Consider the following 57671-nt stretch of genomic DNA (forward strand, 5'->3'; position numbering starts at 1 on the left):
GTAATACTCGCACTGGATAGGAATAATAACTTCCTCCGCACACGTCATGGCATTGATCGTCAGCAAGCCCAAAGATGGCGGGCAATCAATAAAGACGTATTCAAAGCCGTGTTCTTCTAGGAACCCTTTATGGAGGGCATCGTAAAGCCGAAACTCGCGGCGGACGAGGGAGACCATCTCAATTTCTGCGCCGGCAAGATCGATGGTCGCGGGGATGCAATAAAGGTTGGAATTGTGCGGGGAAGCCTGCATGGCCTTTTCCGCAGTGCAATCGCCCAAGAGCAATTCATAGCTGGAATCGGTTCCTGAGCTATGTTCCGCGCCCATGGCGGTCGATGCGTTTCCCTGGGGGTCAAGGTCAATGACCAATACCTTCTTGCCTTCAGTAGCAAGGGCTGCGGCCAAGTTAGCGGCGGAGGTGGTTTTACCTACGCCGCCCTTCTGGTTAGCAATGGTGATAAGGCGCGGATTAGTCATGCCGTCTACTTTAGTTCACGCGCGGGACACGGATAATCGTGGTTCCGTGAACGGTCGTGACCTCGGCTTTTCCGCCGCCGGCCTTCTTAATATCCGCGGCATCGCGCTCCAATTCTTCGTGTACAGAAGAGCCCTTCAGCGCGATCATCTCCCCGCCCTTGCGCACTAGGGGAAGAGACCACTTTGCCAGCTTTCCCAGGGGAGCTACCGCGCGGGAGGTCACCACGTCCGCGCCGGCCACTGCCTTTTTAATGGGGCCTTCTTCGGCGCGCCCGCGCAGCACGGTGACGTTATCTAATCCCAGGTTTTCGGTGACCTCGTTGAGGTAGTTATAGCGCTTTAACAGCGGCTCAATGAGCGTGATGTGCAGATCGGGGCGAGCAATCGCCAGCGGAATGCCGGGCAGCCCGGCACCAGAGCCGACATCGATAACCGTGGCGCCTTCCGGAATGACTTGTTCAATAACTGCGCAGTTTAAGATGTGGCGCTCCCACAGCCGCGGTACCTCGCGCGGGCCGATAAAACCACGAGTGGACCCGTCTGTAGCGAGCGAATCGTGGTATTCCTGCGCGAGCGGCAGGCGAGAGCCAAATACTGCAGACGGGTCCATCTCGGACACTATGAGAATCTCCTCAGTAGCTGTTTAGTTGTCGTTCTTCCGCTGTTTCTTCGTGCGGTTATCTTTCTTGCGAGCGCCAGGCTTTGGAGCGGTAGTGCGCTTGGCCTCAATCTTAGCGGCCTCTTCCTCTTCTTCTTCGCGGTCCATCTTGCCGTAGATGATGCGGGTCTGGAAGAAGGTCCACACGGTGTTGGACAGCATGTAGAACAGCAAACCGATGGGCCAGATGAAGCCGGAGAAGATCAGCATTGCGGGCATGACCCACAGCATCATCTTGGACATCATGGCCATCTGCTGCTGCATCATTTCCGCATTCTGACCCTGCGGGGCAGAAGTCTTGCCCTGGGCGCGGCGCTTTTCCTGGCGGTTCAGGCTCATACGCGCGTTGAAGTGCATCAACACGACAATCACGGCAATCATCGGCACGATGATGAACGCCGCCTGGGTGGTGGTGGTAACACCTTCCACCAAGGGCGAGTTCAGGCGCAGGTTCGTCACCAGCGGAACGCCGAAGATCTTGGCGTCCAAGAACTGCTGGACGAGCTCCGGCTTAAAGATGTAGTTCGCGGTATTGGCATTGTCCTCAATGGACATCGGCTCGCCGCTGGGGTGTCCAAAGCCGCCGGCTACAGACACCGTGCGGTCGAACGAGCGCAGCACGTGGAAAAGACCAATGAACATTGGAATCTGCACCAAGACCGGAAGGCAGCCGGCCATCGGGCGGACGCCAGCTTCCTTATAGACCTTCTGCATCTCCTGCGCGGCGCGAGCCTGATCCTTGCCGTACTTCGCGCGGATTTCCTGCACCTTGGGCTGGATTTCCTGCATCTTGCGCGAAGATCGAATCTGGCTCACGGTGGGCTTGACCATGAGCGCCTTCAGCGTCCAGGTCAGCAGCACGATGGCCAAAATCCACGTAATGCCCCAGGCGGGATCCATTACGAGGGATAGCAGCCAGTGCCAGAACCATAAAACGGCCGAAATTGGCCAGTAAATGAAATTAAGCACGAGTGTTTAATCCTCAGTTGTTGTTGGTGACCGGTACCGGGACTGGATCGAATCCGCCCGGATGCCAGGGCCCACATTTGCACACCCTAGCCATTGCCATCGCCGTACCTTTAAGCGCGCCATGTCTGGACAACGCCTCTAAGGCGTAAGCACTGCATGTCGGTTCGAACCGACAGGTTGATACCATCTTAAGGCCCGAGACATGTTTTTGGTAGAAACGAACCGCTTTAACCAGCGGCGCGGCCAGTCCGGAGGCTGCAGGAATTTCTTCCCCACGGGTATTTAAATATCCCATTGCTTGCGCAGCGCCTTAGTAATATCTTTTTCTAATTGCTCACTGGTGGCGGTCGCGCTGGCAGGTAGCGCACGGATGACAACATCCACGCCCGCTGGGAGCTTGGGGATGAGCGTCATGCACACATGGCGAAGCCGCCGGGAGGTGCGGTGGCGTACCACTGCATTCCCGACGGCTTTAGAAACAATGAGGCCGAATCGCGGCCCAGTGGCCGCGATCTCGGCCGGATTGCCCATGGTGCCATTGGAATTCGCACTCATGGTGTCGCGCGCATGCACGACGACGGTGCGAGTGCCCTGCCGGCGACTACCCTTCATCGTCCGCCGAAATTGCGGCGGTGATGTGAGCTTGTGGTGGGCTGGCAGCATGACTTATGCGGACAGCTTTGCGCGGCCCTTCTTGCGGCGAGCGGCCACAATTGCACGACCGGAGCGGGTGCTCATGCGAGTGCGGAAACCGTGCTTACGTGCACGGCGACGGTTGTTCGGCTGGAACGTGCGCTTACCCTTTGCCACGTCAATTCTCCTTGAAGTTGTACGTGGACATACTGCCGCCTGAAAACGGCAGCACATCCACTGATGAATGGATTCCATGAACCTGACGCGTCACTGTTATCCAAATGCTCGGCGAGCTCTGGTAGCCCAGCCAATGCGAAGTGACGCCGTCCTGTTCATACGCAACTCTCTGTTGCAATAGACCATGCCAGATTACGTGATTTAAACCGCTGGGAACAAATCGACACCCGGTTACACCCGAAATTACATAAGTGTTTTTTCCTGCAGCTAGAGGGCCAGTTTTCGCGCTCATGCTGCGGCTAATCCTTCGCGCCGCAACCCTCCATAGCATTTTGCATTTTAAGTATAAATCCTCCGTTAGACACACCCGCCTTCGCGGCGGTAGAACTAAGGAATCGAATTCCACAGCAAGCTAACAGTTGTGGATAACTCTAAATAACCACTTGAGAGTTTTACTGTTTCCGCAGTACAACGCCATAAAGTGGGCTATCACAAGTTATCCACAGCCATGCACTAAGCTGTGAATAACTATTTCTTCCACACCTGTGGATAACTCTGTGGAGATCGAGGTGACTCGATAAAAACCACTGTGAAAACCGCGGTGGAATCCACCGTGGAATTTGTTATTTACTGTCCACCCGTCCCCGAGAGAATTATTGAAGGTAGCCCGTTGTGACTGAACCACAAGCGAACCTAGAAGCTGTGTGGCGCGCGATCGTCGATGATCTGCTCGCGCAATCCGAGCAGCCCAACTCTGAGGTCCCGAGCTTTTCGCATACGCAACGCCTCTACCTGCAGTTGGTTCGCCCGATCATGATGGTGGAAGGCTACACGCTTGTCGCAGCGGAAAATGTCAACGCCAAAGAAGTTGTAGAAAATGAACTCGGCGGATACATCTCCAAGGCCCTTACCCGCCACCTTGGTCGCCCGTGTTCTTTCGCCGTCACCTTGGCTACCCCACAGGAGCCACAACCGCCGGCTAACCCGTCGAATTCGGGGCCGGCACCGGGAGGGGCATCGGCAAGCACGCAGGCCCCTTCCTCCCAACCCAACCCGCAGGCGCAGCACATGCCACCGGCGCAGACCGATTCTTCCTCTGCGCACAATTACGTCTCTCGCCCCCAGCAAACGGATGCAGCGGCAGCCCGCGGAAACAACAACTCCACCGCAGGTCAGACCCCGCCTAATTGGCGGTCCAGCCATGCCCCGGCAAGCCTGGATGAATTGGCGGAGCACTACACCAGCCAGCAGGACTATAACCGCCAGCAACCAGAATTTGGCGGATCTGCGAATGCCGCGCGCATTCCCCGGGAGGCCCCAGCGCACGATCCCAACCGGGAAACCTCGCTAAACCCGAAGCACACTTTTGAAAGCTTCGTCATCGGTTCTTCGAATCGTTTTGCCAATGGCGCGGCAGTAGCGGTGGCGGAAAATCCCGCCCGCGCCTATAACCCGTTATTTATCTGGGGTGGCTCCGGACTGGGTAAAACGCACCTTTTGCATGCCGCCGGCAACTACGCACAGGTGCTACACCCAGGGTTGCGCGTGAAATACGTGTCCTCGGAAGAATTTACGAATGACTATATTAATTCCTTGCGCGATGACCGCCAGGAATCCTTCAAGCGGCGCTACCGCAACCTCGATATTTTGATGGTGGATGACATCCAGTTCTTAGAGGGCAAGGAATCCACGCAGGAGGAGTTTTTCCACACCTTCAATGCGCTGCACCAGGCCAATAAACAGATCATTTTGTCCTCGGACCGGCCGCCAAAACAGCTCACCACGCTGGAGGATCGCCTGCGCACGCGCTTTGAGGGCGGGCTGATTACAGATATTCAACCGCCTGACCTGGAAACCCGCATCGCCATTTTGATGAAGAAGGCCGCCGCCGATGGCACTGAGGTGGATCGCTCCGTCCTGGAGCTCATCGCCTCGCGCTTCGAGTCTTCCATCCGCGAGCTCGAGGGCGCGCTCATTCGCGTATCCGCGTACTCCTCCCTGGTCAATGAGCCGATCAACGTGGAAATGGCAGAAATTGCGTTGCGCGATCTCGCGCCGGATTCTGCTGACAGGCAAATTACCGCGGCCTCCATCATGGAGGTCACCGCGGAATACTTCGATATTGATGTAGAAACTCTGCGCGGTGCTGGCAAGAAGCGCGCGGTGGCCCACGCCCGCCAGCTGGCGATGTACCTCTGCCGCGAATTGACCGAGCTATCGCTGCCCAAGATTGGCGAGCAATTCGGCGGCAAGGACCACACCACGGTGATCTACGCCGATCGCAAGATCCGCAAAGAGATGACTGAAAAGCGCAATACCTACGACGAGATCCAGTCCCTGACCCAGCGCATCAAGAATCGCGGTCGCGCCTAGATCAAACGAACCACCCGGTGGCGTCTTCCTTAAATAACAGGAAGGCGCCATTTTTGTAAGCAGGCGCCGCGCTTGCCGATGCCCCCACCTTCCACCACCGCTCACCAGCGCCTACCAGGGGCTATGTGCCGGTAAGAGTCGTATAAACAGCTATCCACAAAGTTATCCACACCTGTGTAATTTCATGGATGTAATTTGTAGATTTTACTCACAGTTTTAAATTCCACAGGCCCTATCCAGCACAGACGCCCCTGTGATCAGCACTGTGTGCAGATCCGTGGAAAACTAGTGCAGGCTGTGGATAAAACGATGACCCGCCAATTTATCCACACTACGGGCCAGTTGATCACAGCAAGATCACAAGAATTGGCACACCCCGGATCGCTGCGCTGAACTTGTCATTTACCCCGTTGATCACAGATCCCACAGCGCTTATTACTACTACTAAATTATTTCTCTGATCTTGTAAGTAGAAAGGGGATGTGTGAAATTGTGCCCGGTCCCGAGCGCCCGGCGCTGGCTCGGACGGGCGGAGGCAAAATTACAAGGTTCACCGGATGCGGTAAGTTGGAAGCCAGCTTTTGAAAGTTACACATTCCTACCCCGCCAAAGAGGAGCTCTTCGCACCATGGATGAAGCCGTGTCATTTCGCGTTGCCAAAGATGACCTTGCCAACGCCGTAGCGTGGGTTGCCCGCAGCCTGCCTTCCAAGGTCACCCAGCCAGTGCTGCGCGCGATGCTCATCACCGCTGATGACAACGGCTTAGAGTTCACCGGCTTTGATTACGAGGTTTCTACCAAGGTGCGCATCGCCGGCATGGTGGATGAGCCCGGCCAGATCGCCGTTGCCGGTAAATTGCTTTCCGATATCGTGGCTACCTTGCCCAATAAGGAAGTTGAGATCTCCCAGGTAGATTCCAAGGCTTTGGTTACTTGTGGGTCCTCCCGCTTCGAGCTACCGCTCATCCCGCTCGATGATTACCCGCAATTGCCAGTCCTGCCTGAGGTCACCGGCACGATCCAACCGCAGCTCTTCGCAGAGGCCATCCAGCAGGTGGCATCCGCAGCCGGCAAGGATGACACCTTGCCCATGCTCACTGGCGTGCACATGGATATCCACGGCAAGGATATTGAGATGACGGCAACGGACCGCTTCCGTTTGGCCATGCGCACCCTGGAGTGGGAGCCGGCCGCTGAGGATGTAGAAGCAAAGCTCCTGGTCCCGGCAAAGACCTTGCAAGATACCGGCCGCAGCCTGGATCCGCATTTGAATATTCCCATCGAGATCGCGGTGGGTTCCGGGGATAATATCGGCGCCGATGGCCTATTTGGCCTGCACGCGGATAACCGAGAAACCACTACGCGCATGCTGGATGCGGATTTCCCAAACGTCCAGCCCCTGCTTCCGAAGTCGCACACGAATATTGCCTCCGTTGAGGTAGCGCCGCTGCAAGAGGCCATTCGCCGCGTTTCCCTGCTGACGGACCGCAATGCGCAGATCCGCATGGAATTTGCCGATGGCCAGGTCACCCTGTCCGCCGGCGCCGATGCCGGTAATGCCACCGAGACGCTGCCGTGCGCGTTCCATGGCCGCGATGAATTCCTCATCGCCTTCAACCCGGGCTATTTGAAGGACGGCCTGGCGGTCATCAACACCGATCGCGTGGTCTTCGGGTTTACGGAGCCTTCCCGCCCCGCCATCATGATCCCGGAGCCAGAGGAACTGCCGGAAGCGGATGAGGATGGCAATTTCCCCACGCCGCAGACCAACTTCACCTACCTCTTAATGCCGGTTCGCCTGCCAGGTTAATGTTTATACGGGATCTCGATGTTCGGGATTTTCGCTCATGGCCCGAACTAAAGCTTGAGCTGGGCCCAGGGATTACTCTGTTTGTGGGCCGCAATGGCTTTGGCAAGACCAATATCGTGGAAGCCGTGGGCTATACCGCCCACCTGTCTTCCCACCGCGTCTCCCATGATTCGCCGCTGGTGCGCCAGGGCGCGCAGAGCGCGCGGGTGTCCCTTACTGCCGTCAACCAGGGGCGCGAATTAACCACTCACCTGCTTATACAACCCCATGCCGCCAACCAGGCGCAGATTAACCGCACCAGGCTGCGCAGCCCGCGCGAGCTACTCGGCGTGGTGAAAACGGTACTGTTTTCTCCTGAGGATTTGGCCTTGGTGCGCGGTGAGCCCGCGGGGCGCCGCGCGTATCTCGATAGCATCATTGCCTCGCGCACCCCGCGCCTAGCTGGGGTTAAGGCGGATTATGACAAGGTATTAAAGCAGCGCAATGCGTTGTTGAAGTCGGCATCGGCAAGCTTGCGGCGCGGCTACGGCGATAGCGACGGCGCATCGGCGCTGTCCACGCTGGATACATGGGATGCCCAGCTCGCGCGCTTAGGTGCACAGGTCATTGCGGCGCGCCTTGCGCTTGTCGATGCCCTCTTGGAACACATTCCCGCCGCCTATGCCGGCCTCGCGCCGGAGTCGCGGCCTGCGCACGTGGAGTATAAATCCACCATCGATACCTCTGACCGCGAGGTGCTGGAGGCGGTCATGCTGACCGAGCTGGCAACTGCCCGGCAGCGCGAGATCGAGCGCGGGATCTCTTTGGTGGGCCCGCACCGCGATGATCTCGTGCTCCACCTGGGGGATCAGCCGGCCAAGGGTTTTGCCAGCCACGGCGAAACCTGGTCTTATGCCATCGCCCTGCGCCTGGCGGAGTTTGAGCTCCTGCGCGAGGAGGGGGGATCCGATCCGGTCCTCATCTTGGATGATGTCTTTGCCGAGCTCGATGCCAAGCGCCGCACCCAGCTGGTTCACCTGGCCGCCACGGCGGAACAGGTGCTAATTACCGCCGCGGTGGATGAGGACTTACCGGATAACCTGGAACCCATCGTGCGTTACCGGGTAGGAGTGGAAGATACGGACCAGGGGCGCATTTCCACCCTGCACACGGAAGCAACAGCAGGAGAGGCTAGCGAGGAAGAAGCATGAGTGAGGAAGAAGGGGACACCGGCACGCAGCGCACGGATCCCGTTACCCAATACTTCCGGTTGGTGCGCTCTACCTCGAAGAATCCGCCAAAGCTTACGCGCCCAGTGCCGAAGATGCCGGTGCCCTCCTTGGAGGATGCCCAACAGCAGAACTATCGCGGCTACCAGGTAGGCAGGCCTACCGGCGCCGATGGCAGGAGGCCGCGGCGAAAGATCGACGTGCCGAGCCTGGGCGCACAGATTAAAAAGGAGATTTCCCACCGCGGCTGGGAGCATGAATTAGCGCACGGCTGGGTGATGGGTAATTGGGAAAACCTGGTGGGCGAGCGCATCGCCGCCCATACGCAGCCGCAAAAAATCAAGGACAAGATCGTCTACATTTCCTGCGATAACTCCACCTGGGCCACGGAACTGCGCTACCTGCAGCGGGAAATCCTGCGCAAAATTGCGGACCGGCTTGGTCCCGATGTCATCGCTGAGCTGCGGATCCATGGCCCGCGGCAGCAGCGCAATTACGAGGGTCGGCAGTGGGTGAAACCGCAGGGATCGCAAGATACCTACGGCTGATAAGTGGCTGATAGGCGCAGGTTAGCTCTGCCGTTTAAAAGATAAATAACCACAGAGCGCGCCACATAGCTACCTCTGGCCGGTGTGGGGTGTCATTCAGTAGGGGGTATGCGTGTAGAATAGTGAAAGTCTTAGAATTAGCTATAGCCAAAAGGAGAGCACGAATCCGTGGCTGAAGAACACGCATATGATGCTGGATCAATTACGATCCTGGAAGGTCTAGAGGCCGTCCGCAAGCGCCCCGGTATGTACATCGGTTCTACCGGATCGCGCGGTTTGCACCACCTTATCTGGGAGATCGTCGATAACTCCGTTGATGAGGCCATGGCAGGCTTCGCAGATAAGGTTACCGTCAAGCTCTTGGAAGATGGCGGCGTCGAGGTCATCGATAATGGCCGCGGTATCCCGGTGGAGATGCACGCCTCCGGTGCCCCGACCGTCCAGGTGGTCATGACGCAGCTGCACGCCGGCGGTAAATTCGACTCCGATTCCTATGCCGTTTCCGGCGGCTTGCACGGCGTCGGCATTTCCGTGGTCAACGCCCTATCCACCCGCGTGGAGGCGGAGATCAAGCGTGAGGGCAAGCACTGGTACCAAAACTTCCAGAACGCCATTCCGGATGACCTTGTAGAAGGCGGTAACGCCCGCGGCACCGGTACCAAGATTCGCTTCTGGGCGGACCCGGAGATCTTTGAAACCACCGAGTTCGATTACGACACCATTGCGCGCCGCCTGCAGGAGATGGCCTTCCTGAACAAGGGCTTGACCATCGAGCTTATCGATGAACGCGTGACCGAAGAGCAGATCGAGCTCGAGGAAATCGCCGATGCGGAATCCGGTGAGGCGAGCGCGGACGAGACATCCTTTGATGATGTGCCCGATGCCGGCGATACCTTTAACGAGGAAGACGACTCCAAGAACGTCACCAAGGCCGATAAGAAGCGCCGCAAGAAGATCACCTTCCACTACCCGGAGGGCCTGACGGACTACGTAAAATTCCTCAATAAGTCCAAGAGCGCAATTCACCCCACCATCGTGTCCTTCGAGGCAAAGGCCGAGGACCACGAGGTCGAGGTGGCCTTGCAGTGGAACCAGGGCTATAAGCAGTCCGTGCACACCTTTGCCAATACCATCAATACCCACGAGGGCGGCACGCACGAAGAGGGCTTCCGCGCAGCTTTGACCTCCTTGATGAACCGTTACGCCAAGGAGCACAAGCTCATCAAGGACAAGGACGGCAACCTTTCTGGCGATGACTGCCGCGAAGGCTTGGCCGCCGTCATTTCGGTCAAGGTGGGCGACCCGCAGTTCGAGGGCCAGACCAAGACCAAGCTGGGCAACTCCGAGATCAAGGGCTTTGTGCAGCGCTCGGTCAACGAGTACGTCAACGACTGGTTTGATGCCAACCCGGCAGAGGCAAAGGCCATTATCAATAAGGCCGTCTCCTCGGCGCATGCCCGCATGGCAGCGCGCAAGGCGCGCGAGATGGTGCGCCGCAAGTCCGCCACCGACTTGGGCGGACTGCCCGGCAAGCTCGCGGATTGCCGCTCTAAGGATCCGCGGAGTTCGGAGCTTTATATCGTGGAGGGTGACTCCGCGGGCGGTTCCGCGAAGGCCGGCCGTGACTCCATGTTCCAGGCCATCTTGCCCTTGCGCGGCAAGATCCTGAACGTGGAAAAGGCCCGCATGGATAAGGTCCTAAAGAACGCCGAGGTCCAGGCCATCATCACCGCGCTGGGCACCGGCATCCACGAGGAATTCGATATTAAGAAGCTGCGGTACGACAAGATCGTGCTGATGGCCGATGCCGATGTGGACGGCCAGCACATCGCCACGCTGCTGTTGACCCTGCTCTTCCGCTTTATGCCGCAGTTGGTTGAGGATGGCCACGTGTACTTGGCTAACCCGCCGCTCTACAAGCTGAAGTGGTCCAAGGGCACGCCTGGCTACGCCTTCTCTGATGACGAGCGCGATAAGCTGTTGGCAGAAGGCCTGGAGCAAAACCGCAAGATCAACAAGGATGACGGCATCCAGCGCTACAAGGGCTTGGGCGAGATGAACGCCTCCGAGCTCTGGGAGACCACCCTGGATCCCTCCACGCGCCTGTTGCGCCGCGTGGACCTGGAAGACGCACAGCGCGCTGATGAGTTGTTCTCCATCCTCATGGGTGATGACGTGGCCGCCCGCCGCTCCTTCATTACCCGCCGCGCGAAGGATGTCCGCTTCCTGGATATCTAAATCGCTGGCCTAGCCCTGTGCGTGCAGTGCCTAGAGCAATAGAGCCCACCGTGAATAATTCCACGGTGGGCTCTAACAATGAGGTGAGGAGCTTTAGCTGCTGGAAGAGCGCTGATCAGCAAACCCAAAGCTCAAGGACACCAGACAGACGGCGATGATGACGCCAAAGCCGGTCATGATGGATACGGGCCAATCTCCGGAGGTGCTTTGGAGCATGGCAAAGACGATGGCGGTAATGACGGCCAAGCCAATGGCGGTGCCGATGCGCTGGCCGGTTTGCAGGACCGCGCCGGAGGAACCGGCGTAGTTATCTGGGACCTGCGCCAAGGTCAGGGTTTGGTTAGGCGAGACCACGGCACCCTGGCCAAGCCCGATAAATGCCAAGGAGAGGATGAGCCACCATTCGCTCATTCCCCAGTGCGTGGTGCCCCAGACGAATGCCACCGTGGCGATGAGGCCAAAGATCGTGGTCAGCATGCCGATGATGACCACTATGCGCCCGTACCGCGAAATCTTGCGGCCCGCGATGGTAGCGGTAATGGAGTTGAGGAGCGCGGACGGAATACCCACCGAGCCGGCTGCCAGGGCGGAGTAGCCCAGGCCATTTTGGAAGTACAACGCAACGAGCACCCAGATGCTGGTAATGCCCATAAACCACAACGTGGCGATGATGGTGCCATTGCGGAAGCTCGAGGTGGCAAAGATATTGAGATCCACCATCGGCGGGTGGCCAGTGGCCTTGTGGTGGCGCTCCCACAGCACCCACACGCCAATGAGCACGGCACCTGCCAGAAGCAGCCACCACACGGCAGGGGACCCAGTGGAGTCCATAAAGGGGAAGAGGATGCACCATACTGCGGCACCAAGGATGAGCGCGCCGATGGGATCCAGGGTGGCCAGCGCCTTGAAGATGCCCAGCTTATTGCCTGCGGCATCGCGGACGCGGGAAAACAGCGGGCGTGGGAACCACATGAGGCCCAAGATGATGGCCAGCAGGCCGATCGGGGCATTGACCAGCATGGTCAGCCGCCACCCGTGGTCAGGGCCGCCGATCTTGATGAGGAAGCCGCCCAAGACCGGGCCGATGGCCACGGCGATTCCCACGGTGGCACCAAAGTATCCAAAGGCGCGGCCGCGCTCTTCCGCGCGGAAGTATTGCTGAATCATTCCCACGCCTTGGGGGTTCAGCAACCCTGCGCCAACGCCCTGCACAAAACGTGCGATATTCAGAGAATGCGCATTCGGCGCGAAACCCGCCACGGCGGCGCTAATGGTGTAGACGGCGATGCCGAGCAGGAAGATGCCCCCACGCCCCACGAGATCGCCGGCGCGCCCTGCGGCGACGAGGACCACGCCGAAGGTAAGCGCATAACCAGACAGCACCCATTGCACATCCGAATCCGTGGCACCAAGCCCAGACTGAATCGACGGCAGCGCCACGTTCACGATGGACACGCTAATTAGTGACATGAACACCGTGACCAGCACAATAATAAGAACCCGCCAGCGGGCGGGGTCTTGGCCGGCGGGGTAATCGGTACGGTTTGCTTCTGATGCCGACGATTTATGATGCGGGGAATAAGTCACTTCCACACTTATACTCCGCAGTCCAGAAAACCTTCAACCGCAGGAAAACCGGTGGAAACTATTTATTTACATGTGCTTTTGCACGACGCGGCCGAATGCAGGAACTTCCGGGCTTAAGATCTTGGTGGCCTTGCCGCGCAGGGAATTATAGGGTTTGCGCAGTGCGGCGGAGTTCACCTTTTCTACGTGCTTATCTGCGATATTCATAATTTCATCGCTGACCTCTTCTTGCCGCGGTTCAAGGAAGGCGCCGAAATCATCCTTCCCGCTTTCCGCAAAGTCCTGCCACCGCGGATCCAGGGCATCGAGGACATCCGGCAAGATCCGTTCCAGCGCCTTGGGGACGACGTTGGCATCGGCTTTTTTGGCGGCGGCCAATCCGCCTTTAATGGCCATGCCAGAAATGCCGGATTGGGCGGAGGCGACTTTTTCAACGAGAGCCCCGCACTCGGCGATGAACTCGGTGCGGGTGGATCCATGCATCAAGGTAGAAAGGTGAGACATGGTGCCATACTTTACGCGAATTTAGTGGCCATATAGACGCGGGCGCAGTACTGCGCGAAGGTCTGGTTTCCAGCATTTAACGCTGGCACCTTTTCTAAAACCTCCGCCATGGCTTGGGCTGCCTGTTGCTCATCGCCGTGAATGGCTATGCCCTCCAGGCGCGCGGTGCTGGCAGCCGCGGCGGCCACCAAGGCGGAATAGTTGATGATGCGGAGATTAAAGCGGGCGCAAAACTCTTGAGCCACTAGGTATAGCTGTTCGGGGCTCATGCGTGGGTCTTCCGTGCCCTGCGGATTTCGGCCTCTAGATCCGCGCGGCCGGGGAGGAGTTCGCGGGCGGTGGCTTGCACGTGGGCATCGGCAAGCGTACGCGAGGCCGCCGCCACGATGGCACGCACCACCGCCTCGTGCTTGGAGGTGCCTTGCGCGGAGGCCAAGAGGGTAAGGGCGTGATCTTGTTCTGCGGTAAGCCGTAATGTCATTGCCATGCCCCAGTGATACCACAGTGATACCACCGGTGCGGCAAATAAGGCCGATAAAGCCCGGAGAAGGTAGAATTTGGCCTTATGAGTGACAATAACGACGATCTTTTTGATCGGATTTTTCCCATTGACATTAATGAGGAGATGGAGTCGAGCTATATCGACTACGCCATGTCCGTCATTGTGGGCCGCGCGCTGCCTGAGGTGCGCGATGGCCTAAAGCCGGTACACCGCCGCATTCTTTACGCCATGTTCGATTCGGGCTACCGCCCCGAGCGCGGCTACGTGAAATCCGCGCGCCCGGTCTCTGACACCATGGGTCAGTTCCACCCACACGGTGACTCGGCCATCTATGACACCTTGGTGCGCTTGGCGCAGTCCTGGAATATGCGCTACCCGCTTGTCGATGGCCAGGGTAACTTCGGTTCCCGCGGTAACGACGGCCCCGCCGCAATGCGTTATACCGAGTGCAAGCTCACCCCGTTGGCCATGGAAATGGTCCGCGATATCCGCGAAAATACCGTGGACTTCTCGCCCAACTACGATGGCAAGACTAGCGAGCCGGACGTCCTGCCGTCCCGCGTGCCTAACCTTTTGATGAATGGTTCCGGCGGAATTGCCGTGGGCATGGCCACCAATATCCCGCCGCATAACCTCAATGAGTTGGCTTCGGCCATCTATTGGTTGCTGGAGAACCCAGACGCGGACGAGGATGCCGCGCTCGCGGCCTGCATGGAACGCGTGAAGGGCCCGGATTTCCCCACCGCCGGCCTCATCGTGGGCGATCAGGGCATCAAGGATGCATATACCACCGGCCGCGGCTCCATCCGCATGCGCGGTGTCACCTCCATCGAGGAATCCGGTTCCCGGCAGACCATCGTGATCACGGAGCTGCCGTTCCAGGTCAACCCCGATAACCTCATCTCCAATATCGCGGAGTCCGTAGCCAACGGCAAGATCGCCGGCATTTCCAAGATCGAAGATGAGTCCTCTGACCGAGTGGGCATGCGCATTGTTGTGACCCTGAAGCGCGATGCTGTCGCCCGCGTGGTGCTCAATAACCTGTACAAGCACTCCCAGCTGCAGACCTCTTTCGGCGCTAATATGCTTTCCATCGTCGATGGCGTGCCGCGTACCCTGCGCCTGGATCAGATGCTGAGCAATTATGTTGCGCACCAGATTGAGGTCATCGTTCGCCGCACCCAGTACCGCCTGGATGAGGCCGAAAAGCGCGCGCACATCTTGCGCGGCTTGGTCAAGGCGCTGGATATGTTGGATGAGGTCATCGCCCTGATCCGCCGTTCGCCCACCGTTGATGAGGCGCGCGAGGGCTTGAAGGATCTTCTCGATGTCGACGATATCCAGGCCGATGCCATCCTGGCGATGCAGCTGCGCCGCCTGGCCGCCCTGGAGCGCCAAAAGATCGTCGATGAATTGGCAGAAATCGAAGAAGAGATCGCAGACCTCAAGCACATCCTCGCCCACGAGGAGCGCCAGCGCCAGATCGTCCACGATGAGCTGGAGGCGATCGTCGAAAAGTACGGCGACGAGCGCCGCACCGAGATCCTGCCTGCCTCCGGCGAGGTCACCGATGAAGACCTCATTGCCCGCGAAAACGTCGTGGTCACCATTACCGCCACCGGTTATGCCAAGCGCACCAAGGTCGATACCTATAAGTCACAAAAGCGTGGCGGCAAGGGCGTGCGCGGTGCGGAGCTCAAGCAAGATGACATTGTGAAAAACTTCTTCGTCTGCTCCACGCACGACTGGATCCTGTTCTTTACCAACTTTGGCCGCGTCTACCGCTTGAAAGCCTACGAGCTACCGGAGAGCGGCCGCGCCGCCCGCGGTCAGCACGTGGCCAACCTGCTGGAATTCCAGCCGGAGGAAAAGATCGCCCAGGTCATTCAGATCCAGTCCTACGAGGATGCGCCATACCTGGTCCTGGCCACCCAGCAGGGCCGCGTGAAGAAGTCGCGCCTGACCGATTACGAGTCCGCTCGTTCCGCAGGGCTTATCGCCATCAACCTCAACGAAGGCGATGCACTCATCGGCGCCCAGCTCGTTTCTGAGGGCGATGACATCCTGCTGACCTCTGAGCAGGGCCAAGCCATTCGCTTTACTGCCGATGACGACCAGCTGCGCCCCATGGGCCGCGCTACTGCCGGCGTGAAGGGGATGCGCTTCCGCGGCGATGACCAGCTGCTGGCGATGTCCGTCGTCCACGACGGCGAGTTCCTACTCGTTGCTACCTCGGGTGGCTACGGCAAGCGCACCGCCATTGAGGAATACACCCCGCAGGGCCGCGGTGGCTTGGGTGTGATGACCTTCAAGTACACCCCGAAGCGCGGCAAGCTCATTGGCGCCATTTCCATTGATAAAGACGATGAAATCTTCGCCATTACCTCCGCCGGTGGGGTTATTCGCACCGAAGTAAACCAGATTCGTCCGTCCTCGCGCGCCACGATGGGAGTGCGCTTGGTTGACCTTGCCGATGACGTCGAATTGCTTGCCATCGACCGCAATGTCGAAGAAGATGGTGAGGAAGACGCGCAGGCTGTGGCCAAGGGCGAAAAGACCGTCGATGAGGTCCAGCAAGAGCACCACAAGGGTAGCGATGCCTCCAAGGATGAGGAGTAGGACATGGAACGACGAGACGTAACCATCCACCACATCTCGCCCACCTCGGCGTTTCGCGTTGGTCTGGCCCTGTCACTCGTCGGACTCATCGCGTGGTTATTGGCCGTGTGCCTGCTGTACATCGGTTTGCACCAGGTGGGCATATGGGAGTCAGTCAATAGCCTCGTTGGTGGCGTCGGCGGCGGCTTTGAGGTCACCTTTGGCGTGGTGATCGCAGCCAGCGCGCTGATTGGCGTTATTTTCGCCGTCCTGTTCACCTTGCTCGCACCGCTGATGGCCGTCATCTATAACGCCATCGTGGATGTCTTCGGCGGGCTAAAGGTCAGCTTGGATGACATCTAGACCACTGTGAGTGAGAGACTATGCCGGCAGCTACGGTTGCCGGCATTTTCTGGTTTTAAGCGCGAAGTAGGGTACTCATTAGGCCAACGAAGAGCGCCTTTAAAAACCTCTTTGAGCTGCCGATTTGTGTTCTTTCCGGGGTAGTATGTAAAGTTACATCTCGTTCCGTTAAAGGGCCTATAGCTCAGTCGGTTAGAGCGCATCGCTGATAACGATGAGGTCGCTGGTTCGATTCCAGCTAGGCCCACCACGGAACAATGGGGCATTAGCTCAATTGGTAGAGCATCTGCTTTGCAAGCAGAAGGTCAGGAGTTCGATTCTCCTATGCTCCACAGCATCAGTCCGGCTTCCTTAAGGGAGTCGGACTTTTTGCTTCTTGCACCCTCTCGAAGCTCTCCACGCCTATCAAACTGGTTTTGGGGGTGTTTGTCCGATAGCAGGCATCAACGCGCTTGATATTGTTGAAACAGCAAAGGCATTCGCTGAATACGACCACAACACCTGTTATCAGATTAGGATTGCATCTAACATGGGAGATCGTCCGCATTCAGTTGGAGGGCATGAATGCAGAAGCTAAAATCCAAAAAATATAATTCACGAGTATCGTGGGCTGTATTTTTTGCTTCATTGGTCCTTCTGGGACTATTTCTCGGAATCGTTTTTGACTTAGATGTCGTCCCTAGAACGGTGATCGGTCTCATCTTGTTCTGCATTTGGTTCTGGATAGATTGGACTATGAGAAAGAAGTTTTCGGGTGATGAGGACTAAACTTCCTCTTTAAAGCCAATATGGGGCACTCCAACTAAAATGGAGTGCCCCATATGTCGTTTCTTTGCCTCTTTCTTCCATTTTGGGTAGGCGAAAACAGCAGGTGAAACCTGAAGTGTCCCACTTGTGGAAGATCGCAGCTTGGCGGAAGAACGGTCGATGTACCTCGCGTGTCAGGTGGTAGCCCCGAAGCTCGGCGTTTCATGGCACACAGCCTGGCAATGGGCACAGTAAGCCCATCGTGCAGGAAAATTCCCAGAACCAGGCCCAGAGCCTCCGTTATGATCCGCTTCATCGATAAATGCCGAGACCGTTTCTCTGTCGAATTCATCTGCAATGACGTTGAAGAATAACCGAGCTGATGGGGCCGGCCTGACCGCGCCGTGTCCACTTTCCCGGGGCTAGGCCCGTTTAAGCTGGGTGGCCATCTCGGCAGCTCCACTTCGCCTCTCATGCGAAAAGGGCTCCTTTCGTCCTGTAAATATACCTCCCCGGGGTATATGGTGGGGAGAGTAATCATCACTGTGTTCCACCGACGCTAGGACTCCTCTCGGTGCAGGGAGGAGAAGAAAGGAATTTTATGAGTACTTCCCACCAACACGGTGAGCATTCCGGTGCTCACCAGGCCGCGGAAGCGGATCATACGCAACACACAGATCATGGCGGCCACGAAGGGCACTCTCACGGTGACCACCACGGTCACGAGCACGGGCATGGCCACGGTCACGGCGATCACGCGGCGATGTTCCGCAGCCGCTTCTGGTGGTCGCTGCTGCTATCGGTACCGGTCGTCATCTTCAGCCCTATGGTCGCAGACTTGCTCGGCTACGGCGTACCCGAATTCAATGGTTCATCCTGGATTCCCCCGGTGCTTGGCACCATCATCTTCATTTATGGCGGCACGCCATTCCTGCAAGGCGGCTGGTCGGAACTGAAATCCCGCCAGCCCGGGATGATGCTGCTTATCGCCATGGCTATTACCGTGGCGTTCGTCGCCTCATGGGTCACCACCTTGGGGATTGGAGGATTCGACCTAGATTTCTGGTGGGAGCTGGCCCTCCTGGTCGTCATTATGCTGCTGGGCCACTGGTTGGAGATGCGCGCACTCGGCGCGGCCTCCTCCGCTTTGGACGCCTTAGCAGAACTTTTGCCTGACGAAGCCGAGAAGATCATCGATGGGCAGGCCCACACCGTGCCAGTCTCTGAGCTGGCGGTGGATGACATAGTACTGGTTCGCGCTGGCGCCCGGGCGCCTGCCGATGGCACCATTGTTGAAGGCTCAGCCGAATTTGATGAATCCATGATCACCGGTGAATCCCGGCCCATCTTCCGCGATAAAGGTGAGCGCGTGGTCGCCGGTACGGTAGCCACCGACAACACCGTCCGCGTCCAAGTAGAGGCCATCGGAGGAGATACGGCCCTGGGCGGTATCCAAAGCATGGTCGCCGAGGCGCAGGAATCCTCCTCCCGCGTCCAAGCTCTTGCCGATCGCGCCGCAGCGTTGCTCTTCTGGTTCGCGCTGAGCGCAGCCCTTATTACCGCGGTGGTCTGGGCCATTATCGGAAGCCCAAGCGACGCCGTGGTGCGCACCGTTACCGTGCTCGTCATCGCTTGCCCCCACGCCCTCGGTTTGGCTATCCCACTGGTCATTGCGATCTCTACCGAGCAGGCCGCACAGTCTGGGGTACTCATCAAGGAACGTATGGCGTTGGAGCGCATGCGCACTATCGACGCCGTCCTCTTCGATAAGACCGGCACCCTGACCGAAGGTGCGCACGCGGTCACCGGTGTTGCAACCGTTGAGGACATCAGCGAGGGGCAATTGCTAGCAGTGGCCGCCGCGGCCGAGGCCGATAGTGAACACCCGTTGGCCCGCGCCATCGTCAAGGCAGCCGAAGACCACGCGGAAGCATCCCAGGAGCAGCTGCACAGCACCGATTTCAGTGCTGCCGCCGGTCGTGGAATCCAGGCCACCGTCGATGGGGCAGAGGTCCTCGTCGGTGGACCGAATATGCTGCGCGAGCTAGAGCTTGCCACCCCTGGGGTGTTCGATGCGCAGGTTGAAGAGTGGTCCCAGCGCGGCGCGGGTGTCCTGCACGTCGTGCGAGATGGTCAGATCATCGGTGCTCTCGCGGTTGAAGACAAGATTCGTCCCGAATCCCGCGCGGCCGTACAGGCCCTCCAAGAGCAGGGCGTCAAGGTTGCGATGATCACTGGTGATGCCACGCAGGTCGCTGAGGCCGTTGGCGAAGAACTGGGTATTGACGAGGTCTTTGCCGAAGTCCTGCCGCAGGACAAGGACTCCAAGGTCACCGAATTACAAGAGCGCGGCCTGGCAGTGGCCATGGTTGGCGATGGCGTCAACGACGCCCCAGCCTTGGCCCGCGCGGAAGTCGGCATCGCCATTGGCGCCGGTACCGATGTCGCCATGGAATCCGCCGAGGTGGTGCTCGCCAGCGATGACCCACGGTCGGTGCTTTCGATGATCACCTTGTCGCGCGCTAGCTACCGCAAGATGATCCAAAACCTTATTTGGGCATCTGGCTACAACATCATTGCCGTGCCCTTGGCTGCAGGCGTACTCGCACCCATCGGTGTCGTGCTCTCCCCGGCGGCCGGTGCAGTATTGATGTCGCTATCGACCATCGTGGTGGCATTCAACGCGCAGTTGCTGCGCCGGATTGAATTGGACCCAGCACGTTTGGTACCCACCAGCCACTAGGCGGATCAGTCCAGGCTCGGATAACCGGGATGGGACTCCGGCTATTTGGGGATTATTTTAGAATTGAAGTCCAGTTGCTAAAATAATCCTCATGACCGAGCGGGACGACTTTTGGCTGGAAGAGGATGAACTAGCAGCATTCATGTCCCTGATGAGCGTGAATGTCCGGCTCACCAATATTCTGGACGCGCAGCTGCGCGATGATGCCAAGCTAAGCTTCTTTGAATATACGGTGCTCTCACGGCTATCAGAGGCTGAGAACCATGAGATGCGCATGCGAGACCTAGCCATCACCGCAAACGGCTCCCTGTCCCGTCTGAGCCAGGTTGTTACCCGTTTGGAGCGCCAGGGCTGGGTCGTGCGGCGTCCTTGCCCCAATGATGGGCGGACGACGATGGCGCACCTTACCGATAGCGGCTGGGACAAGGTAGTAGAAACCGCCCCGGGCCACGCCAAGCAGGCCCGCCGATCCGTTATCGATAACCTGACCCGCGCACAGATCCATCAAATGACCCAAATTAATGAGCGCATCATCAAAGCCATCGAAGCCGACGAGCGCTATGGCGGCCGCTATTAATTATTTTTTGGGATAGCCGCGGCGGCCGGAGACGGTCTTATCAAAGGGAATCCAAAACCGCAGGGCTGCTTCCTGGTTTTTGGAGATACCAATGCGCGGGCCGCGCACCCATTCCGGTGCAGACTCGCGCTCAGAAAGCTGCACTGGCAGGTGGTTATCCTCCAGCGTTGCTCCCAGAGCTTTTCCGAGGTTCCCGGGGCCGCGGGCTAGGTTATGAAAATCGCTGGTGCCGCGGCGTGCAAAGGCGGTATCGATCCCGGATAGCACCTCACCGCCGCGCAGTAGACACCCTTGGCCTACGCCTTCGGGGGCGCAGACGATATTGACATTGCGGTGGATGCCGTAAGAGGCATACACGTACATCCGGCCGGGTGGGCCGAACATGGCGGCATTGCGCGGGGTTTTCCCACGAAAGGTATGGGCGGCGGCATCATCCGTGCCCAAATAGGCCTCGACTTCCGTGAGGCGAATGCGCACCCCAGCGTGCGTGATGACGCAGCCAAGGAGTTGTGGGGCTACGACATCAGCTGTGTGGGAAAAGTCAATCATTAACGGGAGTAGTAGCGCTTTCCGTCTACCGGGGTGCGCAGCAACTCATCGAGGCTGACCGGCTCCAAGCCCTTGGCGCGCAGGCCATCGATAATGCACTCGGCCGCATTGACGGTGGTCGGATGAATATCGTGCATCAAGACGATGGAGCCTGGGTTAGCATCCTGCACGGCGGCATTGCAGACGTGCTGCGAGTCGCGGATCTTCCAATCCAAGGTATCCACGTTCCATAGGGCCTGCGACAAGCCCTTATCCCTGGCTACTTGGTCAACCGTCTCATTGGTGGCACCGTAGGGCGGGCGCAGCCACTTTGGATTCTGCCCGGTGGCATTGCGGATCGCCGCATTGCCGGCGTCGATTTCTTGGGCAATATCGCCGTAAGCTAACTGGTTGAGCTGGCGATGGGTCTTGGTGTGATTGCCAATGGTGTGACCTTCTGCCTGCATGCGCTGGAGCGCTTGGGGGTACTGGTAGGCGTGATCCGCTAGCACCATGAAGCTGGCGTGAGCGTTTTTAGCCTTGAAGGTATCCAAGAGCTGGTTCGTATAAGGGCTTGGGCCATCGTCAAAGGTAAGGGCCACGCAATTCGGGCAATCTACGCCGTTACCCTGTGGCTGCGGGGCTGGTTGCGGTGCGGCCCCAGGCTGGGGATCCGGTGCGGGTGCAGCCTCGTTCTGCGGCTCGTCTTGCGGCGCTACCGAGGAAACAAGATCCTGTGCCTGCGCGCGGGTGCTGTCGATGCGGCTTTGAATATCGGTCTGAATCTCAGAAACCGCGGATTGGATATTGGGTTCTGAGGAGCCGGCTACTTTCGGGGTGCCTTCGAGGAATTGCGCATTGGCGCAGGCGGGAAGGGCAGCGGTGGCGAGTACGGTGAGCGCGGAGGTAAGAAGTCGACGCATACTTTTCCTAGGAACGAGGACAGATGGGCACGATTAGCCAGCCTACTCCACTGCGAAGGGAATTATGGATTAAACGCGTGTGATAAATGTGATAGAAGTAAATCACTGTGCCGCGGTGTCTTCGGCATTTTTGGAATGAGCGGCTGCAGTAGTAGAGTACAAGCCACTGGGGCATTAGCTCAATTGGTAGAGCATCTGCTTTGCAAGCAGAAGGTCAGGAGTTCGATTCTCCTATGCTCCACAGGAAAAGTCCGGATTCTGGTTAAAGAATCCGGACTTTAGTCATGCATAGGGTTATAAAAAGCGCTTGACCATGATGTAATGCTCGGCGTACACACCCACATGCTCGAATCCCAAGCGTTCATAAAGCTTCTGCGCACGCGGATTATCGGGGTGGACGGCCAGGGAAATACCGGGCGCTTTGAGGGTCTGGGCGAGGGAAATGGCGGCATCGATAAGCGCGGTGGCAATGCCCTGGCCCGCAAAGCGGCTTTCTACCGCGATGGCAAATTCTGGGATGGACGGTTCCACGAACCCGTAACCGTGATTGTCCTCGGTACCCCAACTGAGCCACACCCCGCCGGCGGGCACGAGGTCCTCCCAAGCGATGAAACCTCCCTGGTTGGGCTCCCAATTTTCCACGTAAAAGGAAAAATCATCGGCAAAACCGGAAGAAAGCTCGCCTCGTTCATCACCGAAGGTATCGGTCAGGAAGTTGAGGCGAGCTATATAAGTGCGATCGGATTCTTGTGTCGCGCGAATTTCCATAATCCCCAGGATATATGAAGAATCCGCCGGGCTAGTTAAGCCAAGTGATAGTTATGCACGTCCGCGCCGTTGAACTCGCGCATTTCACCGGATTCGTCAACGGAGCGGAAGGTAGCGCCGTTATCGATGGCAAAGCGGAGGTTATCCACGCGCGGGGAGGGATCATCGGTTACTGGGCCTGCGGGGAAATAGTACGTTGAACCGTCTTTGAGCTTGACGGTGAGAGACTCAAAGTTCATTGTTTATCTCCTTGTAGAAAGCCTTAATGGGTGAATTCAAGCAGGAGATTTTTGATTAGGCAAAGCAATGAGATCTAGGCAACGCCTACTGCACCCCCGCCGCGGGGGTGCGAAAGGAACTACTGCTCGTCAGATTGCAGGCGGTGCTTGCCTTCACTCTGGTGATCATCGGTGATGCGGGTGGTATCCGCTTCCTCCGCGGCGGCCTCTTCTTCCTCGCGGTGCTTAGCCAGCTGCTCATCGATGGACCCCAAGAGCTCCTCATCGCGCACAGCGCCCTCTTCGGCGAGGTCCGAATCGGCTTCGTGCTTAGCTTCGCTGGTGGAGGTGTAGACCAAGGTGGAATCTGGGGCGGTGTTTTGGGTGCCACCGCGGTAGTCATCCACGCGCGGTGGGGTCTGGGAAGGCTTGTCATTGGAGCGCAGCCAAGCGTAAATTGCACCGGTTGCCGCGGCGAGCAGGGCAACGATTCCGGCAACGGTCCAGAACTTGGAAGACTTCTTGTCCTTCTTGGTCTGCTTCTTTGCAGCCTTGGTGGCCTTCTTCTTGGTTTGCTTGCGGGCCTTCTTTGCCTTCTTGGTGGCTTCCTTCTTGGCCTCATCGAAACGCTCGACGGCGTCCTCGCGGTAGTTATTGAATTCCTCTAGGGCGCGCTCTAGGCGGGAGTGCGCGGCCTGGGTTACGGCGCCTGCCTGCTTGCGGGCCTCATCGAAGGCGCTATTGTCTTCCTTTTGCATCTGCTGGGCAGCCTCTTCGAGCGCGGTATACGTTTCGCGGGACTTTTCTTGCCGGTAATCGCGCAATTGCTTCCACAGGTTGGAACCGGTCTTCAACGCCATATTCACTGCGGTGGGGTTCATGAGTGCAGGTGCTCCTTAGATGAGATTTATCTGTCCTTTCCCATCCAGCATAGTGGCCAGCCTGGCACCCCACCACTGTTTTGGCGGGTGATTCAGGGGGGTGGAATCACCCATAAAATAGACCGCTTGGTTCAGATTGGTGGATTAATATTCACGTCGATTTTGGCCAACCGCGCTGTTTATGGGCCTGCAAAGGTAATACCATTAGCGGCGTGCTACCCCGCAAACTGAACAGCTTGGTACGTTTTCCTCCAGACAGCAATTGAGATCGGGAAAAGGAGGTGACTATGAGCCCGCGATTTTCGGCGTCAGCACCGTTGGATTCCATGAGTGAAGAAGAGTTAATGGTGCCGGAGCGTTTGGCGCTATCTTTCGAGGTAATTCCGCCGCGCCATGATGCCGATGAAGCCAAAATCGACCGTTTGCTGGAAACCTTGGAAAGCTACCACCCGGATTATATTGCGGTGACAAGTTCCAAACGGTCCGGTTGGCTCGAAGGGACGACGGCCTTTATCGAGCGGATTTCGCGCACCACCTCGATGCGTCCGCTTGCGCACCTGGCCTGCACGGCTGGTTCGCGCACGGAACTTATCGGCTGGACCAACCGCTTGGTCGATGCCGGTGTCCGCGGCCTGCTGGCCCTGCGCGGGGACCTGCCAGAGGAAGGTTTGCCGGAGCACTATCCGCAGCATGCCGATGAATTGATAAGCCTCATCCGGCAACTAGAAAGGCAGCAAGCCGCGCGGTTCGCCGCTGGCCGCCTGGCCGTCGGAGTCGCGTGCTATCCCAGCGGGCACGTTGAATCTAAAAACGAAGATGAAGATTTTGACGTCTTGCTCAAAAAGCAACGCCTCGGCGCGGACTTCGCCATTACCCAACTATTCTTCGACGCCCAGGATTACCTGCGCTTTACCAAAAAGGCCCAACTGGCCGGGGTGCATATTCCCCTTATTCCGGGAATCATGCCCATGACCAGCCTGCGCCGGGTGGAGCGAATGGGTGAGCTGTCCGGGCTCGCCGTGCCTGAAAGGGTGCGGTCGGCGCTCGCGGCAGCGACAACCCCAGAAGAAGAATACGAAACCGGCATGGAACTGACCGCCGAACTAGCCCGCGACATCGTGGCTGGTGGGGCGAGCGGGCTCCATTTATATACCCACAACAATCCCGACAATACTCACGACCTACTAACCCGAATCGGAGTAGACAATGACCAACGCTAATTTCCCCAAGGCGACAATTGAGGGCTATCCCCGCATTGGCGCCAACCGCGAGTTGAAGCGCGCGCTCGAGTCCTACTGGGCCGGCCGCATCGATGCGGAGACCTTCGAGTCCGCCGCACACTCGCTGCGCCTGGATACCTACAACCGCCTGCGCGACCTCGGCTTGACCGAGGATTACGCCATCCCGGCAGACGTCGCTTACTACGACCAGGTCCTCGAAACCGCGTTGACCGTCGGTGCCGTTGCCGGTGAAACCCTCGATGATGAGTTCACCCTGGCACGCGGTAATAAGGACACCGCGCCGCTGGAGATGACCAAGTGGTTCGACACCAACTACCACTACATCGTCCCGGAAATTGCCGATGACCACGCTTTTAAGGCGCACCCACAGCGCATTATCAAGCTGGTAGAAGAAGCCCGCGAAGCAGGCCACACCGTACGCCCGTACCTCGTTGGCCCGGTCACCCTGCTGGCCCTGTCCAAGCAGGCCGAGGGTGCCGCCAAGGCCCCGCTCGAACGCCTAGACGATGCCGTTGCCGCCTACCAGGAGGTACTGGCGGAGCTGCACAAGGCTGGCGTGGAGTGGATCCAGTTGGCAGAACCCGCCCTCGTTGCAGATCTGATCAACGCCAGCGATGAGGAATTGGCCGCATATACCAAGCAGGCTTACTCCGCCATCTTGGGTGCAGAAGAGCGCCCACAGGTCTACCTGACCACCCCGTACGGCTCTGCCCGCAAGGGCCTCGATATCATCGCAGAGCTCAAGCCAGAGGCCGTCCAGGTTGACCTTTCCGTCGGCACCTTGGCCTTGGATGAGGGCTACCTCGAGCGCGTCAAGAACCTGAACACCCACGTTGTTGCCGGCCTTGTCGATGGCCGCAATGTCTGGGCCGCCAACCTGCGCGACCTGCGTTCCAAGTACGAGGACCTGGCAGGCAGCATCGATGAGCTGTCCGTATCCACCTCCGTGTCCTTGCAGCACGTGCCGCACTCTGTCGAGGCAGAATCCAAGCTGCCTGCCGATGTCGCTCCGTGGTTCTCCTTCGCTAATGAGAAGGTCAAGGAAGTCGTCGCCCTGGTACAGGGCCCAGAGGCAGCCGAAGAGGCCTACAGCGTCAGCGACCGCGCCGTTCGCACCCGCGCCGAGTCCGAGCGCATCAACAACGCCGCCGTGCAAGAGCGCATCTCTCAGCTGCCGGAAGGCGAGGTCAAGCGCGAGCCGGCCTTCAACGAGCGCAAGGAAGCACAGAAGGAGCTCGGCCTGTCTGAGCTGCCGACCACCACCATCGGTTCCTTCCCGCAGACCAAGGAAATCCGCCAGGCGCGTGCCGCGCACCGCAAGGGCGAGCTTTCTGATGCCGACTACAACTCCGCCCTCAAGGACGAGGTCAAGTCCGTCATCGAACTGCAGGAGCGCCTCGGCCTGGACGTCCTGGTGCACGGCGAGCCAGAGCGCAATGACATGGTGCAGTACTTCGCGGAGCTGCTCGATGGCTTCGTCACCACCGAAAACGGCTGGGTACAGTCCTACGGTTCCCGCTGCACCCGTCCGCCGATCGTGGTGGGTGACATCTCCCGCCCGGCTGCCATGACCACCGAGTGGTCGAAGTTTGCACAGTCGCTTTCGGAAAAGCACGTCAAGGGCATGCTGACCGGCCCGGTCACCATCCTGGCGTGGTCCTTCGTCCGCGATGACGTGCACCAGTCCGTATCCGCGGACCAGCTGGGCGTGGCCTTGGCAGACGAGGTTCGTGACCTGGAGGAAGCCGGCATCGACATCATCCAGATCGATGAGCCAGCCCTGCGCGAGCTGCTGCCGCTGCGCGAGCAGGACCGCAAGGCCTACCTGGACTGGGCAGTGCGCTCCTTCCGCCTGGTAGCCCTCGAGGCCAAGCCCACCACCCAGATCCACACCCACCTGTGCTACTCGGAGTTCGGCCAGATCATCGACGCTGTCGCCGGCCTGGACGCAGACGTCACCTCCATTGAGGCTGCGCGCTCCCGCATGGAGCTGCTGGAGGATATCGATGAGACCTTCCACTCTGAGATTGGACCTGGCATCTACGATATCCACTCCCCGCGCGTGCCTTCCGTGGAGGAAATGGCAGAGCTTATCCGCGCCGCGCTCAAGAACGTGCCGCTGGATCGCCTGTGGGTTAACCCGGACTGCGGCCTGAAGACCCGCGGTTACGAGGAGACCGAAACCTCCCTGCGCAACATGGTGGAAGCCCGCGATGTGGTGCGCAACGCCCTCTAAATAGAATCTGCGAAATTCTAAGTTCTTAAAGGAAACGCTATGCAGCCGGTCTGCATAGCGTTTTCGTGATCTAGTACCCACCCATGACGCTCTGGACGGATCCGGATTACCGTGGGCGCTATGAAGCACTCAGCATTTCGCAATAGCCAAGAATCCTTCCTGTCTGATTCCCTGGCCGGGTTCATCGCCCAGCATCCCGATGCCACCTGGCACGACGCGGGCTTCATCGGGCGCAGCACCCCGCTGCGCACGGCCGATGATAAACCGGCGGTCGCGGTCATCTCCGGTGGCGGATCCGGCCACGAGCCCATGCACGCCGGCTTCATTGGGCAAGGCATGCTCGCCGCTGCCTGCCCGGGCCTGCTGTTTACCTCCCCGAATGCCGTCCAGGTCAGCGAAGCCACGCAGTGGGCCGACCAGGGCAGGGGAGTGCTGCACATTGTGAAGAACTACACCGGCGATGTCATGAATTTCACCGTGGCCCGCAACGCGGCAGAGGCCGTAGATACGCGTTCCGTCTTGGTCGCCGATGATATTGCTACCGAAGGCACCGGCGAGGGCCCTGGCAGGCGCGGTACGGGTGCCACGATCCTGGTGGAAAAGGTGGCCGGTGCCGCGGCGTATCGCGGCGATGACTTGGATAAGGTCACCGAGCTTGCGAAACGGACCGCCGATCAATCCCGCAGCATGTCCGTGGCACTGGGATCCGGCTTTTTGCCCACCACTGGGCGCGAGACCTTTGATTTGGACGACGGGCACATGGAAGTCGGCGTGGGCATCCACGGCGAGCCCGGCACGCACACGGAAAAGGTCGATAATGCCCATGCCATCGTCGCCACCGTGCTGGAAAAGCTGGCGGCTGCCCTCGACATCAGCAGCGGCGACGAGGTGGTGTGCCTAGTCAACGGTTTGGGCGGCACCACGCCTTTGGAACTGAGCCTGGTATTCGGCGAGGCTTCCGCGCAGCTGGCGGAGAAGGGGATTACGGTAGTGCGCTCCATGGTGGGCAACTTCGTCACCGCGGTCAATATGCACGGCGTATCCATCACGCTGCTCAAGGCCGACGATGAGCTGCTTGAGCTTATCGATGCCCCAACCCAAGCCCCCGCCTGGCCCCATACCTTGGGCGGTGCCAAGCAGGTGGAATCGGCGCGGATTACCTTTGAAGATGAACTGCCTAAAGAGGGCGAAGAGAACCAGTGGTTGAGTGACTTCGTCGACCGCGTGCAATCCTCCATCGAGGAACTGACCGAGCTTGATCGCAAAGCCGGCGATGGGGACTTCGGCACCAATATGGAGGTGGCGCTGGAAAGTATTGAATTGCCGTTGCGCGGCGCGGATGATGAGATTTTCACCGGCCTGGCCAAGCGCTTCCTCGTTCTTGCGGGCGGAACCTCGGGCGCGGTCTTCGGCAGCTTCTTCAACGACATGGCTCGTGCGGAGACCTTAGCGGAAGGTTTGGGCAGCGCGGCGGAGTTTATTCAGGAACTTGGCGGCGCGCAGCGCGGGGATTGCACCATGCTCGATGCACTCATTCCGGCCGCTGAAAAGGCGCAAGAAATCGGTGCAGAGCGCCCAGACGAGCAAACGCTCCAGGCCCTGTACGAGGCCGCTCGCGAGGGCGTGGAAGAAACCGGAAAGATCGCCGCCAAGAAGGGGCGCGCGTCCTACCTGGGCGATCGCAGCAAGGGAGTCATCGATCCCGGTGCCCTCGTGGTTAGCTGGCTATTTGGGGGAAAAGCTCTGTCAGCTGACTAGGGGGAGAACCATAGCGCGATCGCTGAGAGCGTTATGTCTTGCACAGCGGAGAGGAAGTAAATTCTTTACAATGGCTGGCATGACTCAGAAGACCGCAACTGCAACGATGCATACCAACTACGGCGATATTGTTATCGATCTCTTCGGTAACCATGCACCGGTAACCGTTGAAAACTTCATCGGTTTGGCCAAGGGCGAAAAGGACTACTCCACCCAGAACGCAAAGGGCGAGCAGTCCGGCCCGTTCTATGATGGCGCCATCTTCCACCGCATCATCGATAACTTCATGATCCAGGGCGGCGACCCCACCGGCACCGGCCGCGGTGGCCCGGGCTACCAGTTCCAGGACGAGTTCCACCCAGAGCTGCAGTTCGACCGCCCATTCCTGCTGGCCATGGCAAATGCTGGCCCAGGCACCAACGGTTCCCAGTTCTTCATCACCGTGGCGCCGACCCCGCACCTGAACAACCACCACACCATCTTCGGTGAGGTTACGGACCCAGCTTCCCAGGAAGTCGTTTCCAAGATTGGCAAGGTCGACACCGACCGCATGGACCGTCCGCATGAGGACGTTGTCATCGAGTCCATCGATATCGCCTAAGCGTTTTCTCGCACCGCGCCCGGCACCACACTCCTTCCTGTGGTGCCGGGTTCGTTTAGTTTTATCCGAATGCCAACAAAGGGTCAGCTTCTACGCCATGGTGAAAAATTATTTGCGAACCGCCCCCGTTACCTCGACCATCGCCGCGATCTGCATCATCGCGTGGTCAATTACCGCGGTACAAGCTCGCACATTGGGCGAGACCTTCTTTCTCTCCACGCTGAGCCAAGACTGGGCCTTGTGGGGGCCGCAGTACGCCGATGCGCCGCTAACGGCGCTGTCCTCGGAATTCATGCACTTGGACGGCGGGCACCTCGCGGTCAATATGGTGATGCTCCTGCTCATCGGTAGGGAAGTAGAGCGCGCCTTAGATACCGGGCTATACATTGCCGCGTACCTAGTTTCTTGTTTGGGCGCTTCCGCCATGGTGCTGTGGTTCGATTTTGGCACGCCCACGGTAGGCGCCTCCGGGGCGATCTTTGCCCTGATGGGCATGCTGGTGGGCGTCTTCCGGCAACGCGGGATGGACTTGCGCGCGCCCATCGTCCTCGTATTGGTCAATGTGGGCTATACCTTCGTCGCAGAGGGAGTCTCCCTGTGGGGCCACCTGGGTGGGTTGTGCACCGGCATTGTCTTGAGCTTCTTCCTCTTTCATCGAAATAAATCCGTGCGCTGGGCGGGTGTCGCTCTCACCGGTGCGGTCATCATTGTGTTATTGGCCCTGCGAGCTGGGGTTTGGGGATAACTGTGGAATTTGTTCACCGGAATGGGTGTGCGAAAGAAATCCACAACAGTTATCCACATTGTGGATAACCACATTCTTGTAATTTACCGAACGCTTTTCCGGAGTTTTCCCTGATCACACAGGTTATAGCGGTATCGGCGGCCGAAAAGTCACCTGTGGAAGGCCGTGAAAACACTTATCCACAGGGTGGGGATAAGTCTGTGAAATAAATTTTCCACAGGTTTCTTCCACAGCCTGTGGATAACTTTGTACCCATCGTGTGGGCGAAAAGGTAGATTGGGGCCACTGACCTGCACAAGGAGGACTGTGGATAAACAACCGCACGCTGTGATCGTCGGCGCAGGGCCCAATGGGCTCACCGCCGCGGCCCGCCTCGCCACGGCCGGCTGGCGCGTGGATGTGTATGAGCGCGCCAGCCACCCGGGTGGGGCAGCGGCATCATCGACCGAGATCTTCCCGGGCACCATCGTCGATCTTGGCGCGGCCGGCCATCCCTTCGGTATCGCGAGCCCGGCCTTTCGCTCGCTCAATTTGGAATCGCACGGCCTGCGCTGGCGCCATGCGCGCTATCCCATGGCCCATCCACTGGAGGGCGCGCCAGCAGGCATTCTCCATAATTCTCTAGAGGAGACCGCCGCGGGGCTCGGCACCGATGCCAGGGCGTGGACTCGCCTGCACGGCCACGTGGTGCGCAATATCGATGCGCATCTCACTAATGCGCTGACCCCTCTGGTGCACTGGCCCGAGCATCCGGTGCGCTTGGCACAGTTTGGAGTGCCGGGCCTGCTCCCGGCGAGCGCGCTCGCGCGGGCGGCATTTACTTCCCCGCAGGCCCGCGCCTTATTCGCCGGTAGCGCGGTGCACGCCATTACCTCGCCTACCAGGGCTTTTACCTCCGCTTTCGGCCTGCTCTTTGACGCGCTCGGCATGACCCGCGGCTGGCCGGTGGTAGAAGGCGGCACGCAGGCGCTTGCCGATGCCCTCGTCTCCCTCCTCCGCTCCCACAACGCCCGCATCTACACCGGCGCCGACATCACGGATGTGCGCAGCCTGCCCCGCGCGGATGCCCTTATCCTCAATCTCACCCCGCGCCAGATCCTTAGGCTGGGCGGGCTCGACCTTCCTGCACGGACTCGACGAAACCTGCGGCGGTGGCGCTATGGCAGCGCGGTGTACAAGGTGGACTTTCACTTAAGCGAACCCGTGCCGTGGGCCGATCCCCGCGTGGGCCAAGCCGGCACCGTCCACGTGGGCGGCAGCGTGGAGGAGATTGGTGGGGCGGAAAGGGACATCGGCAAGCGCCGCATGCCCGTAAATCCCCTGGTCATGGTGTGTCAACAGTACGTGGCCGACCCGTCGCGCGGGCTGGTGCTGTGGACCTACGCGCACGTGCCGCACGGCTATGAGGAGCGTTATCCACGGGAGGTGACCGGCCTCATTGCGCGGCAGATCGAGCGCTTTGCACCAGGTTTTCGCGATACCATCCTGGCCACCCGCGCGACGAGCCCAGCTGACCTGGAACGCTGGAACCCCAACCTGGTGGGTGGCGATATCGCTGGTGGCGCGATGACCGGGCTGCAGACCGTGCTGCGCCCGCGCCTCTCCGCGCACCCGCACCGGCTCGCGCCGGGAATATTTATGGCTTCGGGGTCCACCGCGCCCGGGGCCGGCGTCCATGGCATGCCCGGCTGGTGGGCCGCTGGGGATGTGGCTACCCCTTAATAGGAGCCCGGCGTTCGCAGTAGAAGAAAACCGCACCGATCATCCACAGCGTTACCGCTGCAAGATATCCAGGGGTGGTCGTGGTCTGCGGATCGATACCATTGCCTGGGATAAGCCCAGTAACCAGTGGCTCCAGCACGAAACCGAGTACTGCAACGTAATCTAGCCAGCCCAACCTGTGGGAAAATGCCCCCGCCGCGCCGAAAAGTGGCCCGGCGATAAGGGCAAAGAGGAACCACGCGCCATTAGCTAAAAACGCCGTCTGCCAGTCGTAGATACCAAAGGCGGAAAGCAGCCCGTAGTGCACCGCCAACATGAGCAGGAGTATGCCGGCTCCTGCGAAAAAGGCCGTGGTCCACCGGTGGGAGCACGCCTTGCCCATGAGGTAAGCAAATAGCGCCCACACCATGCCAGAGCCCAGCACTGGGCCAAGGTAATTGCGTAAGGAAAGGCGCGCGGGTGCGGTGCCTTCGATCAGGGCGGGATCAGAAAACGCGATATGGACGACGGCATAGGCCACCGAGACGGCTAAGCCGGCCAAGAGAACGTACTGGGACCGGTGCCGCGGCGGTGCGGGTGAACGACTGGTCATGGTGTGCTCCTTGAGATGAGGATCCCGCCATGTCCGAGGCGAGTACTTGTGAAGGACATGAAACGGTTATAATTTCAATAATAATAATTGCATGCGCGATATCGCGGAAGAGCACTCTTAGTGGTCATTTAGACAGTAGATCGCACCCAATTTATCCCTGCGCTTTTGCAGGGTAGCTGCTTGATGACAAAACCGGAGGGCCCAGTTGAGCAGACTGATTATCAAGGCAATGAGCATGGATATGTCTCAAAATGCACATATAGGGCTAGTCATGAAGCAACAACCACAGTGCTAAGGGCTACGTAACTTAAAGGAGATACGTGGTCAGTTTTCATCTCTATTCTTCCGTAGGTCATTCATTGGTCGGGCGCATAAAGATATCCATCATCGAGAAGATGGGATCTGACGAGGCAAAGATCCGGTCTGTTATATCACGCGGCGACCAGCTATCAGGGAAATCCTTGAACTCATTTGTGACAGTTCCGAGGGCCAAATCGGGACTATTTTTAACAGCAGTGAGGATGGTGAAAACCTCGTCAGGGGTGGCGTGGAAAGAGTTTATGTCATTAGCGCCGGTGGCATCAGCAATGCTGGCCCAATCATTTACTTCCGCAATATCGCTTAAAATATTAGAAACAATAGTTTCTGGTTTTAAATCCATATTTACGTTCTCCTGACGTGACGCGGTGGTTGGCGTAGGTAGCGCGCTTGCTAGAGAGAAGCCGAGGGTAGAGGTGGCATCGGCAAGCGATACTTCCTAAAGATCAATGTAGTCCAGTGGCTGGTGCGGGTCTATGCCTAAACGAATTTGAGCATCACAGTCGATAGTCCTCGAAAATCTCACATAAAAAATTGAAAGTGACCCCATTGACAACGGCTTATGGTACCAATAGGTTATAACATAGTGCTGCGCTGGGATATCGGCGCGTTTATGGGACGGTGCCTGCCCACACAACAGAAAAGTGAACGAAATATGCAGACACAGACGAAGGGCCGCGTAGAAGGCCTGTACATCGACGAGAACGTCGAGCTGCGCGCTGGTGCGCTGAACTTTGGCGGGCGCATTGAAGACATCTCGCTTGGCGATGTCCCCGCAGCGCACGCGGCCTGGCAATCCGGTGACCCAAACGTTTTGCTGTGGGTCCCAGGTTTTGTGGACTTGCACAATCACGGCGGCAATGGCGGAAGCTTTCCCAATGGTGATTATGACCAGTGCCGCGCCGCCGCGCGCTTTCATCGCGCCCACGGCACCACCACCCTTATAGCCAGCATGGTTTCTGGAACGCAGGCGGAGCTGTGCGCGCGTGCGGAGTTGCTTGCCGCGCTGGCAGATGAGGGGGATATCGCTGGCATCCATATGGAAGGCCCGTTTATCGCCGCGGCCAAATGTGGCGCGCAGGATCCATCGCGCATCGTGCCAGGGAACCCAGACTTTTTCCGCGCGGTGATCGATGCCGCCCGCGGCCACCTGCGGTCCATTACCTTCGCCCCAGAAACCCAGGCCGCGGCGGAGCTCCTCGAGGTTTGCGCAGAGCACGATATTATCGCCAGCCTGGGCCATACCGAAGCTGATTACGAGACCACGTTGCGAGTCATGGCGCAGGCGAAAGACTTGGGCGTCACCGTGACCGGCACCCACCTTTTTAACGCCATGCCGCCCATCCACCACCGTGCACCCGGCACGGTGGCCGCGCTCCTTACCGGCTCGAAGGCGGGCGATGCGGGAGTAGAGCTCATTGCCGATGGCGTGCATCTTGCCGATGGCACCGTGGATATGGCCTATAACCGCCGCTCCTTTGCGGTCACCGATGCGATGGCCGCTGCCGGCATGGCCGATGGCTCCTATGAGCTGGGCTCCCTGCCCGTTACCGTGACCGATGGCGTGGCGCGGGTGGACAGTGGCGCCATCGCCGGTGGAACCTCCACCTTGGCGCAGCAATTTGCGCGTTTTGCCGCGCGCCACGGCGCAGAGGAGGCGGTTCGGTTTACCTCCACCACGGCCGCGGACGTACTGGGGGATAAGGACATAGGGCGTTTGGCTCCCGGCAAGCGCGCCAACCTCGTGGGCCTGAATGCGCAATTCGAGCCCATGCGCGTCATCGCTGATGGCATTGACATCACCGCCGCGACAGATACTGATTCACGTTAGGAAATACTGCATGGACATCCTCATTCGTTCCACACCAGCAGAGGTGGCTATTGCCGCCGCCGATATCTTCGTCCGCTATGCCAACGCCGGGGCCACCTTGGGCCTGGCCACGGGTTCTACTCCGGTAGCGATGTATCAAGAACTCACCGCCCGCTGCGAGCGCGGGGAGGTGAGTTTCGCTCGCAGCCGCGCCTTCCTCCTCGATGAATACGTGGGGCTGGATCGCTTCCATGAGCAGTCGTATTACTCCACCATCCGCCGCGTATTTACCAGTCACGTCGACTTCATCGATGAGTTAGTGCAGAGCCCCGAGGGCGATGCCGCGGACTCGGACCGCGCCGCAGCCGCCTATGACCAGGCCATTCGCCATGCTGGCGGCATCGATATCCAGCTGCTGGGCATTGGTGGCAATGGGCACATCGGCTTTAATGAGCCCTCCAGCTCCTTGCAATCGCGCACCAGGCTGGAAACGCTACACCCGCGGACGGTGCAGGATAATGCCCGCTTTTTCGAGAACACGGATAGCGTTCCTCGCTACGCGCTGACCCAGGGGCTCGGCACCATCAGCGAGGCCCGTCACCTATTGCTGCTGGCCACCGGGACCGAAAAATCCAGCGCGGTCCGCGACATGGTGGAGGGTCCGCTATCCGCGCACTGCCCGGCCTCAATCCTCCAGCTGCACCCGCGGGCCACGGTGATTCTCGATGAAGACGCGGCTTCCCAGTTGGAAGATTACGAGTACTACCGCTTTGTGGATGAGCACCGTCCGCACTGAAGCCCTCTTTTACCTCTTTACACCTTTGAAAGGACTCCTCTCGTGAAACTCAATATTATGGGGCCGCTGCAGCGGCTCGGAAAGGCGCTGATGGGCGCCGTGGCAGTACTGCCTGTCGCGGCGATCCTCGGCGGCGTTGGCTACTGGATAGCCAGCGTTGCCGGCCAGGATAACGTTGTCGCGCAGCTGCTGGTCAGCTCCGGCGGTGCCGTGCTGGATAATCTGGGCTGGATCTTCGCCGTTGCCATCGCCTTTGGCCTGGCCAAAGACTCCAATGGTGCCTCCGCACTGTCCGGTTTCCTGGCGTATGCCACCTTCATGAAGCTCTTGGGCCCCGACGCGGTGGCCGGCTATCGCGGCATCGAAGATCCCGAGGCTCTTACGGGCGACGAAGCCGTCGAATGGGCGGCTGAAGGTTGGAATGCAGTCGGTGACGGCAACGTTCTTTTCGGCATCCTTGCAGGCATCATGGCGGCGATGGTCTATAACCGCTTCCATGGCACTAAGCTGCCGGACTTCCTGGCCTTCTTCTCTGGCCGCCGCCTCGTCCCCATCCTCACTGCGCTTTTCGCCATCGTGGTTTCCGCCATCCTCTACTTCGTATGGCCCTTCATTTACCACGCGCTCTTCAACTTCGGTACCTCCATCCAGGGCCTCGGTGCTGCGGGTGCGGGCATCTACGGCGTGGCCAACCGCCTGCTCATTCCGACGGGTCTGCACCACGCACTGAACTCCGTGTTCTGGTTCGACGTTATTGGTATTAACGACATCGGTAACTTCCAATCCGGCCAATCCACTATCGACGCGGCCGCCGCGGCTACCTCCGCAGCGGAGTGCCCTGGTATTTGGGAAAACGGACAATGCACCGTGGACGGAGTGGTTGGACGCTACCAGGCCGGATTCTTCCCAATCATGATGTTCGGCCTGCCAGGTGCCGCCCTGGCCATGTACCTGCGCGCGGATAAGGGCCGTCGCAAGGTCATCGGCTCCCTCATGGCCGCCGGCGCCCTAGCCTCCTTCTTCACCGGCGTGACCGAGCCGCTGGAATTCTCCTTTATGTTCGTCGCCCCGCTGCTTTATGTGGTGCACGCGCTGCTGACGGGCCTGTCGGTCTTTATCGCCTCCGCGATGGAATGGACCGCGGGATTCGGCTTCTCCGCAGGTTTTGTGGATATGTTGTTGTCCTCGCAAAACCCGCTGGCCAATAAGTGGTACATGCTCCTAATTATGGGCGTTATCTTCTTCGCCCTGTATTTCGTTATATTCTACTACCTCATCGGCTGGTTTAACCTGAAGACCCCAGGCCGCGGCGATGACGAGGACGCCCTTGAAGACGACGATGCCGCGACGGGCGATGATAAGACCGCCGCTTCCGCCTCCCGCATCATCGAGGGTCTCGGCGGCAAGGACAATATCGATTCCCTGGATTACTGCACCACCCGCCTGCGCGTGGGCGTGAAGGATCGCGCGCTTGTCGATGACCCCACTATCAAGCGCGCCGGTATCTCCGGCGTCATCCACCCTTCCGAAAAGAACGTGCAGGTCATCGTGGGCCCCTCCGTGCAGTTCATGTTTGATGAGGTCAACCACCAACTGCGCACCGGCTCCGCCTCGGTAGCTACGAAGTCGGCGAAGCCCAGCGAAGAGGCTCGCCCGGCGGAGAAGATCGGCACCGATATTCAGCTCCACGCCCCGTTCGAGGGAACCGTCGTGCCGCTTTCTGAGGTCCCCGATGAGTCCTTTGCTCAGGGCATGGTGGGCGAAGGCTTTGCCGTTATTCCTACCGTGATCGATGCCTTCGATGTCTGTGCCCCAGTAGATGGCACCATCACCATGGTCTTCAAGACCGGCCATGCCTTCGGCATGCGGACTGAAGAGGGTCTTGACCTGCTCATTCACATCGGCATCGATACCGTGGAATTGAAGGGCGAGGGCTTTACCAAGCTCGTGGACAAGGGCGATGTCGTCCGCGCCGGCACCCCCATCATTGCGGTGGAGTCTGAGAAGCTGCGCGAACGCGGCATCAACCTCATCACCCCGGTGGTCTGCCCCACGGTAAAGCAGATCGCTGGAGTAGATATCGAACACGAGGGCCGCGCTGACCAGAGTGTCTCTGTTGCCCGTGTGCGCCCGGCTGAACACTAAGGCCTAAGCACGGAAACCCTCGCGGTCACCTTGCGGTGGCGGCGAGGGTTTCTTTTTGGCGGCGGTCTAGCGCCAGCCCATGGTCATGAGCAAACCAATGAGGGCGAGGCCGAAACCAATCCCGTAGTTCCAACCGCCGAGCTCCGCCATGAAGGGGATGGATTCACCGGCGAGATAATTGACCACGAGCCACAGCAGGCCAATGACCATCAGGCCAAGCATGATGGCCACGTACCACTTCGGGGTGCCTTCAGAGTTGATTTTGACCGGGGTGCGATTCGCCCCGGCAGAGCTCGATACCTGGGTGGCAGAGCTCTGGGTGATCTTTGACTTTGGCATAAGAGACCTTCTCTAGACTTCAGTTCTTATCTCAGTGCTTACTGATGAATTACGATACCAGCAGCGGTGGTTACGGCAGTAGCGCCGAGGCTTCGAATTTCCAGATGCGAACCTCCACGTCCTGATCCTTGCGGATGGTATCGCCAGGATTGATGGATGCCCAACCGATCTTATTGCTATCGACCAAGGCGCCGGTAGGAATTGGCTCGCCCACGCGCAGCTGGCCATCCCAGCCCGCCTGGCGCAGGGCATTTTCGGCTTGTCCTTGATTCTTGTGCATGACCTCAGGTGCCTTCATGAGCATCCCATTGGATACCTCAATGGTGACAGTCTGGCCCTTTTCCAGCTGTGCGCCCTGGTTGGACACGTTCAGCACGGTGCCTTCCGGCTCTAAGGAATCGACTTCGCGGACATTGACATCAAAGTCACTGGCTTCGAGGCGGCTGCGCGCATCCTCCTCGTTCAAACCGGAAACATCAGGAACGCGCTTCTTTTCGATGCCCTTAGATACCGTCACCCGGACCTTCGAGCCCTTGGACAATTGGGTACCACCCGCGGGGTTCTGCTGGATTACCTCGCCGGCGGGGGCCTCATCATTGCGCTCGGAAATATCGGAGTTCAGCTCTAGGCCTGCCTCTTCCAAGACCTGCGCGGCCTGATCCAAGTTCATGCCGGTGATATCCGGGACATCGATGATTTCCTTGCCGGAAGAAACGGTCAAGGTAACCGAGGCATTCTTCTGCAATTCCGAACCCGGGGCCGGATTGATGCGAATCGCCTTATTGCGATCGATATCCGGGTTAGCCTCTTCGTTAACGGTGACGAGAAGCCCCAAGTCCTCGAGATCTTTGACCACTTCATTGCGCGGGCGGTTTTCTACCTCCGGCACGATGACGCTATTGTGCTCCGCTACCTCGGTTTGGTCACGGCCACTCCTATCCTTTTCATCGTCGCTACTCCAGAAATCCCAGGCAAAATAGCCCAAGATGGCGACCAACAGCGCGACGAGGAGCAGCGCGAGCCATTTCATCCAACCGCCGCCTTCATCCTCTTCGGGTGCTCCGGTAGGACGCGTCGATTCGATCGGTGCCCGGTGGGATGTAGCAGTAGCGGTGGCCGACGCGGGCATCGCCGTCGTGGCATCGTCCTCGTTGACGTGCATGCGGGCGGCCTCGGTGACCTGGCCCGTGCGCAGGCGGTCCAAATCGCCGGCCATCTCCCAGGCGGACTGGTAGCGGTCCGCGGGGTGCTTGGCCATCGCGGTCAGTACCACCGCATCGATATTGACCCGCTGGGTGGGGGTCAACGAGGGATCATCGATAAGCTCCGAAGGCGGGGTCGGTTCTTCCTGCACATGCTGGTAAGCCACGGCAAAGGGGGTTTCGCCTTCGAATGGGGTGCGGCCGGTGAGTACCTCGTACATGACGCAGCCCAGCGCATAGACATCGGAACGCGCATCGGCGTTCTTGCCGCGCGCCTGCTCCGGGGAAAGGTACTGGGCGGTACCGATAACGGCAGAAGTTTGGGTCATCGCCGAGGTCGAATCATCCAATGCACGGGCGATGCCAAAGTCCATCACCTTCACCTGGCCGGTATTGGTGAGCATGATATTCGCCGGCTTGATATCGCGGTGAATGATTCCCGCCTCATGGGATGCCTGCAAGGCCTCCGCGACCGGCTTGAGGATCTCCGCCGCCTCTTGGGCAGGCAGCGGGCCATCTTCGCGAATAATATCGCGCAGCGTGGCCCCGTTGACCTTCTCCATCACGATATACGGGATGGTCATGCCGTCCATCTCGGTCTCGCCGGTGTCATAGACCGCGACGATATTGGGATGGTTTAATTTGCCCGAGTTCTGCGCCTCGCGGTAGAAGCGCTCGCGGAAGTTGATATCGCGAGCCATCTCCGTGCGCAGCATTTTTACCGCTACTTGCCGGCCTAAAGTGGTGTCTTCTGCGGCAAATACCTCGGACATGCCGCCGGAGCCGATGATCTCACCGAGCCGGTACCGGTCATTGACCATGGCTTAGTCACCATCCTGTCTTAATAGGTCAGATAAATCCCCAGGGAGTTCATCGGGCTGTGAGTTTACTGTGTTTTTCTGCTCAGGTGTATTTTCGACGTGCGTCTCCTGCGGCTGGCGCTGCTGGGGCTGACGTTGCTGCGTCGGGGTATTCGGGGCCTGCTGGTTTCGCGTCGGGGCCTGCTGGTTCGGGGTCTGCGGCTGCCGGTGATTATCGCGCGGCGCCTGGTTGCCCTCCCGATCCGTAGGCTCCGTCTCCGTCACCGTCACTTCCTGCGGCGTTTCATTAGTATCTTCTTCCTCCAGGGTTTCTACCTGCGTGGTCGTGGGATCCCGGTATTCGGTAACCACGGACGTTTCTTGGGTAGACGAAGGCTCGCTATCGCCGCCCTCGCTATTCATGAGGTTCATGATGGCGTAGCCGGCCGCGGCAAGCAGGGCGATGGCCGCGACGATACCCAGGCCTTTAAGGAAAGACTTCCCGCCCTTCGAATCATTGGCCGGGGCTGGTGCTGCCTTGCGCTGTGGTGCCGCCGTCCCCGTGGCCGTCCCCGCCGCCGGATGAATGGTGGTGGGCTGGGCGACATCGGCAAGCATCTCAGTCGATGCCGAGGGCGAGGGCTCCGGGGCCTGCTGGTGGGGCGGAATGGACTTGGGCTGCGGTGGGCGCTTGCCCAGGCGTACATCGGATACCGCGACCGTAAATTCATTGCCATCGGCATAGCGGGTATTGGGATCCTTGCGCAGCGCGATACGAATGAGCTCGCGCGCCGGGGCGCTAATCGTGGTCGACAGCGGTTCAGGCTCTTGATTAATGTGGGCAAGAGCAATGGACACGGAGGAATCGCCCGAAAAGGGGCGCTTGCCGCCGAGCATCTCGTAACCCACGACGCCGAGCGAATAGATATCCGAGGCAGGGGTGACCTCCTTGCCCTGCGCTTGCTCAGGCGAAACGTACTGGGCGGTACCTACCACCATGCCGGTGCGCGTGAGCGGTACCGAGGCAGCCGCCTTGGCGATGCCAAAGTCCGTAATCTTTACCTGCCCATTTTGGGTAATCATCAGGTTGCCGGGCTTAATATCGCGGTGCACCAAGCCCATCCGGTGGATTATGGATAGGCCGTGGCCCGCCTGCTCAAGCACGTCGAGCGCGAGTTCTTCTTGCAAGGTGTTCTCGCGCGCGAGCAGGTCCGCGAGGGATTCGCCCCGCACGTATTCCAAGGCCATGAAGCAGAATTTGCGGCCATTATCTTCCAGCTCGCGGTAGTCATACGTGGTCACCACGTTATCGGACTGGATAGATTCGGCGGATTCCGCTTCATTGCGGAAGCGAGAGAGGAATTCCTGGTTATCAGAAAACTCCGGCCGCAAAACCTTGATGGCTACTTCGCGGTCATTGCGAGTGTCATCGGCAAGCCACACCGTTGACATGCCACCGTGGCCAATGATCCACTGCAGCTCGTAGTCGCTGCCGATGAGTTCCTGGAGATGGTCCTTATTCTCGGTATTCTTCATTACTGCTCCCCCTGGTATGCGCTCAAGATGGCACGACCAATTGGGCCAGAGACTCTGCCGCCCGTTGCGGATTCGCCCAGGTTACCGCCGTTCTTGACGACGACCCCGACGGCAATATCGCGGTCCGGGTCAAAGGCCACGTACCACACGTGCGGAGCCAAGCCTTCGCCGTGCTCGGCGGTACCGGTCTTGGATGCAAAGCCATTGCCGTCGTAGCCCCACGAAGAACGCTCGGAGGCAAACATCAAGTCCTTAATGGTCGATGCGGTCTCTTCCGTCACGGCCTCGCCGCCCTTCTTGGGCTTGGTGGTGCGGATCTCCTTCATCTGGGCATCGGTAATGCGATTGACCAGGTAAGGCTCCATGCGCGTGCCCTTATTGGCCACGGTGCCGGCCATGACTGCCGCCTGCAACGCGCTCATGGTGACATCGCGCTGGCCGATGGCCGATTGCGCCGTCGCCGCACCATCCGGCAGGTCACCCAAGGTACCCGCGGAGGAAGAGACGCCCAGATCGTATTTCTTGCCGATTCCGAAACCCTCCGCGTACTTGCGCAGCTCATCCGCGCCAATCTGCTCAGACATCTGCACAAATGCGGTATTGCACGACAGCGCAAAGGCGGTCTGCAGGGTCACTGAATCCTGGCCGTTGCATTTCTCATTGCCGTAGTTGGTCAGCTCCGTGACGGCATCCGGCAGGGTAATCACGTTGGCACCGGTCAGGCTTGACGAGGGATTGAATCCATTATTCAACCCGGCCGCAGTCGTAATGATCTTGAAAATAGATCCCGGTGGCAAGGTATCCGCCGCTGCATGGTTGACCAGTGGCTGGCCCGCTTGCTCCTGCAAACCCGTCCACGCCTCATCGGCGGACTCGCCGACCAGTGAATTTGGGTTAAAGCCCGGGTTGGAGGCCATGGCCAGAATCTTGCCCGTCGATGGTTGGATGGCAACCGCCGAACCTTCGTATCCCGGACCCGCCAACTGGTCATACGCGGCCTGCTGCAATGCTGGGTCGATGGTGACCTCTACATTAGCGCCCTGGGTGGGCTTATTCGCGATGGTATCCAGCCAGTGCTGCTTGAACAGGGAATCATCCGTGCCATTGAGAATGTCATTTTGCGAAGATTCCAATTCCGAAGCGCCGAATTGGCTGGACAAGTATCCGGTGATATTGCCAAAAGCAGGCGAATCGATGGGATAAGACCGGGAGTAGGTCTCATCCGGGTTTTCCGTAGATTGCGCCAGCACCGTATTGCCGGAATAGATCTGGCCGCGCGGGGTGGTCTGCAACTCAATAAACCCGCGCGAGTTCTTAGCGTTATGCGCGTATTTATCGTCCGAAAATGCCTGAATCACCGTCAGGTTCACCAACAGGATTGCGGTCAAGACGATGGCAAAAAGGGACACTAGGCGGATGGATTTGTTCATCGGTAAGCCTCCTGAACCGACGGGAACATGGAGGTGTCACTCGGAGCATTGCTCGAGTTCTCCTGCATGGGTCGGCGTGCTGCGTTAGAGATCCGCAGCAAAATCGCCAACAGTACATAGTTAGCCATGAGAGAGGAACCACCGGCGGACATGAAAGGAGTGGTTAAGCCGGTCATCGGCAGCAGGGCGGAAATGCCACCGGTGACGACGAAGACCTGTACCGCCAAAGTAAGAGAAAGGCCTGAAGCGACCAGTTTGCCGTAGGTATCGCGGGTACGCAACGCGGTATTGAATCCGCGGGTCACCAACATGCCAAAGAGGACCAAAACGGCAGCTAGGCCGATCAGGCCCAATTCCTCACCGATGGCGGCGAGGATGAAGTCAGAGTGTGCCACCGGCACCAATTCGGGGTGTCCTTGGCCCAAGCCGCTGCCGGAAATACCGCCAGAGGACATACCAAAAAGGGACTGGGCCAATTGGTAGCCGGTGTTGTCGTAGTTAGCCAGCGGGTCCATGAAGTTGGAAAAACGCTGCTGGATCTTTTCGGATACCTGGTAAATGCCAAAGCCACCGATACCAACGAGGACGAGGCCAATAAATAGCCAACTAACCCGGCCGGTAGCCATAAATAGCATGCCCAGCACCGTGCTAAAGAGCAGCAATGCCGGACCGAAGTCATTGGAAATGCCCATGATGATAATGGCGATGGCCCACACGATGAGAATGGGGGCGAGGTCGCGCAAGCGGGGCAGGGAAATTCCCAAGAAACGATAGCCAGCCACGGTAAAAAGGGATCGCTTCTGCGTTAGCAGCATGGCAAAGAATAAGATCAGCATGATCTTGGAGAACTCACCCGGCTGGATGGAAAATGGCCCGAAGTTCAGCCAAATGCGCGCCTCAACGCCATCAGGTTGTGGCCACACCAATGGCAGCGCCAACAGTACGAGGCCGGCTGCGCCTAAGATATAGGAGTAGCGGGTGAGTGAGCGGTGGTCCTTGACAACCGCCAGGACCAGTACAAAGAGCACCAAGCCAACGACGGTCCACATGACTTGGCGGACCGCGAGACCCCGATCATTGACCAAATCCAAGCGGGCCAAAACGATAAGCCCAATGCCATTAAGGATGGCCACGATAGGCAACATGATCTGGTCCGCGTAGGGCGCCAAGAAGCACATTGCCAAGTGGGCAATGGTAAAGACACCAATGAATCCACCGATGAGGTAGATCAGGTCCGTCGTAAGCGCATTATCTTGCGACAGCTCCAAACTGACCAAGGTAATGGCAAAGACAGCCGCGGCGAGAATAAGGAGGCCGAGTTCGATTCTTCGGCTAAAAAACTTCTGCATCAGCTACACCTCCCTACAAGTGACCCCAGGTTTGTTTTCCTTGGTGTCTTTATTGTCTTTTTGGCTCGGTGCAGTGATACATGGCTTGAGTGCCTTTTCACCCAGGTCATTAATCTGATCCTGAACCTTGCTCAGATCACCGGCGGAAATGTGGTTGACCGCGCCGCGCTCAGACTCGGGCAGGTCAGAGACCTTCAGCGGGGTGAAGTCTCCCTTGCACTTCTGTGCAGAAAACAGCAAGGAGTTCTTGTCATTGATGCACACGTATTGGTGGGTGGAGCTTAAATCCTTGCCAAATACGGAATAATCCGCGCCCTTCAGGATGGTGATTTCCTGGGCATCGTTGGTCTCGGCGTAGTAGTTATTGGACAAGAAGTTCTTTACCCACAGCCCTGCGCCGATAACGAGCGCCAAGATGATGATGAGCGCGATGAGGACCTTCCACCCGACTTTTCGTCGAGAAGGCTCGTCCTCTGCCTCTTCTTCATCGGAGTCCTTAGCCGCGTTGTCCTCATCGGCCATGACGGCCGGCGGAATTACCTGGGGTTTACGGGTGAGTTTGGCGGCGCGTGATGCAGAAGAATCCGGGTGAGTGGGCTCTTCTACCGAACCCGCCAGCGCGCCAACGCGGAAAGGCTCGTGGGTGGCGGGCTTTTCTTCCGTAACCTCGCCGATGACGACCGTGACATTGTCTGGTCCGCCCGAACGTATGGCGAGATCCACGAGGGTGGAGCCCGCCTGTTCGATGCTTCCTTGGCCAAGGGCAGTCTCAATCGTGGAAGCCGTAACCGGGTCAGACAGTCCATCCGAGCACAGCAGGATGCGGTCTCCCGCCTTGGCTTCGAATGTAAAGAGGGTCGGCTCCACCGCACGGCCGGTATAGGCCTTCAAGATGAGGGACTTTTGTGGGTGGGAAGAAACATCTTCTGCGGCCAGCTCGCCCTTATCCACCAGGGACTGCACGTAGGTATCGTCCTTGGTGATTTGCTCGAGCTTGCCATCGCGCAGCAAATAAGCGCGCGAATCGCCCACATGGCAAACGCCAAAGGTGGTGCCATTGAACAGCATCGTGGACAGCGTCGTGCCCATTCCTTCAGTCTCTGGGTGGGCGGTGACGTGCTCGCTGATGGCTTCATTGGCGTCATCGGCAGCAGCTGCAAGGAGCGCCTCCGTGTCCTCCTTACCCGGATCCTGATCCAAGATTTCGAGGTGGTTGACCATGAGTTGGGAGGCGACCTCACCCGCGGCATGCCCGCCCATGCCATCGGCCAAAATCAGCAGGTGGGATCCGGCGTATCCGGAGTCCTCATTATTTCCGCGGATAAGCCCGCGGTCCGACTTGGCAAAAAAGTTTAGCTTCAGTGTCATGCGTTCAACCTCACGGTAGTGCGGCCTAGCTTAATTTCGGAGTTCGCGCCGACTACCTCAGGTTGGTCGATGCGCACACCATTGACGAGGGTTCCGTTGCGAGATTCCAAATCCTCCACTACCCACTCGCTGCCGCGGCGAAATAGGCGTGCATGATGGCCGGAGGAGTAATCATCCCCAGTGACAAAATCACAGTCGGCGGCACGTCCCAAGGTACATTCCTCGAGCGTGCCCAAATTCATGTGGGATCCCTGCAAGGGACCCTCCACAATAGAAAGCTGCTTCACCGCAGCATGACTGCGCGGGGACGCACCCATTTTTGACGGCTGTGGCATAGCACCTGCGGATTTATTGGTATCCCGCCGCATGGCATTCAAGGCCACCAGGACAAATACCCACAAAAGAGCCAATAAGCCGATGCGAAGCGCCAGCATGATGACTGCATCCATGGCGGCCTCCCTTCCTCAGTGTGAATTAGTAACTATGCGAATCAAGGCCCGTAATGCGGACCTCGACGTGGGAATGGCCCATGGTGATCACATCGCCATCGGCAAGCAGCCAGTTATCAATGGGAGTGTCATTGACCGTGGTGCCATTGGTGGACTGCAGATCCACCAACACGGCATCTTCACCGTTCCACGTGATTTCCGCGTGCTGGCGGGACACGCCCGTATCCGGCAGGCGCAAATCCGCATCATTGCTGCGGCCAATAATATTTGACCCTTCCTGCACGTGGTAGACGCGGGAAGAGCCATCCTGCAACATCAAATTGACTGCGGGGCCCTGCGTTTGCGGCGCGGGTTGGTCATCTTGCGCAATGAAAGCGGTAGTAGCTGCGTCATCCGCATTATTTTCGTGCGGGTTGGTCATCTGGTCCTCCTGACCATCAAAGTCGTGGAAAATCGCCTCGAAACCGGTCTCTTCTGTGGGCTCGTGATCTATAAACGAGGACACACGAAGCTGGCCCGTGCGCAGGCCCGATTCCTCCGCAATCCGCACAATGACGGGACCAGCGAGGGACCATCCGTTATTGCGGATAAAGCGAGATAATTGGTCTGCGCAATCGGCAGGCAAATCGGGGTCTTGCGACAAGTTCTCCAAATCCTTGGAGGAGACACCTACAGTCATGACATTGGGACTATAGAGTTTGTCATCGTCCCCGTGGCCGAGATTGTCCTGGGCTTCTTGCTTCAAAAGCTCATCAATCTCTGCAGGAACGACCTTGCCGCCGAAGACAAAAGCCATGCCGTTATCAAGGCCGCGTTGCATAGCGGAATCGAGCTTCGCCAGCCTTTCTAAAAACGCCACGAATTTTGCTCCTTTCCGCTATACAGCGATCAGTAGTGATCAGTAGTAGCCATTATAGTTTGTACACCCCTTTCAAACGTAGACGGCGGCGCGAAAGTTCCTAGATTTTCGCCTTTAAATGCGCAAAATAATCCGCTTTTCCTGCTGATTTGTAATTGCAAGTGCTTCCTGTGCTATCTTTATCTAGTCGCACTGACAACCACACCCTGCCCGGGTGGCGGAATTGGCAGACGCGCTGGCTTCAGGTGCCAGTGTTCGATAAGGACGTGCGGGTTCAAGTCCCGCCCCGGGCACAATGAGCAGTTGAACAAACTGCGACACCGGAGGTAACAAACTCGAAAGGGTTCGTGACCTCCGGTTTCTTTCATTTTTCAATCTTTGAGGTGCGAAGATTGCACGCGTGGGGATTGAGGGTGTGAATCCCACTGTCGTGGGTTTGATGAGGTAGTCGATGTTGCGGAAGCTTTGGCATCGGCGTGCGTTGTGCTCCGTACGTTGTTTCAAAAACGGGTTTCATCAAACGGAACAAAACCTGGGACACTTCATATCCCACCCCAGGCCTAATGACTTGGGTGCAGCGGCAACGCTCATCCGATTTAGGCAGAGTCGTTGCAGGATCCAGTGGGTCACCTGGTCCGTGGTCTTTGAATTGTCGGGCGCGCAGGCAAGGCCAGCACGGAAGATCTTCTGCAAGCAACGCTTGTTGGTGCACCGGTAGCGTGGAAGGCGCACATGAAGTTGTTGGGTGGCCGACGATGGGCAGATCGACCAGGCTGCGGATGACGTGGTCGCGGAATACTCCAGGCTGCCCGCAGGTAGGGCATTCATTGATCGGCTCGACGGGTTCGGCTTCAATAACAGTGACGTCACCGTTTTCTGTGGCACCGGTGATAGTAGTTCCTAGTTTTGCGGTGCGGCAGATGGTATCGACGATGACATTTCCGTTAGGCTGCACAGTAGGTCCTTAGTTTTGTACGGATGGATTAGATACCTTTTTCCTACAAAGCCAAGGACCCCAATATCTTGTGCCACGCCCGAACCCCCGGCGAACTAATCAATGCACTCTAAAACCGGAAGAGCCCTTTTAGTACTACTGGTGGATTTCGGTTTTGGTGGGGATTAACGCCGCCGGCTTCGGTTTTTCCGTTGAGGAGGTCGTTGACTACTTCCCGATGGTGAAATGGGTCGATGGTGAGGTAGAGAGGAACCAGTCACCTGGAAGAGATCGATCCAGTCGTTGGTGTGCAATCTGGGAGGTAGGGTCGCGGGGTCGATTCCTCGCGAGCGCAACCATGATTGTGTTTCTGAACGTGATGAAAACAACCCTGCCCTTCGGAGAATTTCCCCTATCCCGCGTCCCCGGGCAGTGAAAACGGTGTGCACCATCGCCTGAAAGGCTTTGCGCTGCTCTATCGGAATCTTCGGGTCACCCACCCGGCGGATCACTAAGATCCCCCCGTCAACGTTTGGCTGTGGCCGGAAAGCAGGCCTTGGTACCCGAGAACCCAGGTGAAATGTGAACCATGGGGACCACTGAGCCGTCATCATCGTGCTTGCGCCTACCCCGGCCCGGCGGCGAGCGACTTCCCACTGCATGAGGAGTACAGCGTCAGTCCATGCTGGCGCATGCAGCAACTTTCGAAGAATGGCAGTGGTGAGGTGAAAGGGAATGTTTCCCACAATGACGCAGGGAGTGGCGGGTAACCGGAAGTTAAGGAAATCATCATGGACCACTTCGACCGCCGCCGAGGAGGTTTCTTGTGTGATTTTGGCAGCTAGTTTTGCGTCCACTTCAACTGCCGTTATCGCCCTCCCCAAGTGGGCCATCGGGTGAGTGAGGGCACCGCTTCCTGGTCCGATCTCAATGATGGGGCCGGAGGTTTGTTTCACAAGGTCGATGATGGAGTTGATGATCTTGTGGTTGGTGAGAAAATTTTGGCCATGCTCGTGACGGCCGTGTCCGTATGCAGACATCAGGTGTGCTCCTTGGATTTGAAAGGGAGCCGGGCATGACAAATAGCCGCCCGGCTAAAGGACCGGAGCGGTTTTTAACCTACGGGGTAGGAAACCGCCTTAGCGGTTGGTGCGCAACCGCAAGAAAGCGGTACCTGAAATCAACATGGGTCTAATTATATCCATTTAAATTCGCGGGTGATATGAAGGGCCCAGGTTTTGTTCCGTTTGAGTAGATGTGAAAATCTTCGAACATGCCGAAGAAGTTTGATCAGGAGGCGAAGGACCGTGTGGTCCGCCTCGTGGAAGCTCGCATTCTGGCGGAGAATATTTCGATGCAGAAAGCCTGCAAGATCGTGGCACCAAAGCTGGGCTTTCGTGGCACACAGCGAGGCAATGGACGCAGGCCGCTCGACGTGAAGGACGCGTTAGTGAACGGTTGTCTGAGGGAACCAGGGGGAGTCGCCTGCGGAGCGCACGACGCGGTTTTCGACGAGGTCTGCGACGTGGTGGAGGAATTGGGTGACGGATTCGGTGGTGAAGTGCGCCAGCGTGATGTTGTTGACTTCCATGCCAAGGCGAACGGCTGACAGCGGCTTGGTGGCCATGTTTTCACTCCTAGAGGTGGTGTTCGGGTCGTTTCTGCCCAACACCTTACGGGCCGGGTGTGCACTTTCTGACCGTGTTTCCACCTGGGGGTTTCGTTTCGCGCAGACTCGTTTACTTAGTATCGTCCACCTCACGGATAGCCCTGTAGATGGTTTGCCGGGAGACGTTGAAGGACCTGGCGACTGACTTCACTGACTGGCCGTTCTCGACCAATAGCGCAGCCTGTTGCTTCTGCTCTTTACTGAGCTTCGGCTTCGGGCCCGCAACTCGTCCCTGTGCTCGGGCATGGGCGACGCCCTCGCGAGTGCGCTGAATAAGGAGGTCACGCTCCCACTCAGCTAGAGAAGCCATGATGTTGACCACGACCTTATCTGCAGGACGGGATGTGTCCAGAGCAGGATCAAGGACCCGGACATTGATGTCCCGGTCAGCTAGGTCGGAGATGGTAGTGACGGTTTCGACCATGTTGCGGCCCAGCCGGTCTAGCCGGGTCACGACCAAGGTATCGGCCGGCCTCATGTAGGCGAGGGCATCATCGAGGCCGGGGCGAGACCACTTGGCACCACTAATGGTGTCGCTGTAGATATGCTTAGGGTCGCAACCAGCGTCGATGAGGGCCTTGCTTTGCGTGTCCAGCGACTGCCCCTGTCGCGAGGTCGAGACGCGCGCATATCCAATCAACATACCTACTCACCTGTCAGTTCTTCCTCGGTCACGCTGAGGTCAGCAGGCAACGCGCCGTCGATGACGTAGGTGCGTAGCAGCTTGTCCAGCAGAGCACGGACCTTGAACTTCGACACCCTTGCTCCGGTGTCTTCCGTGAAGTACGCCGCCGCCAGGTCAAGGTCAATTGATGCCTTTAAGTCATCGAAACGCCCATACTCGTTGATGGTTGCCGCCGTGACCCGGGCGTCGAGTATCCGTCGCAGCTGCGCCATGTCCAGCCCTAGACATTCATGCAGTCGTACCAGCTGTCGGTCGCGCTCGGTGATGCGGTACTCGTTGATGTAGTCGTGCACTGTCTTGCCTGGTTGCAGGGTCACGTCACCTGCTTGGAGGTCGTGCAGCCAACGGTTAGCGTAGCGCTGGTCATCCTGACTCAGGCGGGCGAAGCTGGCATGCAGCTGTTCCAGCAGGTCATCGAGCACATCCTGCGGCACGCCGTCCTGGAGGGCCTTGAGGTACTTCTTGAACTTGCTGTTGAGGTACTCGGCATCAATGCGGTCGGTGTCGATGTGCTTGATGTGCACGTCAATGTCGAAGGGTGCATCCTCAGGCGACTGCTCTGAGTCGTCGCCTGCCTTGCCGAGCTCCTTGTAACGGGTCACCAGCGTGGTGTAGGTGTCCTCGGTAAGTTCCACCACGATAGGCTCCGTCAGGGCATCGAAGTAGTAGGTGTCCTTGTCCGAGGTGAAGCCCTGCACCTGCGCGGCCTGAAGTTCCCGGTACATGCGGTTGAAGGTCTTGGCGAACTCGCCTTGGTCTGCCTCAAGGTCGGGTAGCTGCGAGAAGTCCGGCTGGCCGGTCTTCGGGTCGGTAAACAGCGCCTCGATGGTAGCGAAGCACTCGTTGATGGATGTGAGGTGGTCATCGAGGTGGTCCACGAACAGGCCGAGGGGTCGGTCGCCGGAGTAGAGCTTTACCGCCCGGTCGATGTTGTCCCGCATAGTGTGCGGCCTGCGGTAGTAACGGATGGACCCGAAGGGCTTTTCCGGGCCGAAGATGCGGTTGGTGCGCGAAAAAGCCTGGATGATGGACTCGTACTCGATCACCTTATCCAGATAGAGGGTGTTGAGCCACTTGGAGTCGAAGCCGGTGAGCATCTGGTCCACCACGATGAGCAGGTCGATGTGTTGGCTGCGGTCGTCGAGGAAGGCCTTGGTGTTGTAAGGCTTCTTGTGGGCTAGGCGCTTGGAGACGTCCTTTTTGAACTCATCATGGGTCGGCATGGTGAAGTGCTGGCCGTAGGTGTTGTTGTAGTCGCGGAGAATCTCCAGCAGGCCGTCTTCCTTGAGCAGTTGATTGTCCCCGGTGTTGTCGATGTTGGGGTCAAACAGTGCTGTGACCTTGATGTGAGGGTACTGCTTCTTGAAGATGCGGTAGTACTCCACGGCCTCGGGAATGCTGGAAGTCGCTAGGATGGCATGGAACATGCTGTTGCGGCTGAGCTGCATCCAATGCTCGTTGATGTCGCTGGCGACAGCCTCGCGGTGGTTTGCCTTCTCATACTGGGTCGTTGGCAGGTAGTCCTCGATGCCCTTGGTCACACGCTTATAGGTGCTGTTGCCCTTATCGTCTTTTTCCAGCTCATAGATAGAGGCCATAGGGATCTGCTTCTTGTCCATGAACTTGCTGTAGACTGCCGCCTTCTGCGGGTCTGTCAGCGCTTCCTCTACGGTCTTGGCCTTGGCCGCCTGGAGGGCGACCACGGTGCGCACGTCATGCGTCCTGAAAGTCTCCACCATTTCAGGGTCGAAGCTCAACACGTTTTTATCGCGGATGCCGTCGGCAATTGAGTAGCGGTGTAGCTCATTGCCGAACAGTGTGGCCGTGGTGGAATGCTTCTTCTGGTTTTCGTCATGGATGGGCGTGCCGGTAAAGCCGAAGAACAGCGCGTTCGGCAGGGTGTGCTTGACGGAGGCGAGCATGTCACCGAAGGTGGTGCGGTGCGCCTCATCGACGATGAAGACCACGCGCTTGGAACGGATGAGGTCCAGGTCAGCTGTCTTCATCGTCTCAGGATTGACGCGGCTCATCTTGTGCAGTGAGGTCACGATGAGAGTGGAGCGCTTGTCCTTGAGCAGCGTTGCCAGGTTGGCAGCACTGGAGGTGTCCTCCACCGCGATGCTGTCGCCACCGTAGCTGACGTAGTTCTCCAGCGACTGCGTGCCCAGCTCAACACGGTCAAGCAGGAACACCACCTTGTCGGCGTTGTGGGAGTCAGCGATGAGCTGAGCGGTCTTGAAGCTGGTAATCGTCTTGCCGGAGCCGGTGGTGTGCCAGATGTAGCCGCCCAACTGGTCGCCACTGTCCCAGTCGTGACGGTCCACACGGTCAGCGATACGCGAGGCCGCATAGTACTGGTAGGAACGCATCGCCAGCAAGTTGCCAGAGGCACGGTCTGCGACGGTGTAGAAGCCGATGAGCTGGTGCGCCATCGGAATGGACAGCAGCGCACGTGCCACGTCGTCCCATTGGTTGATCGGCTCGTTGTTGAAGTCTGCCCAGTGGAAGAAGTAGTCCGGGTTGAATTTGCCTGCCCCCGGGTTGGCGAAGTAAATCGTCTCTTCTGGGGTCATGGCGACGAAGATTTGCACCAGGGAGAAGATTCCCTGGTAGACGCCCTCATGGGCGTATTTGGTTATCTGGTTCGCACCTTGGGAGACCGGCGCACCGGAGCGCTTCAGCTCGATGTGGAAGACCGGCATACCGTTGATGAGCAGCATCAAGTCGCCACGTCGGGTGGGCAGCAGCTCATTGGCGGTCTGGAAGCGCGGCTGGACGGCAATCTGGTAGCGCGACTGGCCACCGGCAATCTCTAGGCGGTCGTAGATTTTCAGGCTGATCTCAGAGCCGAAGTTTGCCGCCTGCGGTGCATCTCGGGTAATGGTCACGGTGCGACCGTTGATGAACTCGTTGAGCGCCAGCGGGGTGCGCAGGTTGTTGACCTGCTCGATGATTTGCGCCATCTCGCCTTCGGTGAGCGGCACGTCGCCTAGCAGGTCACGGCCCCGGTTGTTGGCGTAAAGAATGTCCGCCCAGTTGTCGATGAGCTGCTGCTCTGTCGGGAAACGCAGCAGTTCCTTGCTCCAGCCGTGGCGGGTGAGCAGGTCGATGAGCGCAGCCTCGAATTCAGCCTCAGAACGAAATGGTGTGGTCATAACTGCTCCTTAGATGAACATCCGTTGCAGCAGCGCCGCCTTGGCCTGCTTAAGGGACTCGATGTACTTGGCCTCGGTAGCAATGAGCGTGTCCAGCCGTGTAAACACCGCACCGATGGCCTGCTGTTCTTCGAGGGTTGGTGGGAACAAAAAATGCATCTTCGCAAACATCCCGCCCGTAATTTGGTTGATGGTGGCACCCATTGATTTCGCAACTTGAGACTCGAAGAGTTCAGTATCGAATAGGGCGCTCATGAAATGAGGCTGTTTGCTTCGAATACCAGTCATGAATGCACCGATGACCGTCGGCGGAAGTTCCCCCCTCACCAACGCATGCTTTCCGATAAGAGCGCGGGAGCCGTTTCGGACGACCATAATAATGTCGTTTGGCTTGACATTTTGTACGTTCACGACGCCGGAGCGGACATACACACAATCATCAAAGGCAAGCGTAGCGTCTTTCACATTGCTTGACCGAAGTACCAGAGTGCCCCCATTCTTCACAACATCGCCTGGTGAATAGGTCAGCCCACTGAAATATTCAACGTGATCATTCAACGAGCTTTCTTTCCACTCACCGTCGAAGCCATCCAGCCGCAGCTCCGGCACCGTCTGGCCCTCCTGCGGGAACATCCGCTGCATGAGCGCAGTCTTGGCCTGCTGCAGAGCTTGGTGCTTCTTGGTGTGCTGGTTGATGGCATCGTCGAGGTTGGTGAAGATAGCGCCGATGGCCTGCTGTTCTTCGAGAGTGTGCGGAATGGAGATATCTGCGCTGTTGATGGTCTGGCTAGTCAGACTAGGTAACCCGGTTGCAGTATTCTTCGCCATCCAATCGACTTGCAATACTGATGCGTAGAAGAACGCTAGGTCAGTCTCTTGGTTCGGAACAACGTAGAACAACGTGTCAACAGTCCAGAAGGGAGCTTTCAGGATGTATGGCTTGCTGATGGTGCCCTTTCGACCGATGCCTACGGCGTCCTCATCGTGAGAAAGAGCTTGGTCCACTGACACCATGTAGCCACCGGTCCCGTAGACGGGAATACAACCTTCCCCCAGATGCTTGTAGTCACGACCGTTGTGGAGAGCTGAGACTGCACCAATACTGGTCGTCTTCCACGCACCGTCGAACCCCTCCAGGCGCAGTGCGGGCACGTTGCGGCTACGCATCGCGACCACCGCCCAGCAGCTCCTGGAGTGCAGCCAGGGCCTGCATGTCGGCGGCGTTGCCGGTAAGCCCGCTCAGTAGGCCTGCCAGCTCTTGCTCCGTCTCGCGAACCTGCACGTCGAGGTCGGTCAGCGCGACGGCGTACTTGTCGTGCAGCGCCTGTACGCGGGCTGAAAGACCAGCGAGCACATGACCAGGGATTTCGCGCAGGTCACCCATAAGTGCAGTAATCCACTTGGCGGTGAGCACCTCATCCACCTGCACGTCGGTAAGCGCTTCGATGGTCGCGTGGGTGTCTTTCTCCAGCTGCTCTTGCGCAGTCTTGAGGTTCTTCTTGAGTTGGTCCCGCTGGGCGATGAGCGCCTTGGCGCTGAGCATGGCAGCCTCGGTGCTGCCCTCCGGCCAGGTCTCGCCCTTGGCCAGCTTCGGCAGGTCCTTGATGGCCTTGTTTAGCTCGGTCTTCTTGAAGGCATCCTGTTTGTCGTTAAGTACCTCGGCCAGATCGGTCTTGTCGTCTTCGCTTAAGTCCTCGACGAGCTGCGTCAGCTCAGATACAGCTGTGTCCACGTCGCGACTTAGCTGCGTTACCTGGTCCTTCTGCTGCGGCAGGTAGAAGGTCTGCACCAACTCGTTGGGAGCAACGCGCCCGTCCCATCCGACCTGGACATAGACCTTCTTCTTTTCTTTGGTCTTCCACTCCATCACGGGGTCATTGACCCGCACGGCATCGAGGCCTTCGGTCTGGATGATCTCCAGGTCACCGGCGGTTTTGACCCAGCTGTCATGTAGTACCTGGTAGCCCTCGTAGGCATCGACCAATGGCACGCGATCGAGGCGGTCGAACAGGTTGGCCTTGAGCTGGTCCTCGGTGGTAGTAATAGGCACGGTAGCTGCGCCATCCACCAGCAGCGCGTGCAGTTTCTCCGGCAGGTCGGATAGTACAGCGCCAACCTGGTCACGAAGTGCCTGGGCTGCAGGGTGCTGGTCGATCGTCTCGCGTAGGTTGGTCGTTTTCAGCTCCGCGTAGCCTTCTGTCTTCTCGGTGAACAGTGCCTCCCGCAGCCCCGGCAGGGCGGTCCAGTAGTGCTCCAGGGTGTCAATTTCGCTGGTGGGAATGCCGCCGTGCATAGTGGCGTACAGGTCTACAGACTCAGGCGGCAGGGTGGCAGAGACGTAGCGTGGGATGTTCAGGTTGTGGTCGTTGGCGCGAATCTCGTCGCGGGTCACTACCCTAGCGAAGTGCGGCACGTCCACGCGGTTGTGAACGGCATCGACGATGCGTTGGATGTCACGGGCGCGCAGGTGGTTGTACTTGCCCTGCTTGATGAAGCCCTGGGAGGCATCGATGAACAGCACGTCATCGCGGTCACGTTCTTGCTTGAGCACCATGATGACGGTCGCGATACCGGTGCCGTAGAAGATGTTGGAAGGCAGGCCGATAATGGCATCGATGTGGTTGGCTTCGATGAGATTGCGACGGATGTCGGCCTCCGAGCCACCACGGAACAGTACGCCGTGCGGCAGGACGACGGTGAGGATGCCATCAGGCTTAACGTGGAACAGCTCATGCAACATGAAGGCGTAGTCGGCCTTGGTCTTGGGCGCTAGACCAAACCGTGCGAAGCGCGGGTCAGCCTCGTTGCCTTCGGGTTCCCACTTTTGGGAGTAGGGCGGGTTGGAGACTACTGCGTCCACATAGAGCGGCTTGTAGGTCTGCACCGGGTCGGCCTCGTCGAACATCGGCCAGTCATGGGCCAAGCTGTCACCGTTGCGGGCGACGATGTTGTCCGCCTTCACGCCGCGCATGACCAGGTTCATACGAGTGAGGTTGTAGGTGTTCTCGCGCAGCTCCTGGGCGAAGTACTTAATACGGTCTGGGTCACCCATGCGCTTGGCGACGGCATGGCCGATGTTAAGCAGCAGGGAGCCAGAGCCGGAGGTCGGGTCGTAAATCTGAATCTCGTCGCGGCCCTTGAGGTGGTCAGCGACGATGTTGCTCATGATGAGAGAGACCTCATGCGGGGTGTAGAACTCGCCTGCCTTTTTGCCCGCGTTGGCCGCGAACTTCTCGATGAGGTACTCGTAGATGTAGCCCAGCACGTCATAGCCCTGCTTGCCATCAGTGGGGATGTCATCGATAAGGTCCAGTAGCTTCTTGATGGCAGAGGTACGGGCAGCGTCGGTTGTACCCAACTTCGACAGGCTGGTGTCCAGGGTGTTAAGGATGCCGTCGAAGACGTGCTTGCGCTCCGGGGCGATGTTGCGCTTGAAGGTAGCCAGACCCTCACGCACGTGAGCGATGGAGAAGTCGTTATCCAAGTCTCGCCACGTCGAGTACAGGTTCTCGTAGGTGAGGAAGTAGCCCAAGTTGTTACGCACCAGGGCCACGGTGTCAGTGTCGGTCTCAACAAGCGTATCTGGCAGGTCTTCCGGTTCAGCGTCGTTATTGAGCATGAACTGCTCTACTTGGTCGGACAAGAACTTATAGAAGATGAAGCCGAGGATGTAGTCCTTGTACTCATTGGCCTCAATCTTGGAGCGCATATTGTTGGCCGACTCCCAGATGAGGGAGGCAAGTTCTTGTTTGTTCACGGGGTAACTTTCTTCACTAAGGCATTAACTACATGGCTCGATTGTGTACACTGAGTGCTTCGGCAGGTCTTTTGGCTCTGAAATTACAGCCACGGGATGTCCGAAATAGTGTGCCATTATTGTGACTGTTTCACAATTAGCGAAT

50 protein-coding genes, 4 tRNA genes and 1 pseudogene (1 of these 55 running past the window's edge) are annotated in these 57671 nt (G+C 58.4%); 23 read left to right on the forward strand and 32 right to left on the reverse strand.

Translation table 11 applies throughout. The features are described from left to right. The 6 genes in view from HMPREF1287_RS08295 to rpmH are tightly spaced (at most 33 nt apart) and all read right to left on the reverse strand, a layout consistent with a single transcriptional unit that may run on beyond the window. Window positions 1-477: the 5' portion of a ParA family protein gene (locus HMPREF1287_RS08295; protein WP_005275982.1), read on the reverse strand. It extends 372 nt beyond the left edge of the window; 477 of the gene's 849 nt are visible here — the first part of the coding sequence; the start codon lies at window positions 475-477; its stop codon lies off the left edge, out of view. Between the two features lie 10 nt (window positions 478-487). Beyond that, window positions 488-1087 carry a 16S rRNA (guanine(527)-N(7))-methyltransferase RsmG gene (gene rsmG, locus HMPREF1287_RS08300; RefSeq protein ID WP_034653716.1) on the reverse strand — a complete coding sequence of 200 codons (600 nt, stop codon included), beginning with the start codon at window positions 1085-1087 and terminating at the stop codon, window positions 488-490. Between the two features lie 33 nt (window positions 1088-1120). After that, window positions 1121-2104: a membrane protein insertase YidC gene (gene yidC, locus HMPREF1287_RS08305; protein WP_023016403.1), complete on the reverse strand. Its 984-nt coding sequence runs from the start codon at window positions 2102-2104 to the stop codon at window positions 1121-1123. A gap of 13 nt (window positions 2105-2117) precedes the next feature. After that, on the reverse strand, window positions 2118-2399 hold the full coding sequence (gene yidD / locus HMPREF1287_RS12190) for a membrane protein insertion efficiency factor YidD (protein WP_172596733.1): 282 nt from the start codon (window positions 2397-2399) through the stop codon (window positions 2118-2120). Next, on the reverse strand, window positions 2387-2767 hold the full coding sequence (gene rnpA / locus HMPREF1287_RS08310; RefSeq protein ID WP_034653281.1) for a ribonuclease P protein component: 381 nt from the start codon (window positions 2765-2767) through the stop codon (window positions 2387-2389). Before rnpA ends, yidD begins: the two co-directional genes overlap by 13 nt. 3 nt (window positions 2768-2770) lie before the next feature. Next, the gene (rpmH, locus tag HMPREF1287_RS08315; RefSeq protein WP_005275994.1) at window positions 2771-2914 is read right to left on the reverse strand and encodes a 50S ribosomal protein L34; all 144 of its coding nucleotides are present in this window, start codon (window positions 2912-2914) and stop codon (window positions 2771-2773) included. A gap of 672 nt (window positions 2915-3586) precedes the next feature. On the opposite strand from rpmH, the gene dnaA reads away from it, so the two are divergent. The 5 genes from dnaA (at window position 3587) to gyrB (ending at window position 11091) form a co-directional block, all read left to right on the forward strand. Beyond that, window positions 3587-5287 (forward strand): chromosomal replication initiator protein DnaA, encoded by a 1701-nt coding sequence (gene dnaA, locus HMPREF1287_RS08320; protein ID WP_005280467.1) that lies wholly within the window; start codon window positions 3587-3589, stop codon window positions 5285-5287. A 628-nt stretch (window positions 5288-5915) separates the two neighbouring features. Beyond that, complete coding sequence (dnaN, locus tag HMPREF1287_RS08325) at window positions 5916-7097, forward strand: DNA polymerase III subunit beta (protein ID WP_023016404.1); 1182 nt, start codon at window positions 5916-5918, stop codon at window positions 7095-7097. Continuing rightward, window positions 7097-8287 carry a DNA replication/repair protein RecF gene (recF, locus tag HMPREF1287_RS08330; protein WP_023016405.1) on the forward strand — a complete coding sequence of 397 codons (1191 nt, stop codon included), beginning with the start codon at window positions 7097-7099 and terminating at the stop codon, window positions 8285-8287. Before dnaN ends, recF begins: the two co-directional genes overlap by 1 nt. Beyond that, a complete protein-coding gene (locus HMPREF1287_RS08335) occupies window positions 8284-8853 on the forward strand; it encodes a DciA family protein (protein ID WP_023016406.1) in 570 nt (189 codons plus the stop codon). The genes recF and HMPREF1287_RS08335 overlap by 4 nt, the downstream gene beginning before the upstream one ends. A 168-nt stretch (window positions 8854-9021) precedes the next feature. Beyond that, window positions 9022-11091 (forward strand): DNA topoisomerase (ATP-hydrolyzing) subunit B, encoded by a 2070-nt coding sequence (gene gyrB / locus HMPREF1287_RS08340; protein WP_023016407.1) that lies wholly within the window; start codon window positions 9022-9024, stop codon window positions 11089-11091. Window positions 11092-11184: 93 nt separating this feature from the next. On the opposite strand, the gene HMPREF1287_RS08345 is transcribed toward gyrB, so the two are convergent. The 4 genes from HMPREF1287_RS08345 to HMPREF1287_RS08360 are packed head-to-tail and all read right to left on the reverse strand — an operon-like array spanning window position 11185 to window position 13669. Continuing rightward, window positions 11185-12684 carry an MFS transporter gene (locus tag HMPREF1287_RS08345; protein WP_023016408.1) on the reverse strand — a complete coding sequence of 500 codons (1500 nt, stop codon included), beginning with the start codon at window positions 12682-12684 and terminating at the stop codon, window positions 11185-11187. 60 nt (window positions 12685-12744) lie between these two features. After that, a complete protein-coding gene (locus HMPREF1287_RS08350) occupies window positions 12745-13182 on the reverse strand; it encodes a hypothetical protein (protein ID WP_023016409.1) in 438 nt (145 codons plus the stop codon). An 11-nt stretch (window positions 13183-13193) separates the two neighbouring features. Then, the gene (locus HMPREF1287_RS08355) at window positions 13194-13451 is read right to left on the reverse strand and encodes a hypothetical protein (RefSeq protein ID WP_023016410.1); all 258 of its coding nucleotides are present in this window, start codon (window positions 13449-13451) and stop codon (window positions 13194-13196) included. Further along, entirely contained in the window at window positions 13448-13669 is a 222-nt protein-coding gene (locus HMPREF1287_RS08360) for a hypothetical protein (protein ID WP_005280480.1), read from the reverse strand. The genes HMPREF1287_RS08355 and HMPREF1287_RS08360 overlap by 4 nt, the downstream gene beginning before the upstream one ends. Window positions 13670-13747: 78 nt before the next feature. Between HMPREF1287_RS08360 and gyrA the strand changes: the two genes are divergently transcribed. From gyrA to HMPREF1287_RS08400, 6 genes are all read left to right on the forward strand, one after another. Continuing rightward, complete coding sequence (gyrA, locus tag HMPREF1287_RS08365; protein WP_023016411.1) at window positions 13748-16303, forward strand: DNA gyrase subunit A; 2556 nt, start codon at window positions 13748-13750, stop codon at window positions 16301-16303. A 3-nt stretch (window positions 16304-16306) separates the two neighbouring features. Continuing rightward, complete coding sequence (locus HMPREF1287_RS08370) at window positions 16307-16645, forward strand: DUF3566 domain-containing protein (RefSeq protein ID WP_005280482.1); 339 nt, start codon at window positions 16307-16309, stop codon at window positions 16643-16645. Window positions 16646-16818: 173 nt separating this feature from the next. Beyond that, window positions 16819-16895, forward strand: a tRNA-Ile gene (locus HMPREF1287_RS08375). A 9-nt stretch (window positions 16896-16904) separates the two neighbouring features. Continuing rightward, window positions 16905-16977 (forward strand) — tRNA-Ala (locus HMPREF1287_RS08380). A 1016-nt stretch (window positions 16978-17993) separates the two neighbouring features. Beyond that, on the forward strand, window positions 17994-20135 hold the full coding sequence (locus tag HMPREF1287_RS08395; protein ID WP_084519501.1) for a copper-translocating P-type ATPase: 2142 nt from the start codon (window positions 17994-17996) through the stop codon (window positions 20133-20135). A gap of 91 nt (window positions 20136-20226) precedes the next feature. Beyond that, window positions 20227-20712, forward strand: a complete 486-nt coding sequence (locus HMPREF1287_RS08400; RefSeq protein ID WP_005276035.1) for a MarR family winged helix-turn-helix transcriptional regulator — start codon at window positions 20227-20229, stop codon at window positions 20710-20712. On the opposite strand, the gene HMPREF1287_RS08405 is transcribed toward HMPREF1287_RS08400, so the two are convergent. Together HMPREF1287_RS08405 and HMPREF1287_RS08410 are read right to left on the reverse strand one after the other, a co-directional pair. Beyond that, a complete protein-coding gene (locus tag HMPREF1287_RS08405; RefSeq protein ID WP_023016415.1) occupies window positions 20713-21261 on the reverse strand; it encodes a DNA-3-methyladenine glycosylase in 549 nt (182 codons plus the stop codon). After that, entirely contained in the window at window positions 21261-22163 is a 903-nt protein-coding gene (locus HMPREF1287_RS08410; protein WP_023016416.1) for a polysaccharide deacetylase family protein, read from the reverse strand. Before HMPREF1287_RS08410 ends, HMPREF1287_RS08405 begins: the two co-directional genes overlap by 1 nt. A gap of 168 nt (window positions 22164-22331) precedes the next feature. On the opposite strand from HMPREF1287_RS08410, the gene HMPREF1287_RS08415 reads away from it, so the two are divergent. Then, a tRNA-Ala gene (locus tag HMPREF1287_RS08415) sits at window positions 22332-22404 on the forward strand. 53 nt (window positions 22405-22457) lie between these two features. On the opposite strand, the gene HMPREF1287_RS08420 is transcribed toward HMPREF1287_RS08415, so the two are convergent. From HMPREF1287_RS08420 to HMPREF1287_RS08430, 3 genes are all read right to left on the reverse strand, one after another. Next, on the reverse strand, window positions 22458-22931 hold the full coding sequence (locus tag HMPREF1287_RS08420) for an N-acetyltransferase (protein ID WP_023016417.1): 474 nt from the start codon (window positions 22929-22931) through the stop codon (window positions 22458-22460). 35 nt (window positions 22932-22966) lie between these two features. Further along, window positions 22967-23170, reverse strand: coding sequence for a hypothetical protein (locus HMPREF1287_RS08425; protein ID WP_023016418.1), 204 nt, complete (start codon window positions 23168-23170; stop codon window positions 22967-22969). A gap of 119 nt (window positions 23171-23289) precedes the next feature. Further along, window positions 23290-24030: a hypothetical protein gene (locus HMPREF1287_RS08430; protein WP_023016419.1), complete on the reverse strand. Its 741-nt coding sequence runs from the start codon at window positions 24028-24030 to the stop codon at window positions 23290-23292. Window positions 24031-24317: 287 nt separating this feature from the next. On the opposite strand from HMPREF1287_RS08430, the gene HMPREF1287_RS08435 reads away from it, so the two are divergent. From HMPREF1287_RS08435 to HMPREF1287_RS08460, 6 genes are all read left to right on the forward strand, one after another. Next, entirely contained in the window at window positions 24318-25250 is a 933-nt protein-coding gene (locus tag HMPREF1287_RS08435; protein ID WP_023016420.1) for a methylenetetrahydrofolate reductase, read from the forward strand. Then, complete coding sequence (metE, locus tag HMPREF1287_RS08440) at window positions 25237-27507, forward strand: 5-methyltetrahydropteroyltriglutamate--homocysteine S-methyltransferase (protein WP_023016421.1); 2271 nt, start codon at window positions 25237-25239, stop codon at window positions 27505-27507. The genes HMPREF1287_RS08435 and metE overlap by 14 nt, the downstream gene beginning before the upstream one ends. A 120-nt stretch (window positions 27508-27627) precedes the next feature. Further along, window positions 27628-29265 (forward strand): dihydroxyacetone kinase family protein, encoded by a 1638-nt coding sequence (locus HMPREF1287_RS08445; protein ID WP_023016422.1) that lies wholly within the window; start codon window positions 27628-27630, stop codon window positions 29263-29265. A gap of 70 nt (window positions 29266-29335) precedes the next feature. Further along, complete coding sequence (locus HMPREF1287_RS08450; RefSeq protein ID WP_005280498.1) at window positions 29336-29866, forward strand: peptidylprolyl isomerase; 531 nt, start codon at window positions 29336-29338, stop codon at window positions 29864-29866. Between the two features lie 97 nt (window positions 29867-29963). Next, window positions 29964-30611 carry a rhomboid family intramembrane serine protease gene (locus tag HMPREF1287_RS08455; protein ID WP_023016423.1) on the forward strand — a complete coding sequence of 216 codons (648 nt, stop codon included), beginning with the start codon at window positions 29964-29966 and terminating at the stop codon, window positions 30609-30611. A gap of 306 nt (window positions 30612-30917) precedes the next feature. Next, window positions 30918-32333 carry an NAD(P)/FAD-dependent oxidoreductase gene (locus HMPREF1287_RS08460; protein WP_023016424.1) on the forward strand — a complete coding sequence of 472 codons (1416 nt, stop codon included), beginning with the start codon at window positions 30918-30920 and terminating at the stop codon, window positions 32331-32333. On the opposite strand, the gene HMPREF1287_RS08465 is transcribed toward HMPREF1287_RS08460, so the two are convergent. Beyond that, window positions 32323-32925 carry a hypothetical protein gene (locus tag HMPREF1287_RS08465; RefSeq protein WP_023016425.1) on the reverse strand — a complete coding sequence of 201 codons (603 nt, stop codon included), beginning with the start codon at window positions 32923-32925 and terminating at the stop codon, window positions 32323-32325. The genes HMPREF1287_RS08460 and HMPREF1287_RS08465 overlap by 11 nt on opposite strands. Window positions 32926-33277: 352 nt before the next feature. Further along, a complete protein-coding gene (locus HMPREF1287_RS08470) occupies window positions 33278-33586 on the reverse strand; it encodes a hypothetical protein (protein ID WP_023016426.1) in 309 nt (102 codons plus the stop codon). Between the two features lie 312 nt (window positions 33587-33898). On the opposite strand from HMPREF1287_RS08470, the gene HMPREF1287_RS08475 reads away from it, so the two are divergent. The 3 genes from HMPREF1287_RS08475 to nagE are packed head-to-tail and all read left to right on the forward strand — an operon-like array spanning window position 33899 to window position 37994. Beyond that, window positions 33899-35074, forward strand: a complete 1176-nt coding sequence (locus HMPREF1287_RS08475; RefSeq protein WP_034653290.1) for an N-acetylglucosamine-6-phosphate deacetylase — start codon at window positions 33899-33901, stop codon at window positions 35072-35074. Window positions 35075-35084: 10 nt separating this feature from the next. Then, window positions 35085-35849 carry a glucosamine-6-phosphate deaminase gene (gene nagB / locus HMPREF1287_RS08480; RefSeq protein ID WP_023016428.1) on the forward strand — a complete coding sequence of 255 codons (765 nt, stop codon included), beginning with the start codon at window positions 35085-35087 and terminating at the stop codon, window positions 35847-35849. Window positions 35850-35906: 57 nt separating this feature from the next. After that, window positions 35907-37994: an N-acetylglucosamine-specific PTS transporter subunit IIBC gene (gene nagE, locus HMPREF1287_RS08485; protein WP_034653718.1), complete on the forward strand. Its 2088-nt coding sequence runs from the start codon at window positions 35907-35909 to the stop codon at window positions 37992-37994. 66 nt (window positions 37995-38060) lie between these two features. Here the strand turns inward: nagE and crgA are convergent, their stop codons facing one another. From crgA to HMPREF1287_RS08525, 8 genes are all read right to left on the reverse strand, one after another. Further along, window positions 38061-38333 (reverse strand): cell division protein CrgA, encoded by a 273-nt coding sequence (crgA, locus tag HMPREF1287_RS08490; protein WP_005276080.1) that lies wholly within the window; start codon window positions 38331-38333, stop codon window positions 38061-38063. 70 nt (window positions 38334-38403) lie between these two features. Next, window positions 38404-40356: a Stk1 family PASTA domain-containing Ser/Thr kinase gene (pknB, locus tag HMPREF1287_RS08495; RefSeq protein ID WP_023016430.1), complete on the reverse strand. Its 1953-nt coding sequence runs from the start codon at window positions 40354-40356 to the stop codon at window positions 38404-38406. A gap of 3 nt (window positions 40357-40359) precedes the next feature. After that, window positions 40360-41871: a serine/threonine-protein kinase gene (locus HMPREF1287_RS08500; RefSeq protein WP_023016431.1), complete on the reverse strand. Its 1512-nt coding sequence runs from the start codon at window positions 41869-41871 to the stop codon at window positions 40360-40362. Continuing rightward, window positions 41871-43301 (reverse strand): penicillin-binding transpeptidase domain-containing protein, encoded by a 1431-nt coding sequence (locus tag HMPREF1287_RS08505; protein ID WP_005276086.1) that lies wholly within the window; start codon window positions 43299-43301, stop codon window positions 41871-41873. The genes HMPREF1287_RS08500 and HMPREF1287_RS08505 overlap by 1 nt, the downstream gene beginning before the upstream one ends. Beyond that, a complete protein-coding gene (locus HMPREF1287_RS08510) occupies window positions 43298-44650 on the reverse strand; it encodes an FtsW/RodA/SpoVE family cell cycle protein (RefSeq protein ID WP_005276093.1) in 1353 nt (450 codons plus the stop codon). The genes HMPREF1287_RS08505 and HMPREF1287_RS08510 overlap by 4 nt, the downstream gene beginning before the upstream one ends. A gap of 3 nt (window positions 44651-44653) precedes the next feature. Continuing rightward, on the reverse strand, window positions 44654-46018 hold the full coding sequence (locus tag HMPREF1287_RS08515) for a PP2C family serine/threonine-protein phosphatase (RefSeq protein ID WP_023016432.1): 1365 nt from the start codon (window positions 46016-46018) through the stop codon (window positions 44654-44656). Next, window positions 46015-46467, reverse strand: a complete 453-nt coding sequence (locus HMPREF1287_RS08520; protein WP_005276102.1) for an FHA domain-containing protein — start codon at window positions 46465-46467, stop codon at window positions 46015-46017. The genes HMPREF1287_RS08515 and HMPREF1287_RS08520 overlap by 4 nt, the downstream gene beginning before the upstream one ends. A gap of 25 nt (window positions 46468-46492) precedes the next feature. Continuing rightward, window positions 46493-47326: a DUF3662 and FHA domain-containing protein gene (locus HMPREF1287_RS08525; protein ID WP_005276103.1), complete on the reverse strand. Its 834-nt coding sequence runs from the start codon at window positions 47324-47326 to the stop codon at window positions 46493-46495. Between the two features lie 208 nt (window positions 47327-47534). On the opposite strand from HMPREF1287_RS08525, the gene HMPREF1287_RS08530 reads away from it, so the two are divergent. Beyond that, a tRNA-Leu gene (locus tag HMPREF1287_RS08530) sits at window positions 47535-47619 on the forward strand. A gap of 244 nt (window positions 47620-47863) precedes the next feature. Here the strand turns inward: HMPREF1287_RS08530 and HMPREF1287_RS12605 are convergent. The 3 genes and pseudogenes from HMPREF1287_RS12605 to HMPREF1287_RS12850 all read right to left on the reverse strand — a co-directional run. After that, window positions 47864-48281 (reverse strand): annotated as a pseudogene (locus tag HMPREF1287_RS12605) (transposase family protein); the annotation flags it as partial. 164 nt (window positions 48282-48445) lie between these two features. Continuing rightward, window positions 48446-49300 (reverse strand): 23S ribosomal RNA methyltransferase Erm, encoded by an 855-nt coding sequence (gene erm, locus HMPREF1287_RS08535; RefSeq protein WP_016459102.1) that lies wholly within the window; start codon window positions 49298-49300, stop codon window positions 48446-48448. A 99-nt stretch (window positions 49301-49399) separates the two neighbouring features. Continuing rightward, on the reverse strand, window positions 49400-49465 hold the full coding sequence (locus HMPREF1287_RS12850; RefSeq protein ID WP_071569110.1) for an erythromycin resistance leader peptide: 66 nt from the start codon (window positions 49463-49465) through the stop codon (window positions 49400-49402). 68 nt (window positions 49466-49533) lie between these two features. Here HMPREF1287_RS12850 and HMPREF1287_RS12610 point away from each other — a divergent pair, with 68 nt between their 5' ends. Beyond that, window positions 49534-49869 (forward strand): hypothetical protein, encoded by a 336-nt coding sequence (locus HMPREF1287_RS12610; RefSeq protein WP_173783247.1) that lies wholly within the window; start codon window positions 49534-49536, stop codon window positions 49867-49869. A 130-nt stretch (window positions 49870-49999) separates the two neighbouring features. Here HMPREF1287_RS12610 and HMPREF1287_RS08545 read toward each other — a convergent pair whose 3' ends face one another. The 4 genes from HMPREF1287_RS08545 to HMPREF1287_RS08560 are packed head-to-tail and all read right to left on the reverse strand — an operon-like array spanning window position 50000 to window position 57526. Continuing rightward, entirely contained in the window at window positions 50000-50572 is a 573-nt protein-coding gene (locus HMPREF1287_RS08545) for a recombinase family protein (RefSeq protein WP_023016435.1), read from the reverse strand. Window positions 50573-50574: 2 nt separating this feature from the next. After that, window positions 50575-53769 carry a type I restriction endonuclease subunit R gene (locus HMPREF1287_RS08550; protein WP_023016436.1) on the reverse strand — a complete coding sequence of 1065 codons (3195 nt, stop codon included), beginning with the start codon at window positions 53767-53769 and terminating at the stop codon, window positions 50575-50577. A 9-nt stretch (window positions 53770-53778) separates the two neighbouring features. Further along, the gene (locus HMPREF1287_RS08555; protein ID WP_133065271.1) at window positions 53779-54936 is read right to left on the reverse strand and encodes a restriction endonuclease subunit S; all 1158 of its coding nucleotides are present in this window, start codon (window positions 54934-54936) and stop codon (window positions 53779-53781) included. Further along, complete coding sequence (locus HMPREF1287_RS08560) at window positions 54929-57526, reverse strand: type I restriction-modification system subunit M (protein WP_023016438.1); 2598 nt, start codon at window positions 57524-57526, stop codon at window positions 54929-54931. The genes HMPREF1287_RS08555 and HMPREF1287_RS08560 overlap by 8 nt, the downstream gene beginning before the upstream one ends. Window positions 57527-57671 lie beyond the last annotated feature (145 nt).

The organism is Corynebacterium sp. KPL1986 (assembly GCF_000477975.1).
In the GTDB taxonomy this organism is placed as follows: domain Bacteria; phylum Actinomycetota; class Actinomycetes; order Mycobacteriales; family Mycobacteriaceae; genus Corynebacterium; species Corynebacterium accolens.

Coding starts and splice junctions, on each gene's coding strand:
- nagB (WP_023016428.1), top strand. CDS start 35,085: ATGGACATCCTCATTCGTTCCACACCAGCAGAGGTGGCTATTGCCGCC.
- HMPREF1287_RS08435 (WP_023016420.1), top strand. CDS start 24,318: ATGAGCCCGCGATTTTCGGCGTCAGCACCGTTGGATTCCATGAGTGAA.
- gyrA (WP_023016411.1), top strand. CDS start 13,748: ATGAGTGACAATAACGACGATCTTTTTGATCGGATTTTTCCCATTGAC.
- HMPREF1287_RS08470 (WP_023016426.1), bottom strand. CDS start 33,586: ATGGATTTAAAACCAGAAACTATTGTTTCTAATATTTTAAGCGATATT.
- metE (WP_023016421.1), top strand. CDS start 25,237: ATGACCAACGCTAATTTCCCCAAGGCGACAATTGAGGGCTATCCCCGC.
- HMPREF1287_RS08510 (WP_005276093.1), bottom strand. CDS start 44,650: ATGCAGAAGTTTTTTAGCCGAAGAATCGAACTCGGCCTCCTTATTCTC.
- HMPREF1287_RS08350 (WP_023016409.1), bottom strand. CDS start 13,182: ATGTCTCACCTTTCTACCTTGATGCATGGATCCACCCGCACCGAGTTC.
- HMPREF1287_RS08335 (WP_023016406.1), top strand. CDS start 8,284: ATGAGTGAGGAAGAAGGGGACACCGGCACGCAGCGCACGGATCCCGTT.
- HMPREF1287_RS08555 (WP_133065271.1), bottom strand. CDS start 54,936: ATGCGTAGCCGCAACGTGCCCGCACTGCGCCTGGAGGGGTTCGACGGT.
- HMPREF1287_RS08475 (WP_034653290.1), top strand. CDS start 33,899: ATGCAGACACAGACGAAGGGCCGCGTAGAAGGCCTGTACATCGACGAG.
- HMPREF1287_RS08515 (WP_023016432.1), bottom strand. CDS start 46,018: ATGACACTGAAGCTAAACTTTTTTGCCAAGTCGGACCGCGGGCTTATC.
- HMPREF1287_RS08455 (WP_023016423.1), top strand. CDS start 29,964: ATGGTGAAAAATTATTTGCGAACCGCCCCCGTTACCTCGACCATCGCC.
- erm (WP_016459102.1), bottom strand. CDS start 49,300: ATGTCTGCATACGGACACGGCCGTCACGAGCATGGCCAAAATTTTCTC.
- HMPREF1287_RS12610 (WP_173783247.1), top strand. CDS start 49,534: ATGCCGAAGAAGTTTGATCAGGAGGCGAAGGACCGTGTGGTCCGCCTC.
- HMPREF1287_RS08430 (WP_023016419.1), bottom strand. CDS start 24,030: ATGAACCCCACCGCAGTGAATATGGCGTTGAAGACCGGTTCCAACCTG.
- HMPREF1287_RS08410 (WP_023016416.1), bottom strand. CDS start 22,163: ATGCGTCGACTTCTTACCTCCGCGCTCACCGTACTCGCCACCGCTGCC.
- pknB (WP_023016430.1), bottom strand. CDS start 40,356: ATGGTCAATGACCGGTACCGGCTCGGTGAGATCATCGGCTCCGGCGGC.
- crgA (WP_005276080.1), bottom strand. CDS start 38,333: ATGCCAAAGTCAAAGATCACCCAGAGCTCTGCCACCCAGGTATCGAGC.
- HMPREF1287_RS08465 (WP_023016425.1), bottom strand. CDS start 32,925: ATGACCAGTCGTTCACCCGCACCGCCGCGGCACCGGTCCCAGTACGTT.
- HMPREF1287_RS08505 (WP_005276086.1), bottom strand. CDS start 43,301: ATGAACAAATCCATCCGCCTAGTGTCCCTTTTTGCCATCGTCTTGACC.
- HMPREF1287_RS08520 (WP_005276102.1), bottom strand. CDS start 46,467: ATGGATGCAGTCATCATGCTGGCGCTTCGCATCGGCTTATTGGCTCTT.
- rsmG (WP_034653716.1), bottom strand. CDS start 1,087: ATGGACCCGTCTGCAGTATTTGGCTCTCGCCTGCCGCTCGCGCAGGAA.
- HMPREF1287_RS08500 (WP_023016431.1), bottom strand. CDS start 41,871: ATGAAGAATACCGAGAATAAGGACCATCTCCAGGAACTCATCGGCAGC.
- yidD (WP_172596733.1), bottom strand. CDS start 2,399: ATGGGATATTTAAATACCCGTGGGGAAGAAATTCCTGCAGCCTCCGGA.
- HMPREF1287_RS08550 (WP_023016436.1), bottom strand. CDS start 53,769: ATGACCACACCATTTCGTTCTGAGGCTGAATTCGAGGCTGCGCTCATC.
- HMPREF1287_RS08360 (WP_005280480.1), bottom strand. CDS start 13,669: ATGGCAATGACATTACGGCTTACCGCAGAACAAGATCACGCCCTTACC.
- dnaN (WP_023016404.1), top strand. CDS start 5,916: ATGGATGAAGCCGTGTCATTTCGCGTTGCCAAAGATGACCTTGCCAAC.
- HMPREF1287_RS08370 (WP_005280482.1), top strand. CDS start 16,307: ATGGAACGACGAGACGTAACCATCCACCACATCTCGCCCACCTCGGCG.
- HMPREF1287_RS08545 (WP_023016435.1), bottom strand. CDS start 50,572: ATGTTGATTGGATATGCGCGCGTCTCGACCTCGCGACAGGGGCAGTCG.
- recF (WP_023016405.1), top strand. CDS start 7,097: ATGTTTATACGGGATCTCGATGTTCGGGATTTTCGCTCATGGCCCGAA.
- HMPREF1287_RS08425 (WP_023016418.1), bottom strand. CDS start 23,170: ATGAACTTTGAGTCTCTCACCGTCAAGCTCAAAGACGGTTCAACGTAC.
- nagE (WP_034653718.1), top strand. CDS start 35,907: ATGGGGCCGCTGCAGCGGCTCGGAAAGGCGCTGATGGGCGCCGTGGCA.
- HMPREF1287_RS08420 (WP_023016417.1), bottom strand. CDS start 22,931: ATGGAAATTCGCGCGACACAAGAATCCGATCGCACTTATATAGCTCGC.
- HMPREF1287_RS08395 (WP_084519501.1), top strand. CDS start 17,994: ATGAGTACTTCCCACCAACACGGTGAGCATTCCGGTGCTCACCAGGCC.
- HMPREF1287_RS08400 (WP_005276035.1), top strand. CDS start 20,227: ATGACCGAGCGGGACGACTTTTGGCTGGAAGAGGATGAACTAGCAGCA.
- rnpA (WP_034653281.1), bottom strand. CDS start 2,767: ATGCTGCCAGCCCACCACAAGCTCACATCACCGCCGCAATTTCGGCGG.
- HMPREF1287_RS08355 (WP_023016410.1), bottom strand. CDS start 13,451: ATGAGCCCCGAACAGCTATACCTAGTGGCTCAAGAGTTTTGCGCCCGC.
- HMPREF1287_RS08450 (WP_005280498.1), top strand. CDS start 29,336: ATGGCTGGCATGACTCAGAAGACCGCAACTGCAACGATGCATACCAAC.
- HMPREF1287_RS08405 (WP_023016415.1), bottom strand. CDS start 21,261: ATGATTGACTTTTCCCACACAGCTGATGTCGTAGCCCCACAACTCCTT.
- HMPREF1287_RS08445 (WP_023016422.1), top strand. CDS start 27,628: ATGAAGCACTCAGCATTTCGCAATAGCCAAGAATCCTTCCTGTCTGAT.